We start from the raw sequence: 40,497 nt of genomic DNA, 5'->3' as shown, positions 1-40,497 counted from the left end.
GCTGGTTCCTCTCCCTCGGCGATCCATCTCGGCCTCCTCGACCACGTTGAATCTCCCTTAATATGCGATTCTCAACCCTCCAGATCGCGGCTTTCTGACTCAGTAAGACTAGACCTCCACGCCCTCGTGGCGTAGCAGCCAGCGCTTGCGCTCCAGCCCGCCGCCATATTTGACCAGTGAGCCGTTGGCGCCGATCAGGCGATGACATGGCACGACGACGCTGATCGGGTTGGAGCCGTTGGCATGGCCGACCGCGCGCATCGCATTCGGCGCGTTCAGTTTCGCCGCCAGCGCGCCGTAGCTCATGGTGGTGCCGTGCGGAATGTTCGGCAGCGCGTGCCAGACCTTCTGCTGGAACGGCGTGCCGGCGACGCGCCATTCGACATCGGTGAGACGATCGAGATCGCCCTTGAAGTAATCGCCGAGCGCCTTGCGCATCGCAGCCGGCGCGTGGCCGTCCCGCAGCGTCACGGCGCCATAATGCAGCCGCAGCAGGTCGAGCATGCGCCCTTCATAATCGTCCCAGTCGAGCGCGCGCAGCACGCCGTCGTCATCGGTCACCAGCAGCGCGGTGCCGATCGGGGTCTTGAGGCGGTCGAGGTTGAAGGTCTGTGGAGTCCTGCGGTCGGCCATTGTCATATCTCGGGCAAGCAGATCGGCCAGCATACAATTCACCGCCCGCATGCTAGCGTCCACCCGAATTCTGGGTAGAGCGTTTTTCGAGCGAAGCGGAGACCGGTTCGCGTGAAGAAAACGCGCCAAAACAAGAATCTTGAGCTTCGATTCTGATTCAATCAGAACCGAAGCTTTGGGGGGCCGCAATATGTTGTTGCTTGGCAATGTTCTGGTCGCGGTGGTGGCCATGCTGCACGTCTATTTCCTTGTGCTCGAGATGTTTCTCTGGACCAAGCCGCTCGGGCTGAAGACGTTTCGCAACTCGATCGAGAAGGCAAACGATTCCGCGGTGCTCGCCGCCAATCAGGGGCTCTATAACGGCTTCCTCGCCGCCGGACTGATCTGGGGCCTCGTACATGGCAATCCGGCCTTCGCGTTCCAGATCAAGACATTCTTCCTGCTCTGCGTGATCGTCGCCGGTGCCTATGGCGCCGCCACCGTCAGCCGCCGCATTCTTTATGTGCAGGCGGCTCCCGCTGCGTTGGCGCTGATCCAGCTCTGGCTGGCCTAAAGCGCGGGCGCGCTTTTGTTTTCTTGAGCATGATCCGCTCGGAAACCGCTTCACAGTTTTCCGGACCATGCTCAAACGCGACATCGCGCGCAGGGTGCATCGTCTTGCAATGGCCCAGCCGTTCCTCCATCATCCCGTGCAACGGTGACATCCGCCGGCCTGAGCTTGCGGACAAGATCACCGGCAACAGGGAGGTCACGGACATGAGAAGCGTGCAATTGCTCGCTGCGACGGCGCTTGCGATCGCGTTGTCGGTTACATCGGCCACCGCGCAGAAGAAATACGACATCGGCGCGACCGACACCGAGATCAAGATCGGCCAGACTGTGCCGTTCTCCGGCCCCGCATCCGCCTATGCCGGCATCGGCAAGACCCAGGCGGCCTACATGAAGATGATCAACGATCAGGGCGGCATCAACGGCCGCAAGCTGAACCTGATCCAGTATGACGACGCTTATTCGCCGCCGAAAGCGGTCGAGCAGGTGCGCAAGCTTGTCGAGGGCGACGAGGTGCTGTTCACGTTCCAGATCATCGGCACGCCGTCAAATGCCGCCGTGCAGAAATATCTGAATGCCAGGAAGGTGCCGCAGCTGCTCGCCTCCACCGGCGCCTCGCGCTTCTCCGACCCGCAGAACGCGCCGTGGACGATCGCGTTCAACCCGAACTACCAGTCCGAGGGACGCATCTACGCCAAATACATCCTGGCCAATCACCCCAACGCCAAGATCGGCATCTTCTACCAGAACGACGATCTCGGCCGCGACTACATCACCGGCCTGAAGAGCGGGCTCGGCGACAAGGCCGCCAGCATGATCGTCACCGAGGTGTCCTACGAGCTGACCGACCCGACGGTCGATTCCCAGATCGTGAAGCTGAAGGCCGCCGGGGTCGATTTGGTCTATGACGCCTCGACACCAAAATTCGCCGCGCAGGCGATCCGCAAGATCGCCGATCTCAACTGGAGCCCGGTGCACATCCTCGACATCAATGCGAGCCCGGTGTCGGCGACGCTGAAGCCGGCCGGTCTCGACATCTCCAAGGGCATCATCTCGACCAATTACGGCAAGGACCCCGCCGACCCGCAATGGAAGGACGATCCCGGCGTGAAGGCCTATTTCGCCTTCATGGACAAGTATTATCCGGAAGGCGACAAGCTCAACACCGTCAACACCTACGGCTACTCGACGGCCGAGCTCCTGATCCAGGTGCTCAAGCAGTGCGGCGACGACCTCACCCGCGAGAACCTGATGAAGCAGGTGACCAGCCTGAAGAAGTTCGTGCCGAGCCTCGCGCTGCCGGGCATGTCGATCACGACGGGGCCGAACGACTACCGCATCAACAAGCAGATGCAGATGATGAAGTTCAACGGCGAGCGCTGGGAGCTGTTCGGCCCGATCATCGAGGACACCGGACCGGCGGGCTAGCCGCGGTCGGGACGAGACTTCACTCACTCTCCCCGTTCTTACGGGGAGAGGGTCGGGGTGAGGGGCTGCTTCCGCGCACCGCTGCATTAGCTGCCCCCGCGGAGACTCCCCCTCACCCGCATCGCATCTTCGATGCGATGCGACCTCTCCCCGCAGGCGGGGGCGAGGTAAAGCGGGCCCCCACCTTCGCGCCGCTCCACCCACCTTTTCGCAACGCCCCCTACTTTGGTTGACTGAAATCGCTCACCTTTTCGGCAGCGCTCGTCTTGCGTTGCAATAACGGTTCCTCCACTATCCCGGCCCAGCGATGGCGACCGCGGGACCTTGAACCCGCGGACAAGATCATCGGCCAACCATCAGTCACGTGAGGGAAACAGCACTATGAGGAACGGGATTTTCCACCTGGTCACGGGAACGGCGCTCGCGATCGCGCTGTCAGCAACGTCGGCCTTTGCGCAGAAGAAGTACGATCCGGGCGCGAGCGACACCGAGATCAAGATCGGCCAGACCGTCCCCTTCTCCGGACCGGCCTCCGCCTATGCCTCGATCGGCAAGACCCAGGCGGCCTACTTCAAGATGATCAACGATCAGGGCGGCATCAACGGCCGCAAGATCAACCTGATCCAGTATGACGACGCGTATTCGCCGCCCAAGGCCGTCGAGCAGGTTCGCAAGCTCGTCGAGAGCGACGAGGTGCTCTTGACCTTCCAGATCGTCGGCACGCCGTCGAACGCCGCCGTGCAGAAATATCTCAACGCCAAGAAGGTGCCGCAGCTGTTTGCCGCCACCGGCGCCTCGAAGTTCACCGACCCGAAGAACTTCCCCTGGACGCTCGGCTTCAACCCGAACTACTTCGTCGAAGGCCGCATCTACGGCCAGTACATCCTGAAGGAGCACCCCAACGCCAAGATCGGCGTGCTCTATCAGAACGACGACCTCGGCAAGGATTATCTGAACGGCATCAAGGCCGGGCTCGGCGACAAGGCCGCCAAGATGATCGTGGGCGAAGCCTCCTACGAGGTCTCCGACCCGACCATCGATTCCCAGGTGATCAAGATCAAGGACGCCGGCGCCGACCTGTTCTTCTCGGCCTCGACGCCGAAGCAGGCGGCGCAGGCGATCAAGAAGATCGCCGAGCTCGGCTGGCACCCGATCCACATCGTCGACATCAACGCGACCTCGGTCGGCGCCGTGCTGCAGCCGGCGGGCCTGGAAGCCTCCAAGGGCCTGATCAGCACCAATTACGGCAAGGATCCGGCCGATCCGCAGTGGAAGGACGATCCGGGCATGAAGCGCTATTTCGACTTCATGGCCAAATACTATCCCGACGGCGACAAGAACTCGAACTTCAACACCTATGGCTACTCGACCGCCCAGTTGATGGTGCATGTGCTGAAGCAGTGCGGCGACGACCTGACCCGCGACAACGTGCTGAAGCAGGCGACCAACCTGAAGAATGTCGAGCTCGACATGGCGCTGCCCGGCATCAAGGGCAACACCGCGCCGAACGACTATCGCGTCAACAAGCAGCTGCAGATGATGCGCTTCAACGGCGAGCGCTGGGAGCTGTTCGGCCCGATCCTCGAGGACGCCGGCCCGGCCGGCTAGTCGGTTCGCGCAGGTTTGAAATGCAATCGGCGGCCTCCAGGCCGCCGATTTGTTTGCGGGGATGTCCTATCACCGTCACCCTGGGGAGCGCGAGGCGCGTCTCGAAGGGTCGACGGCCACCAGCGGGGCCGTGCATGCTTCGAGGCTCGTTCCGCTCGCACCTCAGCATGACGGGGATGGAGATCGCCGCGACCCATCGATTTTTACGCGCCTACTTCGGAATCTCGCCGAAATTCTTCCCCACCGGCAGCACGGCATGGCGGATCAGGCGGGAATCGTCCACCGCGGCCTGGCGGTGCTTCACCGCCTCGCGATAGACCGGATCGCGGATCATCTCGACGAAGGCGGCGACGCTTGGATATTCCGCGATGAAGCAGTGATCCCAGCGCTCCTCCTGCGGTCCGATCAGCATCAGCTCGAAGCGGCCTTGCCAGACGATGCGGCCGCCGAGCCGTTCGAACACCGGCCCGCTCTCGCGGCCATACGCCGCATAAGCCTCCGCGCCGGTGGCCTTGCGGCCGTCGGGATAGGCGGCCCATTCGCGCAGGCGCACCAGGTTGAGCATGTGGATCGGGCCCGGCCGGTTGTTGTCCCGGAACTGCGCGAAAACGTCCTTGGTCGGATCGATATGGCCCATGCGGTGCTCCTTCGTTTCTTGTTCCCTAGCGCGATCGCTCTATCGCGCTCTTCCATCCTGTTTGAGCATGATCTCCGCGCAAACGCTCCGCGTTTGTCGCGAGGGAAAACCGGTGCCCACTTTTCCTGATCATGCTCCTTATGTAGCACGCGCTGCCTCACCTCCTAATGCCCCGTTAAGCTTTGCGTAACCGCCCCTTAAACCGGGAACGCTAGCGTGCGTCCCTGTCAGGGTGTGAGCGTTGCGGATGGCGTGGGGACGGAAAAAAGGCGGTGCGCGCAAGGAGCCGCTGTTCGGGCTTCCGGCCGCGCTTGCCGACCTTCGGCTGTCGCCGTCCGATCGCATTCCCGGAGGCGGCGACGACAAGCCCGCCAAATCCAAACCCAAGAGCAGCGACAAGAGCAGCGATTCCGGTAGCGAGAAACCGCGCCCGTCGCGCAGCGGCAGCAAGCGGCGCAGCAAGTCGCGGGGCTTTGGCATCGGCCGCCTGTTCTATTGGACCGCGGTGCTCGGCCTGTGGGCCGGCATTGCGGTGATCGGTGTCGTGGTGTGGGTCGGCGCGCATCTGCCGCCGATCCAGTCGCTGGAGATTCCCAAGCGTCCGCCGACGATCCAGATCGTCGGCATCGACGGCAGCGTGCTGGCGCAGCGCGGCGAAATGGCCGGCGCCAATATCGCGTTGAAGGATCTGCCGCCCTATCTGCCGAAGGCCTTCATCGCGATCGAGGACCGCCGCTTCTATTCGCATTACGGCGTCGACCCGGTTGGCATCCTGCGCGCGGCGGTGACCAACCTCCTGCACCGCGGCGTCTCGCAGGGCGGCTCGACGCTGACCCAGCAGCTCGCCAAGAACCTCTTCCTGACCCAGGAGCGCACCATGCAGCGCAAGCTGCAGGAAGCCGAGCTCGCGCTCTGGCTGGAGCGCAAGCATTCCAAGAACGAGATCCTCGAGCTCTACCTCAACCGGGTCTATTTCGGGTCCGGCGCCTATGGCGTCGAGGCCGCCGCGCAGCGCTATTTCGGCAAGTCGGCGAAGAACGTGACGCTGCCGGAAGCCGCGATGCTGGCCGGCCTTGTCAAGTCGCCGTCGCGGCTGGCACCAAATCGCAACCCTGAAGGCGCCGAGCAGCGCGCGCAGGTCGTGCTGGCGGCGATGGCCGATGCCAAGTTCATCACCGAGGCGCAGGCCAAGGCCTCGATCGGTCAGCCCTCGATTGCGGTGAAGCCGGCCGGCGCCGGCACCGTGAACTATGTCGCCGACTGGATCGGCGAAGTGCTCGACGATCTGGTCGGCCAGATCGACCAGGACATCGTGGTGCAGACCACGATCGATCCGAAGCTGCAGAATGTCGCCGAAGCCGCCATCATCGATGAGCTCGCCGCCAAAAGCGTGAAGTTCAATGTCAGCCAGGGCGCGCTGGTGGCGATGACACCGGACGGCGCGGTGCGCGCCATGGTCGGCGGCCGGAACTACTCGGAGAGCCAGTACAATCGCGCGGTCACCGCGAAGCGGCAGCCGGGCTCGGCGTTCAAGCCGTTCGTCTATCTCACCGCGGTCGAAGCAGGACTGACACCGGACACCATCCGCACCGACGCGCCGCTCGACATCAAGGGCTGGAAGCCGGAGAACTACACCCACGAATATTTCGGCTCGGTGACATTGACCCAGGCGCTGGCAATGTCGCTGAACACGGTCGCGGTGCGGCTCGGCGTCGAGGTCGGCGCCAAGAATGTGGTGCGCACCGCGCACCGGCTCGGCATCTCCTCCAAGCTCGAGCCCAACGTCTCGATCGCGCTCGGCACCTCGGAAGTCTCGGTGATCGAGCTGGTCGGCGCCTATGCGCCGTTCGCCAATGGCGGCTACGCCATCTCGCCGCATGTGGTGACCAAGATCAAGACCAGTTCGGGCAAGCTGCTCTATGACCGTCCGACCGATCCGCCCAACCAGGTGATCGAGCCGCGCTACGATTCGATGATGAACAGCATGATGCGCGAGACGCTGATCTCGGGCACCGCGCGCAAGGCGGAAATCCCGGGCTGGACAGCCGCCGGCAAGACCGGCACCAGCCAGGATTATCGCGACGCCTGGTTCATCGGCTACACCGCCAAGCTCGTCACCGGCGTCTGGCTCGGCAATGACGACAATTCACCGACCAAGAAGGCGACCGGCGGCGGCTTGCCGGTCGAAGTGTGGACCCGCTTCATGAAGGCGGCGCATCAGGGCGTGCCGGTCGCGGCGATCCCGAACTCGCAAGGCAGCTGGGGGCCGGCGAACCTGATGCAGATCTCGTCACAGGTCACCGCGCCGTCAGCGCCGGCGGGACCGATGCAGATTCAGCCACCGATGCAGGCATCGCAACCGCCCGCGCCGGTACCATCCGGCGGTTACTATCGCCCGCCACCGCCGACGCCGGCCCGCGCCTCGGCGCCACCCAACCCGAACGCGCGGCCCGAGGCTGCGGCCGGACTGGACGGCTGGCTGGCGGATCGGTTGTTTCGGTAGAAGTCGGTAGGCGGACGGATCGCGTTGCTCCGTAGCCCTGATGAAGCGAAGCGTAATCCGGGACCAGTCACGCCATCGATGAAAGCTGCCCCGGATTACGCTTACGCTCCATCCGGGCTACGCACTCAAGCCCTCATCCCCCGCGAAGGCGGGGGATTCAGTACGCCTCAGCCCCTGGATTGAAGACAAACGCCTCTGGAATACTGCATCGCCCGCTTTCGCGGACGATGACAGCAACGTTCGGGGCGAACAGCGCGCCCTACTCCTGGATCCCGTAGCGGTGCAGGTCGTTGCCGTAGGTGTCGAGCCAGTTCTTGGCGCGCGTTACCGACGCGCAGACCTTGTCGACCACCCGCCAGAACCGCGCCGAGTGGTTCATCTCGACGAGATGGGCGACCTCATGCGCGGCGAGGTAATCGAGCACGAAGGGCGGCGCCAGGATCAGCCGCCATGAGAACGACAGCGAACCCGCCGAAGTACACGAGCCCCAGCGGCTGGACTGATCGCGGATCGAGATCCGGCGTACCCGCACGCCGAGTTCCGCGGCGTGAAGCTGCGCCGCCTTCTGCAGGTCCTTGCGCGCCTCGCGCTTGAGGAAGTCGTGCACGCGGCGATCCATGTACTCGACGCCGCCGGCGACGCAAATGATCCTCTCGCCGCTGTCGCGCGTCTCGGTCCACACCGTGCCGCGCTCGCCCGAGCGGTGCACCAGGCGATGCGGCACGCCGCGCAACGGCACCACGGTGCCGGGCTGGAACGGCGCGGCCTTCGGCAAGCGGCCAAGACGGGCGGCGATCCAGCCGCCATGGAGATTGGCGAACTCCTTGGCTTCCGGAATCGTGCCGCGCGGCGGCATCGTCAGGATCGCTTCACGATCGGTTGGATGTATCCTGAGTGTGTAGCGGCGCGCGCGCCTATGCCGGCGCAACCTGACGGTGAAGAACTGGGAGCCGTGTCTGACCAATACGGTCGCGGGTTCGGCAGGCCGCCGATAGAGGAGCGCGCGAGTAGCCATTTCTGAGAGTCCGGGGAGCAGGAGTTCGCCCGAACTTTGCCATATCCGCCGCCAGGGAAAGCGCTCGGCGCAAAAACAAATCATTTGCCCAATATACAGGGGTCGGACGTTAATTGACCTCTACAGGCAGGGGCTGGAACCGGAATTTTTCCGATGAATCAAGGTTACGAAAAAGGCCCAAAGAATGAAATTACATTCACCCTTTTGGCCTTGCCCGATTTGGGATTCTTTTAGTTAAATCAGCGACTTGCGCGACCGCGAAAATCGCGGCCGGGGCGATACCTATTCGGCGGCGGCGACCAGCGAAAGTCGCGTATTGGCCGCCGAAACCATGAAATCGGAGATCCGCGGCACGATTTCGGAGCGGAAACGCGAGCCGTTGAACACGCCATAGTGCCCAACGCCCTTTTGCACGTAATGCACGCGGCGATGGTTCGGGATCGCGGTGCAGAGCGCGTGCGTCGCCTCGGTTTGGCCAAGACCTGAGATGTCGTCCTTCTCGCCTTCGACCGTCATCAGCGCGACGCGGCGGATCTTCGACGGATCAACCGGCTTGCCGCGATGGGTCATCTCGCCCTTCGGCAGCGCGTGCTTGACGAAGACGAGGTCGACGGTCTGCAGGTAATATTCGGCGGTGAGATCCATCACCGCGAGATACTCGTCATAGAATTCGCGGTGCTTGTCGACGAGATCGCCGTCACCCTTGACCAGATTGGCGAACAGCGCCTTGTGCGCATCCATGTGCCGGTCGAGGTTCATGCTGATGAAGCCATTGAGCTGCAGGAAGCCCGGATAGACGTCACGCATCACGCCCGGATGCGGGAACGGCACCTTGGTGATGACATTGTTGCGGAACCACTCGATGCCGCGCTCTTCGGCGAGGTTGTTGACCGCGGTCGGATTGCGCCTGGTGTCGATCGGCCCGCCCATCAGCGTCATCGACAGCGGCACGAACGGATCGTTGTTGGCTTCCATCACCGAAACCGCTGCCACGACAGGCACCGAAGGCTGGCACACCGCGATGACATGCATATTGCCGCCGAGCGCGTGCAGCATCTCGATCAGGTAGTCGACATAGTCCTCGAGATCGAACCGGCCAGCCGCGAGCGGCACCATGCGCGCGTCGGCCCAGTCGGTGATGTAGACCTCATGGGTCGGCAGGAACGCCTCGACTGTGCCGCGGAGCAGCGTCGCATAGTGACCCGACATCGGCGCCACGATCAGCACGCGCGGCTGCGGCGAGCGCAGCGGGCGCGTCAGCTTGCGATCGAAATGCAGCAGGCGGCAGAACGGCTTTTCCCAGATCGAACGGACCTCGACCGGAGTGCGGATGCCGTTGACCTCGGTCGTCGGCAGGTTCCATTCCGGCTTGCCGTAGCGGCGCGTGGTGCGCTCGAACAGCTCACAACCGGCGGCGATCGACTTGCCGAACTCGGTGTGAGTCCACGGATTGAGCGGGTTCTGAAACAGGATCTTGGTGGCGTCGGTTACCGCGCGCACCGGATTGAGCGACGCATGCGCCATCTCGTACATCCAGTACAACGGCGTCGTGAGTGCCGGGCTGCCTTCCGCCGCTAGTGGCGGGGCACCGCCAAATTCACCGATGGGCATAGTATTTTCAGACCCCTGTTTTGCGCCGCAGCATACTGACCAATGCGTAACAATGCGTCAATGCGCCGCGAGCCGAATCTGGGGGCGATATCGGGCTAAAAGGCCGAGAATCCACGAGAAAGTGACATTTATTCACCACCGCCGAGCAGCGACCCGTTGCGCTTGGCGCTCTGCAAAAGGGAAAGGAAGATCGCAAAAGAGGCAGCGAACAGGAACGCGTTGATGACCAGCGCCCACGCCATCAGGTCGGCGCGGAAGACGTGATCGATCAGAAGCGAGCGCATGCCTTCGAACACATAGGTCGGCGGCAGCGTCCAGGCGACAGCTTGCAGCCAGGCCGGCAGCACCTCGACCGGATAGTAGATGCAGGCGAGCGGCATCACCGCGAACATCAGCGTCCAGACGATGCTTTCCGCCCCTAACCCGTTGCGCAGCACGAGGCCCGAGGCGAACACGCCGACCGACCAGCTCGTGAAGATCAGATTGCAGAAGAACGCGATCAGCGGCAGCCCGATGGCGTAGAAGTTGAAGCCGAAAAAGAACAGCGCCAGCAGCGTCATCGGGATCACGCCGATGGCGAGCCGGATCAGGCTCATGATCATCAGCGAGAGCAGGAATTCGATCGGCTTCAGCGGGCTCATCATCAGGTTGCCGAGGTTGCGTGCCCACATCTCCTCCAGGAACGAGATCGAGAAGCCGAGCTGCCCCCGGAACAGGATGTCCCACAGGATCACGGCACCGATCAGCGTGCCGCCCGCCTTGGCGAAGAAGCCGGATGCCTGCGAGATGTAATTCTGCAGGAAGCCCCAGGTGATGATCTGCAATGCCGGCCAGTAGACCAGCTCCAGCAGCCGCGGCCATGACGACATCAGGAGATACCAATAGCGCAGCACCATCGCGTTGATGCGTTGCAGTGAAATGGTGTGCTGGTGCTGGCTGACGAGTTCGCTCATGGTGTGTCCTCTGGCGCGCCCTCCCGCACCCGGCCGCGCGCCACGTCGAGAAACACCTCTTCCAGCGTGTCGCGGTTGTAGCGCGCCATGATCCGGTCGGGGCTGTCGTCGTCCTCGATCTTGCCGCGCTTCATGATGATGACGCGGTCGCAGAGGCGCTCGACCTCCAGCATGTTGTGTGACGCCAGCAGGATGGTCGCGTTATGGGTCTTGCGATAGGTCTCGAGATGCTGCCGCACCCAGTCGGCGGTATCCGGGTCGAGCGAGGCGGTCGGCTCGTCGAGCAGCAAGAGGTCCGGTTCGTTGATCAGCGCCTTCGCCAGCGCGACGCGGGTCTTCTGCCCGGCAGAGAGCTTGCCGTTGGAGCGGTCGAGGAATTCCTTGAGATCGAGATCGTCGGCGAGCTGGTCGATCCGCTCACGCAAACGCTGCACGGCATAAAGGCGCCCGAAAACGGTCAGGTTCTGCCGCACCGTGAGCCGCATCGGCATGTCGACGTAGGGGCTTTCGAAGTTCATCCGGCCGAGCACGTCGTAGCGCTGCTCGGGGATTCGTGCACCGAGCACCTCGACGCTGCCCGAGGTCGGCAGCACCAGGCCCATGATCATCGCGATCGTCGTGGTCTTGCCGGCGCCGTTGCCGCCGAGCAGGCCGGTGATGCTGCCGCGCGCGATGCGGAACGAGATATCGTCGACCGCGCGAGTGGTCTTGTAGACCTTGACCAGATGCGCGACGTCGATCGCGGCCGACTCGCCTTGTTCAGCCGCCGGAGCTTGCCTCTGACCTGTCCCGACCTGTTGCATATGGCCGTCATTGAGCCATTGCGACAATAAGCGCAAGGCTCGGCGGTAATTAAAGGCTTGGCGGTAATTAAAGGCTCGCCCTGCATCGTTGCGCTAAGTCGCGAATTTGTGCGCCGCCCACGGCACAGCTAAGGTCCCGGGATGACCGACGTCGCTTCCGATTTCCGCCAACCCCGCCGCTACGTCCGCCTGGATACGATCCTGCGGCTGCGCTGGCTCGCCGCGCTCGGCCAGCTCGTCGCCATCTTCATCGTGGCGCAGGGACTGGAATTCGACGTTCCGATCGTCCCCTGCGTCACCATCGTGACGTTCTCGGCGCTGCTCAATCTTGCACTGCAGATCGCCTTCAACCCGATGCAGCGGCTGGAGCCGGCCTATGCCGCCGCCCTGCTCGCCTTCAACATCGTCGAGCTCGGCGGGCTCCTGTACTTCACCGGCGGATTGCAGAACCCGTTCTCGTTCCTGTTCCTGGCGCCGGTCCTGATCTCGGCCACCGTGCTGCCGATCCGGCTGACGATCGCGCTCGGCTGCCTTGCGGTCGCCTGCGCCTCGGCGCTGTTCTTCTATCATCTGCCGCTGCCTTGGGATGCCGACGATCCCTTGGTACTGCCGCCGATCTATCTGATCGGCGTCTGGCTTTCGATCCTACTCGCGATCGGTGTCACCAGTCTGTACGCATTCCAGGTGACCGAGGAAGCGCGCCAGCTCTCCGATGCGCTGGCCGCGACTGAACTGGTACTGACACGCGAACAGCACCTGACTCAGCTCGACGGCCTCGCCGCCGCCGCCGCGCATGAGCTCGGAACGCCGCTGTCGACGATCTTCCTGATCTCGCGCGAGCTCGAGAAGACGGTGCATGACGCGGCGATCGCCGGCGACCTCAAGACCCTGCGTGAGCAGGCGCAGCGCTGCCGCGACATCCTGAGCAAGATCGCGCAATTGTCATCGAGCGGTGCGCCGTTCGACACCATGAAGCTGTCGACCTTGATCGAGGAGGCGGTGGCGCCGCATCGCGATTTCGGCATCAACATCAAGGTGCGGCTTGCTGTCGCAGCAACGCCTGAACCGGTCGCCGCGCGCAATCCGGCGATCCTCTATGGCGTCGGAAACATTCTCGAAAATGCGGTCGATTTCGCGCACCAGACCGTCGAGGTGAACGCGTGGTGGAACGCCGAGACCGTTGAAGTCGTCGTCTCCGACGACGGTCCGGGCATCGCGCCCGACATGCTGAAGCGGATCGGCGAGCCGTATCTGTCGCGTCGCCGAGGTGCGGATGAGGCCCAAAACCCACGTGGGGGCCTCGGTCTGGGCGTTTTCATCGCAAGGACGCTGCTGGAACGCACCGGCGCCAAGGTGTCGTTTACCAATCGCACCTTTCCCGATCACGGCGCCGTGGTGCAGATCGTCTGGCCGCGCGAGCGCTTTGAGGAATCCGCGCCGGGCGACGAAACCGAATCCTAAGAACGATTCTTAATCGCAACCCTGGCATTACGGATGCATTGCTCTTTCCGGACGAGCACGCGACTTTCGGCTGCCTTGGCAGCGCCGCAGTAGGACCCCATATATTAGGGGTCTGCCACAGGGAAAAATGGATCGTGAACGCCATTACTGAACTGAATGACCATGCCGACCGCTCGCTCCTCATCGTCGAGGACGACAAGCCGTTCCTGGAACGGCTGTCGCGCGCGATGGAGACGCGGGGTTTCGCGGTGAAGTCATGCGACACGGTATCTGATGGTCTCGCCGAGATCGGCCGCGCCGCGCCCGCTTTCGCAGTCGTCGATCTTCGCCTCGGCGACGGCAACGGCCTCGACGTCGTTTCGGCGTTGAAGCGCAAGCGCCCCGAGGCGCGCGCGATCGTGCTGACCGGCTACGGCAACATCGCCACCGCCGTCACCGCGGTGAAGATGGGCGCCGTCGATTATCTCTCGAAGCCCGCCGACGCCGATGACGTCGTCGCCGCGCTGCTCGCGACCGGCACCGAGAAGTCCGAGCTGCCGGCCAATCCGATGTCGGCGGACCGTGTGCGCTGGGAGCACATCCAGCGCATCTACGAGATGTGCAACCGCAACGTCTCGGAGACCGCGCGCCGCCTCAACATGCACCGCCGCACCTTGCAGCGCATCCTCGCCAAGCGCGCACCGCGCTAAGCGATCGCTTCATTTGTTTTCGCGATGGCCGGGCTCGTCCCGGCCATTTGCTTTTGTAGGGTGGGCAGCTTCGTAGGATGGGTGGAGCGAAGCGATACCCATCCTCTCTCCCGGTGTCCCGAAGCTGATGGGTTTCGCTTCGCTCTACCCATCCTACGGAATCCAACAAAGCTGTCCGTCACCCTGAGGAGCGCGCCCTTGCGCGCGTCTCGAAGGGTCGACGGTCACCAGCCGGGCCGATTCATCCTTCGAGGCTCGCTGCGCTCGCGCCTCCGGCGACAAAGGCGAGGCCTTTGCGCGGGGATGACGGGGCAGCAATGTTCTTCGCTAAAACTCGTGCCCCTGCGGATCGACCAGGCGGTTGATGCGCTGCGCCGCGGCCATGGCAAAGCGCACCGTCATCGCCTTGCGGGTTGCCGCCGGCAGGCGATGCTCCGGCGCCTCGCAATGCAGATGCCCGCCATAGGCGTCGGCGATGATCAAACCGGTGTCGACGGGAAAGATCTCGCACGGCAGATCCTGCGTGAAGGCGAAGAACAGCCGGTCGCAATGCATCCGGTAGTCCTGCCATTTCTGGTCGGCGCGCAGATCCTCGACCGATGACTTGATCTCAACGATCCAGATCTCGCCGCGCTCGTTCAGCGCGACCAGATCGGCTCTTCGGCCGGACGGCAGCGGCAATTCGCTGATGCAGGAAAATCCCAGCGATCTCAGAAGCCTCGTCGTTCCGCGCGCGATCGCAAGCGCGGTCTCCGACTGGCGTCGGTCGGACGCGGGCACAAGCGCGATCTGGCGGGCGGATGAGTCCATTGCGCGAAGATTAGCCGATTCCACGAGAGCATGATCCGGAAAAGTGAAAGCCGGCTTTCCACGAAGATCATGCCCAACCGATAGAGCGCGGCAGCGTCAGGCCGGCGCGGAGCGTCGTCCGGCTCTGTTGCGGGACGGCGCTCCGCAGGAACCCGTCGCCGCTTCACCGCTTATCCTCCCGGCCGCCGCCACGGGTGGGACTGGAGAGGATTGCCTGGTGATCGACGACCTCTGGTACAAGAACGGAGTGATCTACTGCCTGTCGGTTGGCACCTACATGGATGCCAACGGCGATGGCATCGGTGATTTCAGCGGTCTGCTCCGGCGCCTGGACTATTTGCACGGGCTCGGCATCACCGCGATCTGGCTGATGCCGTTTCAGCCTTCGCCCAACAGGGACGACGGCTACGACATCTCGGATTATTACGACGTCGATCCGCGCTACGGCACGCTGGGCGATTTCGTTGAATTTACCCATGGCTGCCAGCAGCGCGGCATCCGCGTCATCATCGACCTCGTCGTCAATCACACCTCGGATCAGCACGACTGGTTTCGATCGGCGCGCAGCTCGAAGGACTCGCCGTACCGCGATTGGTATGTCTGGTCGGACAGGAAGCCCGCCAATGCCAACACCGGCATGGTGTTTCCCGGCGTTCAGAAATCGACCTGGACGCGCGACAAGCAAGCCGGCGCCTGGTACTTTCATCGCTTCTACGATTTCCAGCCGGACCTCAACACATCGAACCCGCATGTGCAAGCCGAGATCCTCAAGATCATGGGGTTCTGGATTCAGCTCGGCGTCTCGGGCTTCCGCATGGACGCCGTGCCCTTCGTGATCGCGACCAAGGGCGCCTCCAGGCGCAAGCCGGTCGAGCAGTACGACATGCTGCGATCGTTTCGGGAATTCCTGCAATGGCGCCAGGGCAACGCGATCATCCTCGCTGAAGCCAACGTATTGCCCGAGACGGACATGGAATATTTCGGGCGTGACGGCGACCGGATGCACATGATGTTCAACTTCCATGTCAATCAGCATCTGTTCTACGCGCTGGCGTCGGCGGATACGAAGCCGTTGGCGAAGGCACTGACGGCGACCAAGCCACGGCCCGCGACCGCCCAATGGGGCTTGTTCCTGCGCAATCATGATGAACTCGACCTCGGCCGCCTGTCGAAGCCGCAGCGCGAGACGGTGTTCGAGGCATTCGGTGCCGACAAGAGCATGCAGCTCTACGACCGGGGCATCCGGCGACGGCTTGCGCCCATGCTGGGCGGCGACCGCCGACGCATCGAGCTCGCTTACAGCGTGATGTGCACGCTTCCCGGCACGCCCGTGATCCGCTACGGCGATGAGCTCGGCATGGGCGACAATCTCGACCTGCCCGAACGCGGTTGCGCGCGCACACCGATGCAATGGTCGACCGAGCCACACGCCGGCTTCACCGAGAGCGATCGGCCATGTGTGCCCGTCATCGACAATGGACCGTATGGCTATGAGCACGTCAACGCGGCCAAGCAACGGCGCGACCCCAATTCGATGCTGAACTGGACCGAGCGCATCGTCCGCATGCGCAAGGAAGTCCCCGAGGTCGGCTGGGGAGATTTCAAGGTTATCGCAAGCCACAATCCCGCCATCCTGATCATCCGGTACGACTGGCGTAACAACTCGGTGCTGTTCGTGCACAACTTCGCGGAAAAGCCGCTCGAGATATCGTTCAACGTCGGTCTGCCCGACGACGCCGGCAAACTCCTCGTCAATCTCCTGACCGAGGACCACAGCCGCGCCGACGAGGCCGGTCGCCACAAGCTTCTGATCGAGGCCTACGGCTATCGCTGGTATCGGGTCGGTGGGCTCGACTATCTGCTCAAGCGCAGCGACATCGATACCATGGAGCCCCGCACCCGGCGTCAATCGTCCTGATGTGGTCCGAGGATCACGCCCTCATTGGGGCGCAGATCGAGCACGCCTTCGACCTTCTCGCCCTGCCGGTCCATCAAGGTCGACAGCAGGACTTCATTGCTGAAGCCGATCGCGCTCGAGGAGACCGACGCGGCGGCCGCGCCGAAGTTCAGCGCGATCACGGCGACGCCCTCAGTGCTGCGCCGCCGGTAGAGCAGCACATCACCGTGCGCCGCCACCGGCTCATAGCTGCCATGGACGAGCTGCGGCAGCCTTCGCCGAAGCGCGATCAGCGCCTTGTAGAGATTGAGGATCGACGTCCTCTCGGCTTCGAGACTTGCGACATTGTCGCTGGCAAAATCCTGCGCCAGCGGCAGCCACGGCGGAGCCGTCGAGAAGCCGGCATGGCGCTCGGCGCTCCATTGCATCGGCGTGCGGCAGCCGTCACGGCCGACGCCGATATCCGGCACGTTCTTCTCAAAGGGATCGCGCACCTGATCCGGCGCAATCGCAACCTGGCGCATGCCGATCTCGTCGCCGTAATAGAGCGTCGGCGTGCCGCGCAGCGTCAGCAGCAGCATCGCGGCGACCGGCGCCTGCGCCGGCCCCACCCGGCTCGCCACCCGCGGCCGATCGTGGTTGCCGAGCACCCAGTTCGGCCATGCCCCCGGCGGCAGCGCCTTTTCGTAGTCGGCGATGATCATCTCGACCGATCGCGCGCTCCACAAGGTCGACAGCAGCGCAAAGTTGAACGGCATCTGCGCGCCGCGCAGATCGTTGCCGTAATAGGCGACCAGCCGATGCAGCGGCAGATAGATCTCGCCGATCAGCACGCGGTTGTCGAATTCCTCGGTGACGCCGCGCATCTCGGTGATGACGGTGTGCACCTCGAGCTGATCGGTCGAATATTGCGTCAGCAGCTTCTCGTGCGGCGGTCGGCCAGCGCGATAATGCGGGTTTGTCGGGTTATCGCGGAAGTCGGCATCCTTGATCAGGTGCCAGATCACGTCGACGCGAAAACCGTCGACACCCTTGCGCAGCCAGAAGCGCATCACGTCGTAGATCGCGTCCCTGACCTCGCGATTGCGCCAGTTGAGATCGGGCTGCTGCGCGAGGAAGGCGTGATAATAGTATTGGCCTGAGGCCTCGTCATACGCCCAGGCGCTGCCGCCGAACTCCGACAGCCAGTTGTTGGGCGGGCCGCCATCCGGCGCCGGATCGCGCCAGATGTACCAGTCGCGCTTGGGATTATCGCGCGAGCTCTTCGCCTCGATGAACCATTGGTGCTGGTCGGAAGTGTGGTTCGGCACCAGATCGAGGATCAGCTTGAGGCCGGAATCGTGCGCGGCCGCGACCAGCGCGTCGAAATCCTCCATCGTCCCGAACAACGGATCGATGCCGGTGTAATCGGAGATATCGTAGCCGAAATCAGCCATCGGCGACGGGAAGATCGGCGACAGCCAGACCGCGTCGACGCCAAGCCGCGTCAGATAGGGAAGCCGCGTGATGATCCCCCTGAGATCGCCGACGCCGTCACCGTCGCTATCCGCGAACGAGCGCGGATAGACCTGATAGAAAACGCCGCGTCGCCACCAGTCCCTGTTGTCCTGATCCATCCCGTCCCCCCAAGCTCGCAGCCCGGCCCAGGCCGCTCCGCGCCCGGAGTGGCCGATCGGTTCAGGGATGACGCACAATTCGGGACGGAAAGATGGCCGGATTCGGCCGCTGTAGCCCGTTCAATGCCGGGCCATCGCCAGCTGATAGATGGTGATCAGCACCTCGAACAGGATCAGGAAGACGATGATCAGCTCCAGCCGCAGCGAGCGGCTGGTGTCGATGATGTCGGTCAGCACCTGCGCGGTTTCGGCGACGACTGCGAGCTTGCGGTTCAGCGACTCCGCACGCTCCTTCAATTCATACTCGTCCTCGAGCCTGGCGTAGAGGCGCTCGAGCTGCGGCTTGTCCCAGAGGATATCGGGCTTCTCCGACACTTCCACCGGTCCGGCCACGCGATGCCGCACCAGCAGCGCGTTGCCGATGTGCTTGAGGATCGCAACGCGGCCGCGATGGACGCGGCCGCCCTTGGCGAGCTCACGCGCAAGCGGCTCGGTCGTGTCGAAGACTGCCCGGACCTCGCGCTCGTGCCGCGCCAGCACCACGCTTTTCGCCAACGCCTCGCCGACCAGGATCAGCCGCTCCGGCGAGAGGCCCTGCAGATAGATCGGGCCGCCCGGCGGAATCTGATCCTCCTTCTCGGCGGCGAGCTCGATGATTGCGATCTCCTCCTCGCGCCGCGTGAACAGGCCGGTCATGCGCGACTGCAGGCTGCGCAGGAATTCATCCTCCTCCAGCGCATTGAGGCCGATCAGCACGACGACGCCGTAGCGGAACAGGATCGCCACGCCGTTTTCATTGACGCGAAACGCCAGCGGCGTCGTGGCCAGCACGTCGCCGCGCTCGAGGCCCGACGTGTTGATGCGATCCGCGACGAAGAAGGCGCGCGCGGTGGTCCGGGGTCCGCCGAGCGGTGATTTGGAAGCCTGGGTCATGAAGTTCCGGACTGCGAGGACTTGAATCATGATCGAGAGCAGCCGCGTACCGGCCTGCTCACGAACTTATTCTGCTGGAGGTGACCTTATCACGGTCCTTTTTGGGATCACACGCCGGGGCAGCCGCATTTCCAGCGCGTGTTGACGGCGTTTCCCGGAAGCCTATGGTGCCCCCATGAACGAGACAACAGACACCAAACCGAAGGCCGGCGCGATCATCGTGCCGGTGACGTTGTTCGAGCAGAACTGCACCATCATCTGGCACGAGCCCACCAAGAAGGCCGTGGTGATCGACCCGGGCGGCGACGTGCCGAAGATCCAAGCCGCGATCAAGCAGACCGGCGTGACGGTCGAGAAGATCTGGCTGACCCACGGTCATATCGACCATGTCGGCGGCGCCGCCGAACTGCGCGACGCGCTGCAGGTCAAGATCGAGGGCCCGCATATCACCGACAAATATCTGCTCGACAATGTCGTCTCGAGCGGCGCGCGCTTCGGCATGACCGGGGTGCGCAATTTCGGGCCTGACCGCTGGCTCGATGAGGGCGATCAGGTCTCGATTGGCGATCTCACCTTCGACATCCTGCACTGCCCCGGCCACTCACCGGGCAGCGTGGTGTTCTTCAACAAGGAGCTGCGCTTCGCCCATGTCGGCGACGTGCTGTTCGCCGGCTCGGTCGGACGCACCGATTTGCCCGGGGGCAGCCATCCGACGCTGATCCAGTCGATCAAGGACAAGCTGCTGCCGCTCGGCGACGATGTCGGCTTCATCTGCGGCCATGGCGCCGGATCGAGCATCGGCCAGGAGCGGATGACGAATCCGTTCCTGACCGGCGAGATGTAGCTACTTCATCAGCCCCGCGGCGGTGAGCGCCCGCGTGATGACGCCGCCGACATCGACACCCTTGCTCCGTCGCTTGCGCGGCCGATCGCTCTTGCGGCCGGATGCCACCTCCGGCTCGGCCGCGGGCACCGGTACCGTCATCGAGACCGTGTCAGCGCGCTCGCGCGGAATTCCGGTCGGCGCGATATGCGGCTGACGGATCTTGTCGGTCAGGCCGAAGAAGCTCGCGATGTGATAGGAGGAGGAGATCCCGGCCTCGATCAGGAACGCGCCCTCCACGCCATAGCGCTCGTCATTGTCGGCAAGCCCGAGCGGCGTGCCATGCGCCATGTCGGCGATGGTGTAGGACTCGACCAGCGTTTCGCCGTCCGCGTTCCACCACACCTCGCGCGGATGGCCGTCGACATCCGCCTTCGACATCGCGGCAAGCGGCAGGCCGTGCACGTCGAGCCACTGCCGCACGATTGCATCGGCATTGCCGGGATGCACGGTGCGGTCGGCACTGCCGTGCCACACCGAAATCTTCGGCCAGGCGCCGCCATGCGTCGACGCGTTGCGCACCAGACCGCCGAGCTCGGGCGCGGAGAGCGCGCTGCCATGCATCATCGCGTGCAGCGCTTCGCGCAGATCGGTGGCGACGCCGAACGGCAGGCCGGCGATGATGGCGCCGGCCGCGAACACATCCGGATAGGTCGCGAGCATGACCGAGGCCATCGCGCCGCCGGCGGACAGACCCGTCACATAGATGCGGCGCGGGTCGATCTCATGCGTGCCGACCAGATGCGCGATCATCTGCCTGATCGACGCGGCCTCGCCGTGCCCGCGCGCGATGTCTTGCGGGTTGAACCAGTTGAAGCAGGTGTTGCCGTTGTTCAACGCCTGCTGCTCCGGCATCAGCAGTGCGAAGCCGTAATGCGCCGCAAGCGCCGACCAGCCGGCGCCGAGATCGTAGGACGCTGCAGTCTGGCCGCAGCCATGCAGCACCACGACGAGCGCGGGTGACCGCGCCAGCTGCGCGGGCACGAACGAGAACATCTTCAGATCGCCAGGGTTGACGCCGAATTCGGTCGTCTCGACGAGCGGCGTCGGCACGGCCGGCGCGAGTGCGCCAAGGCCGCTGAACGCGTTCATCTTCGGCAGATGACGCAGAAATTCGACGTTGTTGATCAGGGACAACAGCAACTCCTGAGGTGATTTAGTCTTCTGTGTCACCCGATCAGATAATTGCTGCACTGCAAAATGAAAAGGCCGTGTGCTGTCTTTCCCTGCGGAATTGTGAGAATCGGCGTTAATGCGTGATCGCGCCGCGGGCCGGCCGAAATAGTTGCCGTAGCACCTTGTTTGAGCACCAACTTTTCAGGAATGCGCGCCGCGTGGCGCCGGATTCACGCCGTGGCGCGGCGCATCCATGACAGAAATGCGGCTGAAATTGCGATCGACAGCACAAACAATGCGCATGCCGCAAACAGCGCCAGACGTGCTGACATCGTACTCTCGATTGCGAAGAAGACTGCGCCGATCGCGGCGACGCCGGCCGCGTTGCCGATCTGCGTCGTCGTGCCGTACATACCGGAGCCGGCGCCGGCGCTGGCGGGCTGCACGCTCGCGAGCACCGCGCTCGACAATGGCGCCATGACAAGCCCCTGGCCATAGCCGAAGATCATCAGCATCAGCGCGAGCAACAGTGTCGACGGTGCCGCGACCGCCTCAATCGTTGCGACGAGCACGGCGAGACCGACGATCTGCAGCGCACAGCCCTCGATCAGCACCAGCGTGCCGCGATGCCGGGCGCGCACGCCGCTGTGACGCGAGGCAACCACGAAGGTCAGCGCCAGCGGCACGAACACCAGCCCGGCCTGTAGCGGCGGAATCTGCAAGCCCTTCTGCATGAACATGGTCATGATCAGGTAGAACGACAGGTTGGCGAAGAAGAAGAAAAACACCGCGACCAGGCCGCGCATGAAGGCGCGATCCGACAGCAGCGACAGATCGATCAGCGGCATGCCGCCGCGGCGCGCGACGGACCGCTCGAGCCGCACGAAGGTCGCGATCACGGCGATGCCCACGGCCATCACCAGCCAGACCCATGCCGGCCAGTTGAGATCATGGCCAAACAGCAGCGGACCGATCAGGCACAGCAGGCCCGCGAACAGCACGATTGCGCCCGGGATATCGAGCCGCGTGCCGGCGCGGCGCGGTACCGTCGGCATGATCTTCAGCGCCGCCGCAATGATGACGACGCCGCACGGCACGTTGACGAAAAACACCGCGCGCCAGCCGAGGCCGGCGAGATCGAGCGTCACCAGCACGCCGCCGAGCATGAAGCCGGCGGCTCCCGCGAGCCCCAGCACGATGCCGTAGATGCCGAACGCCCGCGCGCGGCTGGCGTCTGAGAACAGCAGATGCAGCGTCGCCAGCACCTGCGGCACCATCAGCGCCGCGGTTGCACCCTGCGCGAGCCGCGCGACGATGAGCTCGGGCCCGGACTGCGCGAGACCGCACCACAGCGAGGTCACCGAGAATCCGGCGACGCCGGCGATGAACACGTTCCTGGTGCCATGGATGTCGCCAAGCCGGCCGCCGGTGACCACCAGCGTGGCATAGGCGATCAGGTAGATCGCGATCACGGCCTCGATCTCTGCCGGCGTCGCGTGCAGCTCCGCCGCGATCGTCGGGATCGCGACGTTGACGATGAAGGCATCGACCCCGAACATGAATTGCGCCGACACTACGATCGCCAGCACCCACCAGCGGCGGGACGTGTCCGCTCGCGTCGAAACGATCTGGTGCATGTCCTGTCCTGCCCGAAATGACGTTACAGCGGACATCAGCAGATTCCGGTCATCGCTTCGATTACCTGCGAGGTAAGCCCGGGATCACAGACGCTCGAGCCCCGGCTGCCAATTTGCGTTGACGCGCTAGGAAACATTCCGGACGGCGGCAATCGCCGCCGATTTGCGCAACAACCATGCGACCGCCGCAACCCCCGAGCATTGCCTTGCCCCGGGCCACCCCGTAGGTTGGCGGAAAGCCCCCGATAACAATAGTCCGGAGAGAACGACCCATGGCGCGCCTCAAGTTCGGAGCCTTCCTCGCCCCGCATCACCCGATCGGCGAGCATCCGATGCTGCAATTCCGCCGCGACCTCGATTTCGTCGAGCAGCTCGACGCGCTCGGTTACGACGAATTCTGGTGCGGCGAGCACCACTCCTCGGGCTGGGAGACCATCGCCTCGCCGGAAATGTTCCTGGCCGCCGCCGGCGAGCGCACCAAGCGCATCAAGCTCGGCACCGGCGTGGTCTCGCTGCCCTATCACCACCCCTTCAACGTCGCGCAGCGCATGGTGCAGCTCGACCACATGACCGGCGGCCGCGCCATCTTCGGCTCCGGCCCCGGCGCGCTCGCTTCCGACGCCCACACGCTCGGCATCGACCCGATGACCCAGCGCGATCGCCAGGACGAGGCGATCGCGGTGATCCGCCGCCTGTTCAACGGCGAGCGCGTCACCGCCAAGACCGACTGGTTCGAGATGCACGACGCCGCGTTGCAGATCCTGCCGCTGCAGGAGGACATGCCGTTCGTCGTGGCCTCGCAGATCTCGCCGTCGGGCATGACGCTCGCCGGCAAATACGGCATCGGCATCATCTCGCTGGGCTCGATGTCGACCCAGGGCTTGATGGCGCTGCCGCAGCAATGGCAGTTCGCCGAGGATGCCGCCAAGAAGGCCGGCACCACGGTGAGCCGCGCCAACTGGCGCGTGCTGCTGTCCTGGCACATCGCCGAGACCCGCGAACAGGCGCGGCGCGAGGCCGGTGCCGGGCTGATGCGCTGGCACAACGAATATAACGTCGGCACCCTGATGCGGCCGGGCCTGACCGCGTTCTCCTCGCCCGATGAGGCCGTCGACAAGACCGCGTTCGTCGAAGGCGCCGCGTCCACCATCGGCACGCCGGATGATCTGATCAAGATGATCAAGAACCTGGTCGATGTGTCGGGCGGCGTCGGCTCGATCATCGGCTTCGCGCACGACTGGGCCAATCCGGAAAATACCCGCCGCAGCTGGGACATGGTCGCGCGCTATGTCGTGCCCGAGATCAACGGCTATATCGACGGCCTGCGCAAGTCGCGCCAGTTCCTGATCGACAACCGCGCCGTGTTCGAGCGCGCCGGCCAGGCTGTCATGGCCAAGATCATGCAGAACGACAAGGCCGCCGCCGCCCTCCAGCAAACCGGCCCCGGCCGCGTCGCGATCCCCGCCGTGAACGCACCGGATCTTACTAAGGCCGCGGCGAAACAGAAGGCGTGATTTGTGATCCTTCCTGGAGGAAGAAAAAGCGCTGGAGGAAGAAAGAACGCCAGCTCGCGCCACACCCACCGCCGTCGTCCCGGCGCAGGCCGGGACCCATACGCCGCGGCGGGTGTTGTGAAAGGGGCTCGTCCTTCCAGCATTGGGCAACAATCACCATTCGTGGTTATGGGTCCCGGCCTGCGCCGGGACGACGGTGGGGGTGGTTTGCGCTTCAAACGCCAAACAATGCGGCGTCATCACCCGCACATGCCGCGTGCGAGTGAGACCATTCGAATGTGTCAAGGTCGTAAGCCTGATGACCTCGCGCAACCAACTCTTCGATCGCGGACGATTTCTCCGTTCCAGACATGCCCGTGATCAAGACGCACTTCATACTTTTTCCTCGCCCTGAAGGAATCGGCAGTGCACGCTATGGATTGCTTCCGCCTTCGCCACGGTTTCGGCGGACAAGTCGCGTCGCTCGCAATGACGGATGCTGCTACCCCGCGCCCTGATCGAACGCCTTGCGCAGCGCGACGTAGCCGGCCTGCTGTTGGCTCCAGTTGCGGCCGCCGGTGATGGCGCCGTCGATGACGAGGTCATGGCCGTTGATGAAACTCGATTCGTCGCTCGCCAGGAACACCGCGGCATGCGCGATGTCGTCGGGCAGTCCGGCGCGCGGGATCGGCTGCGCCGCCTTGTAGACCTCGCGCATCACGGCCGCGGTCTTCTCCGCCGCTTCCGTCGACAGCCCGAGCGCCTTGCCGAAAATGCCGGTGGCGATCGCGCCGGGCGAGATCGAGTTGACGCGGATGCCGGACTCGCCGAGCTCCATTGCCACGCATTTGGTGAAATGGATCACCGCGGCCTTCGCGGCGCCATAGACCATCGACGACGAGAAGCCGGCGAGCCGTCCGGCGATGCTGCCATTGTTGATGATGCTGCCGGAGCCCTGTTTGCGCATGTAGGGCGCGGCATGCTTCATGCCGAGCATGACGCTGCGCACCAGCGTCGCCATCGCGGCATCGAACCGCTCGACGTCGAGGCCTTCGATGCCCCCGGTCTGCGCCGGGCCGCCGGCATTGTTGAACAGGCAGTCGATCCGGCCGAACTTCTCAACCGCAAGCGCGATCAGCGCCTGCATCTGTTCCTCGACCGTGACGTCGGTCTGACGGAACACGCAGGTCTCGCCGAGCTGTTGCGCCAGTGCCTCGCCCTCCGGCGCGCGGCGTCCGGCAATCACCACCTTCGCGCCCTCCGCGACAAAGATCTCCGCCGTGCGCAGCCCGATGCCGCTGGTCGCCCCTGTGATCACCGCGACCTTGCCGTCCAGCCGTCCCATGTCGGTCCCCTCAACTTACGTATGATGTTGCGGATATTCCCCAGCTCCTGCTGCCAATACAAGCACTTGCAAGCCGCCACGCTCGCAAGGTCCGCCTGTGGCCAGAAGGCCACAACTGCGGTTTTTCGGTCGCAGCGGCCTTATTTTGGGTCGCCTGTTCACGTGAACTGGAACGACCGATGGCGAAGTGGATCGACGATTTCAGGGCGTGTTGGCGGGGCGATGCCCAGCCGTCGGTGCGGCTTGCGGTCGCCTTCGCGGTGCTTTGTCTCGTTTTGGCCACGGCCGCGCGCTTCGGGCTCGCCCAGATCCGGCCGGATGTGTTCTTCACGCCCTATTTCCCGGCGGTGTTCTTTGCCACCGCCCTTGGCGGTTTCCGGATCGGGATCGCGACCGCGCTGGCGAGCGGCCTGCTCGGCGTCGTGCTCAATTTCAGCGGCGCGCACGCCGATCCTGCGCGCTTTGCGCTGCTGATGATCTTCTGGGTTGTGTGCGGCATCGCGATCTGGGGCGTCGAGCATTACCGTTCCCTGGTCGCACAGCAGCGCGAAGTTTCCAAACGGCTGATCGAGGAAGAGCAGTACCGCAAGGTGGTGGTCGACGAATTGCAGCACCGGCTGAAGAACAAGTCCTCGACCATTCATGCCGTACTGCATCAGGCGCTGCAGGACCGGCCCGATGTCTGGCAGCGCATCGACCATCGCATCCGCGCGCTCTCGGCGACCGACGATCTGATCGCGCGGGTCGACGGCTATGGCTGCGATATCAAGGATTTGCTGCGCTCGGAACTCGGGCCCTACGGCCACGTGCGGTTCAACCTCAATGGCGAGCAGCTGTTCCTGCCCGCCAAGCTCGCCGTCTCGCTGGCGCTGATCTTCCATGAGCTCGCAACCAACGCCGGAAAATACGGCGCCTTCTCCTCGCCGCGCGGATTTTTACAAGTGTCATGGACGGTCGACGACGGACGTCTCAACGTGATCTGGGACGAGACCGAGGGACCAGTGGTCGAGACGATCGGCGAAGCCGGCTTCGGCACCAAGCTGCTCAAGTCGGCGCTGCGGCCGTTCGACGGCAAGACCGAGATCAGTTACCTGAAGACCGGTGTTCACTGCACCATGCAGTGCAAGCTTCCGAGCTGTTGATAAGTCGGCTTTCCGGCGCACGCGCATGTGTTGATGCAACCGCGCGCTGCGCAATCGCTTTCAGCAGCGGTCGCAGCCGACATTGATACTCTGTTAATGACGATTGCCGCGACGGCTTGCGAAAGCCGTCGCGGTCTCATTCTGTCACGGCATTTCGCAGGTCCGCTTAACCAAAACTACAACGGACTTTGCCAAGGTCGGCGCATGCACAGTCTCACCAGACACGATTTTCAGGCGGGCGCGGCAGTGCCCGGCCAAGACGATATTTCCGGCAATGAATTGCGTATCCTGCGCGACCTTCTCCAACTCCTTCCGGCGGGAGTGACCGTCCAGGACGAGCAGGGCCAGATCATCCTGGTGAATGAAGCAGCCGCGAGCCAGCTGCAGCTGGCCGCCAGCGCGAGCCAGCCGTCCCCGGTCGACGAGCGCCACGCCGCCAACCTGGACCTGCTGCGCAGCGGCCGTCCGGTGGTGCTCGAGGAAACGCTCTCCTGCGGCGCATCCAAATACGTGTTCCTGACCTCGCACCGGCCCGTCCGGATCGCCGGTCGCAATCTCCTGATCTCGACCTCGACCGACATCAGCGAGCAGAAGGCGTTCGAGGACCAGCTGTTCCGCTCGGCCTATTACGACGAGCTGACCGGCCTGCCGACCCGCCGGGTGATCGAGCACCGCGTCAACGGCTTGATCCGCGACGATTCGCAAGGCCATTTCGCGCTCGCCTTCCTCGACGTCGACAACTTCAAGCACATCAACGACTATTACGGCCACGCGATCGGCGATGCGCTGCTCGTTGAGCTGTCGAAGCGACTCGGCCACGCGCTGCGCGACACCGATATCCTGTCGCGCATCTCCGGCGATGAATTCCTGCTGCTGCTCAACCCGATCAGCGGCAATGACGAAGTCGCCGAATTCATCCATGTCATGCAGGAGCGGCTGAAGGCGCCGTTCTTCATCGAGGACTCCGAGATCTTCGCCTCGACCTCGATCGGCGTCAGCCTCTATCCGATGCATGGCCGGAGCTACGAGGCGCTGCGCCAGAATGCCGATATCGCGATGTACCGCGTCAAGAACAACGGCAAGGGCTCGACCGCGTTCTTCGACAACAGCATGGAGCGCGAGGCGCTGGCGCGGATGAAGATCGAGCAGTCGCTGCGGCTGGCGATCCTGGAAAAGCGCTTCTGCTGCGCGTTCCAGGCCAAGGTCGATATCCGCACCCAGGAGGTGAAGGGCATCGAGGCGCTGGTGCGGCTGCGCGACGACGAGGGCGTGATCCAGGCGCCGGGCACCTTCATTGATCTCGCGGTCGAGCTCGGCCTGATCGACGAGCTGACGTTCCTGGTGCTGGCGGAGATCGTCAAGTCGATCGACCTGATCAACGACACGTTCGGTCCGACGGCGACGATCAGCATCAATGTCGCCGCCAAGCAGGCCTCCAACCTCGAATTCATGCGCCGGTTCGCGCGCGCGCTCGAGGAGACCGGCTTCCCCAAACGCTTCATGATCGAGGTAACCGAGGACGCGTTCGTGACGCGGTCGCATTTCCAGGACCAGATCCTGCCGATCCTGCGCGGCATCGGCGTCGGCATCTCGATCGACGATTTCGGCATCGGCTATTCGTCGCTGTCGGCGCTCGCCGATATCACCGCCGACGAGATCAAGATCGACCGCTCCTTCATCACCGACATCCATCAGCGGCCGCGCAGCCAGGGCATCTTGCGCGCAATCGAATCGCTGAGCGAGGCGCTCGGCATGACCGTGATCGCCGAGGGTATCGAGTCCTACGAGGAACTCACCTATCTGCAGGCCGCGACCAAGATCCGCTATGCCCAGGGCTATTACTTCGCCAAACCGATCTTCCTCGAGGATTTGAAGCCGGCGACGCCGGTCGCCAGCGAAACGCGCGCCAGCATGGCCGCGCGCCCCGCCCAGGAAGGCCGCCAGGGTTATTCGCGCGCCAGCGGTTTCCGGCGGTAAGCGCGCGATGTGACTGCGCTCCCTCTCCCGCTTGCGGCGGAGGGTTGGGGTAGGGGTTTCACCACGAGTCAAAACTGGGGAGAGAGCCCCCACCCGCCGCGCGCTGCGCGCACGTCGACCTCCCCCGCAGGCGGGAGAGGTAAGAACGCGAGACCACTGCAGACGCCCTACTTCTCCAGCACCGCCAACGGCTGCACGCCGTTATTCGCGGGACCGGCCTGCATCGTGATCAGCATCATCGAGACCATGTCGTAATAGCCCATGATGGCGATGATATCCGTGATGCCGCGCTCGCCGAATTTATCCAGCGCCGCCTTGTAGACAGCGTCGCTGACCTTCTTGTCGCGATAGAGCGCGATGCCGAGATCGTACAGCGCGGCCTCGTCGTCCTTCATGCTCTCGGGCCGCGTGCCCTTGGCGATCGCGTCCGCGATTTTCGGATCGAGCCCGCCCTTGATCGCCAGCGGATGGTGCGCGGACCATTCATATTGCGCGGTCCAGTGCCGCGCCGTGATCAGGATCGCCATTTCGCTGAGCCGCGCCGGCAGCGAGGTATTCCACCGCAGATACTCCGACAGGTTCGACAGCTTTGGTGCCAGATCGGGATTGCGGATATAGGCGCGGTAGGGCGGCGCGGTGAATTTGGCATTGCGCGGCGGCGCGCTGATCATGTCGGCCCAGGCCTTTTGCGCCGGCGACAGCTCCTCCGCCTTCAGCGGCGCGAAGCGCACGGCGTCCTCAGCCCGCACGGCCGACACCGACAATGCCAGCGCCGCCAAGATCCCTGCTCCGAATATTGTTCTCATTGTTGTTCTCCCTTTTCGGTGCAGGCGTCTTTGCGCCCTGCCCGGCCGCGCGAGATTAATTGCCGTCGCGATGGATGCAATGAGGTGCCAGCTGTCGTTCGGTGCCGGCCGCCGGTGAAGCGCCTCGTCACGGCAGGCGCGCGGTTAGGCCACACCTACCGCAGCGCCGGGCGGCGGCGTATATAAAGAGCAGTCCCAAGCGGCGCGAAGGTGTCAGCCATGCAGCCTGTATCTATCCTCCTGAACATCCTCTGGATCCTGATCGGCGGCGCGTGGATGGCGTTCGGCTGGCTGGTCGCCGCCGTGATCATGGCTGTGACCATTATCGGGCTGCCCTGGGCGCGCGCCGCCTTCAACATCGCCGTCTACACGCTGCTCCCGTTCGGCTCGCGTGCGGTGCGCCGCGATGAGGTGACCGGCACGTCCGACATCGGTACCGGACCGCTCGGCGTGATCGGCAATCTGATCTGGTTCATCCTGGCCGGCTGGTGGCTCGCGATCGGCCATGTGATCACTGCGATCCTGCTGGCGGTGACCATCATCGGCATCCCGTTCGCCTGGGCGCATCTCAAGCTTGCCGGCATCGCGCTGTGGCCGATCGGCAAGGTGATCGTGCCGGCGTGACGCTGGCCAGGCCGTCGACGGCTAGTGTCCCGAATCCGAAGTTCGCATCATTTGCCGCACCTTCGGAGCGAACTTCGGATTCGATAAGGACACTAGCAAACTTATGATTCTAGTGGTTTATGAATGCGAAGTTCGTGAAAGTGGCTGCCGCGAAATCGCACGAACTTCGCATTCAGCACACTAGAGCCAATCCTTCGTGGTCTGGCTGCAAGCCTGGTAGTCGCGCCGCCAGACGAAGCCAGCGCCACCACACGGCGGGCGCGGGCGCGAGGTGGCGGGACACTCATTCCTGACCCGCGCGGCGGTGCCCCAGCCGTCGATCACGCAGGCACCTCGTGAGGTCCTGTGGCAACCGTCACCGCATCCCTCTGCGGCGTTGGCCGGGGTCAAGCCGAGGAAGGCACCGGCTGTCAGAAGCGTGATCAAACCTGCTCTCATGATGTTCTCCATCGAGCTGTCGGTCGTGCTGCTCCATTCGCGGCACAAGCGTAGGCGATCTCTGTGCCGCTTGCCACCGTCTCCGCGCACAAATTCTGGTGTCGGGGGGCTCAGCGCGCTGCTTCGCAGCCGGGGATGTCGAATACGGCGGTCAGGCCGCAGGGCGAATTGAGCATCTTGCCGCCGGCATGGCCGACGCCGGGCACATCCCACACGCTGTGGTTTGGCGCGCCGCCGTCGCGGGCCTGCATCACGGCGGCATAGGAATGCCCGCGCGCGTAACGGTACGGCCCCTGGGCCTCCGCCATGCAGGATTTGTCGAGCGCGGGATGATTGGGGTTGGTGTCGAGCGTTCCGAGCAGATAGATCACGCGGCGCGCGACATAGGCCTGCTCCAGCGCAGCCGGCGAAGGCTCGGCAAGATAGGGCGGGCGGTCGTCCATACCGAATTTCCAGCTGTTGTAGCCATGGCAGTTCGCCGCGATCGCGGGCTCCGGCCGCTCCTTGGTGAAATAGGCGTAGGAGGACGGATTGGCGACCACATAGCGCACGCCGATGCCCTCGCGCAGCAGCAGCTGATCGCCCTTCACCGCGATCGCATAGCGCTGCACCACCTGGCCGCCGCCGGAATGACCGAACACGACGACCTGCTGCAGGTTCGGAAACAGCTTGCGGTCGCCGAGCTTCGCCAGGATGGCATCGAGCGCCTCGAACGAGCTCGCCGCGCTCGGCGCGAGCGCAGGCTCGCCGCCCTGCCAGCCATAGAGGCTCCAGCGCAGCGTCTCCGCCGGCAGCTTGAAGGCCTCGACGTCGGACTCGATCAGGAATTGCGGCGCGATCATCAGCGCATGCTCGCCGGCATCGCCGGCCGCGGCCTGCGCGCTCAGCGCCGCGCGAAAATAGTCGTCGGCATTGCGCAGCACGCCATGCAGCACGAGCACCGCGCGCGTAACATCCGGCAGCGGGTTGGACCAGTCGGCCGAGAGGTAGAGCGGAAAGCTCGCTTTGCCGACGGCAATCCGCGCATTGGCGATCTCCTTGACCGGTTTCCGGTCGCGCTCGGTCTGTGCCTGCGTCGCGGACGCCGCGGGTACGTGCGCCGCCGCCACGACGAGCAATGCCGCGGCCGCAAGCCAGGCCCGGTGATGCATGGTTCGACTCCGTTGCTGCCGCGAGCTCGGCTGGATCATGGCGCGTCAGGCGCAGATTCACCCGTGAATTTTCGGAAAGCTTCCGCACCCGCACCTCAGGCCACGAGCCGTCCATGATTGTTGGCGGCGAGGATCGGGCGGATCAGGCGGCCGAACCGCTCGGCCTCCTCGTCGTGCAGATAACCGGACAGGCAGAAGGAGTGGCAACCGGCATCGATGAACTGCTGCAAGGTCGCGGCGCATTGCGCGGGATCGCCGACCACCGCGATGCCGGCGCCGGGCCGCACCTTGGTGATGCCGGTCCACAGATGCGGCATCAGGAGATCGCCGTAGTCGCGCGCGAGCTGCTGCACGCGCTGGTTGGCCTCCGAGCGATTGTAGAGCGTCTTCATCTCCTGCTTCTGCCGCTCGGTGGCGTGGCGCACCAGCTGGTCGGCCGCCTCCCAGGCATCTGTCTCGTTCTCGCGGCAGATCACCTGCAGCCGCATGCCGAAGCCGATCGCATCCTCGCGGTCATGCGCCCGCGCCATCCGCCGAATCTCGGCGATATTCTCCGCGATGCGCTCCGGCAGGTCGCCCCAGAACAGATGGACGTCGGAATGCTTCGCCGACACCTCCCAGGCCTGCCGCGAGCCGCCGCCGAGATAGAATTTCGGAAACGGCTGCTGCAACGGACGCGGCCTGATATGCGCGCCGGAGATCGTGTGAAACCTGCCCTGGAAATGCACCGGGCCGCGCGTCGTCCACAGCGCCTTGAGGATCGAGACCTCCTCCTCCATCAGCGCGTAGCGTTCCTCTTTGGCATAGCGCACGCCCTCGGCCTCGACCTCGCTCTCGTTCTGGCCGGCGATCAGATTGATGCAGATCCGCCCGCCCGACATCTGGTCGAAGGTCGAGATCATCTTTGCCATCAGCACCGGGTTGATATAGCCGGGCCGCGCCGCAATCAGCGGCTTGATCCGGCTGGAGCGCGCCGCCATGAAGGCGCCCGTGATCCAGGCCTCCCAGCACACCGAGCCTACCGGGATCAGCAGATACTCGAAGCCGGCGTCCTCGGCGGCCGCGACCACGCGCTCGCAGAGTTCCGGCGAACCGGCGATCTGGGCCTCCATCAGCCCATAGGCCGTGGTGTCGCCATGCGTGGGCAGATACCAGCCGAATTCCAGCGGACGCATGGGCAAACTCCCTCGAAAGACAGCCTTTTTCCGCGGCCTGTCATACTGTCGGGAGCCAGTTTACAGCCCTTAACCAGTTGGACAACGCCGTTGCCGACGCGGAGCCAATCAGCTAAATGAACCCCTGCACGCACCCGTAGCTCAGCTGGATAGAGCGTTGCCCTCCGAAGGCAAAGGTCACACGTTCGAATCGTGTCGGGTGCGCCATTTCCGCTTCGTTCGCCGCCGTTCAATTGTAGCCTTTGCTGCGATTCCCCCAGCTTAGGGGATTCTTTCCATAACGTTGGGCCGGTTTTTCTCGAGCCAGGCGACGGCCTCGGGTCCATCGACGACACACTCGAAGGTTTCCCAGGTTGGGTCTTCCAAAGACTCCAATTGCAGTCGCTTCGCCGCATACTCAATGAGGTCGTGGAGGCGTTCGTATCCTCGTCTGTGCTCAAGGGAATCTGCAATCGCAGTGCTGGTCCATCCTCGTTGAGCCAAATCGATAATGCTCGGAGCGTCAGCCTCGCTGAACCACGGTGTGGCATCGAACTCGATGCAGCGAACATTGTCGGCGGTATGACAAGTGGCGTGGATCATTGGATTCCTCCGTTTACCGGCTAGCTACCTGCGCCAGCATCGCGCTTCTCACATCGCTGCCTCGCACGCCCTCAGGCCTTGACCAAGTCCCCCAGCAGGTTCGCCGCCACCGTCAGCTTGGCGAGGGTCAGGCCGCTGGCAGCGATCTCCTCCACCGAGCGGCGGATACGCGTCGCCTCGGGGTGAGCCGCGAGCCAGGTCTCGACGGCCTGCTGGCCAGACTGGCCGGTTGCCAGCATATCGGCGGCCAGTCTCCTTTCGGCGCCGGCGATCTGCTCGACGGCGCGATCGATGGCCATGCGTTCGAAATAATCGTTGGCCGGCACACTGCGTGCGGCGGCGATGATGCGGTCGAGACGGAAATTCGCCTCGGCGGCGTAGAAGGTCGCAGCGGCATCGCCGATGGGGCGCGTGGTGCGCTCGGCAACCGTCACGATGTCGGGAGCCGAGACCAAAGCGTCAAGATCGGCGAGCTCTCCGGCGAGGCCGGCCGGGACACCGGCGTCGGCGAGTTCCTGCCGCCGCTTGACGCGCGCGGCTTGCAAGTCCGGCGGCAAGGCAGTGTCGAGCCCGGCGACGATCTGGCGGATCGCCGGGCCGAAGCGCGCGACGACGGCCTCCAACCCGTCCTTGAAATCGGCATTGCGCACGTACCAGACCATGCGGGAGAGCAGGAGATCCTGCACTGAAGCGTAGAGGGATAGCTGCAGCTGCCCGTCGATGCAGGCGTCGAGCGCGTCGATCGCATCATTGAGCCACTTCAGGCCGTAGCATTCATCGACCGCCACATAGGCCATGACGATGGTCGGGATATCGGCGTCGGTCTCGTCGATCAAGCGCACGACGCAGGCCGGGCCGCCGCGATTGATCACCGCATTGGCGAGACTGGTCGCGATGATCTCCCGCCGCAGCCGATGCAATCCGGCGGCGGTCGGGAATTTGTCCTGAACCTCGCGCGGAAAATACTGGGAGAGTTCGCGGGCGAGATAGGGGTCATCGGGCACGCTGGTGACGAGCAGGTCATCGTAGAGGGTCAGCTTGGCGTAGGCGAGCAGCACGGCAAGCTCCGGCCGCGCGAGGGACTGGCCGCGCCGTGTGCGCTCGGTGAGCGCGGCGTCGTCGGGCAAGAACTCCACAGCGCGACTGAGCAAGCCGCGCTGTTCGAGCGACTGCATCAGGCGAGTGAGGAAACCGGTCTCGGCCACACCCTTGCGCTCGGCCAGCGACAGCGCCAGCGTCTGCAGATAGTTGTTGCGCAGCACCAGCACGCCGACCTCGTCGGTCATCGCGGCAAGCAGGCTGTTGCGGTCAGTGGGACTGAGGCGTCCCTCGCGTTCGGGGCGCGCCAGCGCGATCTTGATGTTGACCTCGACGTCGGACGTGTTCACGCCGGCCGAATTGTCGATGGCGTCGGTGTTGAGCTTGACGCCCTTCTGCGCCGCTTCGATGCGGCCGCGCTGGGTAACGCCGAGGTTGGCCCCTTCGCCGATCACCCGGGCACGCACGTCGCCGCCCGCGATGCGGATCGGATCGTTGGCGCGATCCCCGACCTGGTCGTCGCTTTCCCCGGAGGAGCGGACATAGGTGCCGATGCCGCCAAACCACACCAGGTCCGCGCGAGCCTTCAGGATCGCCGTCATCACCTCGAAAGGCGTGGCTTGCGGCTTGTCGAGATCGAGCAACGTGCGCACTTCCGGCGCAAGCGGGATCGCCTTGAGCGAGCGCGAGAACACGCCGCCGCCCTGCGAGATCAGCGACTTGTTGTAGTCCTGCCAACTCGATCGCGGCAGATCGAACAGGCGCTTGCGCTCGGCGAAGCTGGTCGATGGATCGGGTGAAGGATCGATGAAGATGTCGCGATGATCGAAAGCCGCCACTAGCCTTGTCGCCGGCGAGAGCAGCATGCCATTGCCGAAAACGTCGCCCGACATGTCGCCGACGCCGACCGCGGTGAACGGCATGGTCTGAATGTCGGTGCCGAGCTCGCGGAAGTGGCGCTTGACCGCCGTCCAGGCGCCGCGCGCCGTGATCCCCATCTTCTTGTGGTCGTAACCCTGGCTGCCGCCGGATGCGAAGGCATCGCCGAGCCAATGGTTCTTCTCGGCCGAGATCGCGTTGGCAACATCGGAGAAGGTGGCGGTGCCCTTGTCGGCGGCGACGACGAGGTAGGGGTCGTCGCCGTCGTGGCGCACGGTGGATTCGGGCGGCACGACGATGTCGCCGTCGAGATTATCGGTGAGTTCGAGCAGCGAGCGAACGAAGATGCGATAGCTTTCGGTGCCCTCCGCGAGCCAGGCGTCGCGCTTGGAAGGCGGCGGCAGGCGCTTGGGCACGAAGCCGCCCTTGGCTCCGACCGGCACGATCACGGCGTTCTTGACCTGCTGCGCTTTCACCAGGCCGAGGATCTCGGTGCGGAAATCCTGCGGCCGGTCGGACCAGCGCAAGCCACCGCGCGCAACCTTGCCGAAGCGCAGGTGGATACCTTCGACACGTGGGGAATAGACGAAGATCTCGTAGAGCGGTCGTGGAGCGGGCAAGTCGTCGATCCGGCGCGCCTCGAACTTGAAGGAGATCACCGGACGCGGGTGTCCATCCTCGCCGATCTGCCACAGATTGGTGCGAACGGTAGCCTGCACCAGATTGGTGAAGCGGCGCAGGATGCGGTCTTCATCGAGCGAGGCGACGGATTTGAGCTGTTCCTCGACCTCGGCAAGCAAAGCCGCCTCGCGCGCCGCGCGCTCGGCGTCCGTCAAGGCGAGGCGCGGATCGAGGCGGGTCTGGAACATCGCGACCAGGCTGGCCGTGATCGCGGCGTTCTTGCGCAAGGTCTCCCACATGTAATCCTGGGTGAACGGAGCGCGGATCTGGTGCAAATAACGCGACAGCGCCCGAATGGTCGAGACTTCCCGCCAACTTAGGGCGGTGCGCAGGATCAGGCCGTTATATCCGTCAGATTCGGCGCGATCGGTCACCACCGCCATGATCGAGGCTTCCAGGCGATGGCTGAATTCCGGGTTGATCTCGATGGGCTGGCCGTCACTGGTCTCGATCGTCATGTCGTGCAGCCAGACCGGCGCAGGCCTGGTACCGGGCACGACCTGATAGGTGCGTTCGTTGACCACACGCAGGCCGTGATTTTCGATCACCGGCACGCGGTAGGACAACGACAGCGGTACGGCGTCCGAAAACACCTTAAGGCCGAAGCGCCTCGGATCGTCGCCTTCGATGCGGTAAACCGAAATCGTTACCGGACGGGCCGGCGTCAGCTTTTCGACGGTCGTGATATCGGCGATCGCCTGTTCCGCGCCGAACACCTCGGTATAGCCGCCGCTGAAGGCCTGGGCATATCGGTTGGTGAGCATGCGCGCCCGCATGCCATCGGTCGACGCGGTGAGCGCGGCCTTCAGCTTGTCGGCCCAGGTCGCGGCAATGGCGCTGATCCCGGCTTCGAGCAAGGCGCGGTCGACGACGGGCGTTTTGCCTTCATAGCGCCCGATGATGAAGTGGACGCGCGCAAGCGCCCCTTCCGGGAATGACACGTAGGAGGCGGACAGCTTCCCTTTGTAGGCCTGCGCCAAAAAGGCTCCGACGCGCGTGCGGACGTCGGTGTCGTATTTGTCTCGCGGAATGAAGGTGAGGATGGAGACAAAGCGATCGAACTTGTCGACCCGCGGCAGCGCCCGGACGCGCGGGCGCTCGTAGAGGATCAGGATCTCGATGACGAAGTTGTAGAGCGTGTCGACATCGATCTGGAACAGCTCGTCGCGCGGATAATCTTCGAGAATATGCATCAGCGCCTTGCCGGAATGACCGTTCGGGTCGAAGCCCGCGCGCTGCAGCACCCGCGAAACCTTGTGGCGAACATAAGGGATCTGCCGTACCGAGCGAGTATAGGCGCCCGAGGTGAAAAGGCCGACGACGCGCAACTCGCCTTCGAGCCGGCCGTCGGGCGAGTAGAGTTTGATGCCCACATAATCCATCCGGGTGCGGCGATGGACGCGGCTGGAGACATTGGCCTTGATGACGATCAGCAGGGTCGGCTCGTGCATGAACTCGCGGATTTCCGGTGTCATCACCACCATTTCGCTGCCGCGACGCAGGACCTTCACGTCCGGATCGCGCAGAATGCCGAGGCCTTCGCCGGTTGTAATGTCGTCCGACGCGTCGCTGTCGGGCGAGAAGCGATATTTGCGCACGCCGAGGAAAGTGAAATTGTCCGCGCAGAGCCATTGCAGGAACTGATTGGCTTCGGCGAGTTCGTCGATCGGCAGCGGCGGCGGATTGGAAGAGAACGTCTTGATCGCTTCCTCGACACTGTCACGCATGACGCGCCAGTCGGCAACGCAGGCGCGGACATTGTTCAACGTCCTGGTCAGGCCGTCGATCAGCTTCTGGCGATCGGAATCCGCATCCAGGCGGGTGATGTGGAGATGAATCAGGCTTTCGCGCGCGCCCTTTGCTCCGTCCGGCAGTGCTTCCCCGTAGAATCGCAGCAGCTTGCCTCCATCGTCGCGCTCCACCGCGATGATCGGGTGAGCGACCAGGGTGACCTCGAGGCCCTGATCGGCGAGCTCCGCCATGGTGGAATCGAACAGGAAAGGCATGTTGTCGTTGAGAATTTCGAGCACGGAAATCTCGCGTCCGTTCGGCAACGTCGGATTGACGACGCGGATATCGGCGCTGCCGGCCGTGCGCCGCTGCACGTGCTCCCAGGCCTGCTCCGCCAGCAGGGCAAGCGAGGCGGCATCGTAATTGGCGAGATCCTCGATATTGGTGTAGCCGAACAAGGGCTCGGCAAAGGCCCGGGGGCTCTTGCCCGCTGGCACGCTGCCCGCTGCATCGCGGATCAGGGCTGCCCGGGCCTTGTCGTCACGCCACGCCATAATGTCCTCCATTTGCCGTGCCGTCCGATCGCAGCCGCGACCATCCGCTTGATTCTGGAGTGCATCTCTTCGTGCGTCGCGATCGAATGCTACGCGAAATCCTAGCTTCGACGGCTGCCGACGACAATACTACGATCCCGCAGCGAACGGCGCACGCTGTCGTGAGGCGTGCTGAATTTCGCTTGCGACAGCGGGTGGGCCGAAGACGGTGGCCGAACGACTGGGGCAGGAAAAATCACATGCAATTTCAATTATGTAATGGGTTCGCGCCACCGTTCGGCAGGGATGTCGTATCAGACGGTGGCAGTCAGCGACGGCGGGCAGCGACTGCGCTCAGGTCAGGTCTTTCGGCATCGTGATGCCGAAGCGGAGAATCTGGCGATGGATGGTCGAACGATCGACGCCGCGTTCGCGTGCCACCTGCGAGACATTCCAGCGATTGTTGCGCAACGCCGCAAGTAGCGCATCGGCTTGCCGCGACGTCGCCGCTCTGCCACGTACCGGCTTTCCGGAGATATCCTCACCCAGGGGATGAGCGATCCGGTCCGGCAGATCGGCAAGATCGATCGTGCCGTCGTTCGACAGCGCGCAACCATGATCGAGCGCATTGATCAGCTCGCGGATGTTGCCGGGCCATTGGTACTTGAGCAGCGCGCTGCGCGCGCTTGCCGTCAGCGCATAGTTGGCCTTGTGCTCCGTCGAAAGCCGATGCAGGGATTGATCGATCAGCCACTCGATATCGGTGCGCCGACGCAGCGGAGGCAGCGCAAGCACCGCGCCGTTGAGGCGGAAATAGAGATCCTCGCGGAACTGCCCCGCCTTCACAAGCGCGACGAGGTCGCGATGGGTGGCAGCGATGACGCGGACATTGAGCGGGACCGGCCGGGTGCGGCCGACCGGGGTCACCTCGCGCTCGGCGAGCACGCGCAACAGGCGCGTCTGCGACGAGATCGGCATGTCGCCGATCTCGTCAAGGAACAGGGTGCCGCCGTCGGCTTCGAGCACGAGGCCCTTCTTGCCCTTGGCCGCCGCTCCGGTGAAGGCGCCTGCCTCGTGGCCGAACAGCTCGCTCTCGATCAGGCTTTCCGGCAGCGCGGCGCAGTTGACCGCGACGAAGGGCCTGCCTGCCCGCGCACTGACCGAATGCAGCGCCTTCGTCAGGTGCTCCTTGCCGGTGCCGGTTTCGCCGGTGATGAGCAAGCCCATCTGGGTGTTGATGAGCTTGGCGGCGCGCGTCACCACGTGATGCATGGCGGGATCGCCGCGGAACAGGTTTCGTAGCGGCGCCGGAAGCGCCGACTCGCTGCGGGAGGAGGCCGGCGCCGCCAGCTTGTTCGGGGGCGGCAAGGTTTGCGCGAACAACGTCGCGCCGCTATTGGCTAGCCGCAGCGTACGTTGGCCGGTGGGGCGCGAATGGGCGAAGCGCGGCAGATCGTCGATGGTGCATTCGAAGATGTCGGACACGCCGAAGCCGTCGGCCCGCAGGCGAAGGTCCGGACGTTTGGCCAGTTCGCGGGCGAGCAGCTGCCTCGCGCGATTGTTGAAGCCGATGATGTGGCCGCTGCTATCGACGGCCATCACACAGTCCGGATCGACATCGGCGAATTCCGCGGAGCCGGACAGCTTGATGATCCATTCCTGCCGGAAACGGTTTAGCAGATTCGCATTCTCGATCTTGTGAGCAAACGACTTGACCAGTTGCAGCGCCAGGAGCTGGCTGGCCTTCGGTTCCGGCGAGCGCAGCGCGGAGATATCCAAGACCGCAGCGAGCTTGCCGCTGGGATCGAAGACCGGCGCGGCCGTGCAGGTCAGCGGAATATGGGTGGCGTCAAAATGGTCGGATTGATGCACCGTCAGGGCTTCTTCGGTCGCGATGCAGGTGCCGACTGCGCAAGTGCCGGCATGCGGCTCGTTCCAGTCGGCGCCGAGATAGAGGCCGGCCCTGCGAAGCGTGTTGTTGAATGTCGGATCGCCGATGAAATCCACCGTGATGCCCCTGGCATCGGTGAGCAGCAGCACGTAGCCGAGTCCGGCGATCTGACGATACAGCATCTCGACGCCGAAGCGCGCCGTGTGCAGGAACTCGTCCATGGCGTCGC

The 40,497-nt window shown here is 64.1% G+C and carries 31 protein-coding genes and 1 tRNA gene (1 of these 32 running past the window's edge); 13 read left to right on the top strand and 19 right to left on the bottom strand.

The window, feature by feature from the left end:
• Window positions 1–108 precede the first annotated feature (108 nt).
• Window positions 109–633, bottom strand: a complete 525-nt coding sequence (locus tag ACZBJS_RS26850; RefSeq protein ID WP_210262929.1) for a methylated-DNA--[protein]-cysteine S-methyltransferase — start codon at window positions 631–633, stop codon at window positions 109–111.
• Between the two features lie 190 nt (window positions 634–823).
• Here ACZBJS_RS26850 and ACZBJS_RS26845 point away from each other — a divergent pair, with 190 nt between their 5' ends.
• The 3 genes from ACZBJS_RS26845 to ACZBJS_RS26835 all read left to right on the top strand — a co-directional run bounded on the left by ACZBJS_RS26845 (window position 824) and on the right by ACZBJS_RS26835 (window position 4,218).
• Window positions 824–1,186: a DUF1304 domain-containing protein gene (locus ACZBJS_RS26845; RefSeq protein WP_083714868.1), complete on the top strand. Its 363-nt coding sequence runs from the start codon at window positions 824–826 to the stop codon at window positions 1,184–1,186.
• 203 nt (window positions 1,187–1,389) lie between these two features.
• A complete protein-coding gene (locus ACZBJS_RS26840) occupies window positions 1,390–2,610 on the top strand; it encodes an ABC transporter substrate-binding protein (protein ID WP_316395261.1) in 1,221 nt (406 codons plus the stop codon).
• Window positions 2,611–2,991: 381 nt separating this feature from the next.
• On the top strand, window positions 2,992–4,218 hold the full coding sequence (locus tag ACZBJS_RS26835) for an ABC transporter substrate-binding protein (RefSeq protein ID WP_316395260.1): 1,227 nt from the start codon (window positions 2,992–2,994) through the stop codon (window positions 4,216–4,218).
• Between the two features lie 211 nt (window positions 4,219–4,429).
• Here ACZBJS_RS26835 and ACZBJS_RS26830 read toward each other — a convergent pair whose 3' ends face one another.
• Entirely contained in the window at window positions 4,430–4,855 is a 426-nt protein-coding gene (locus ACZBJS_RS26830) for a DUF1330 domain-containing protein (protein WP_016845520.1), read from the bottom strand.
• A 247-nt stretch (window positions 4,856–5,102) separates the two neighbouring features.
• Between ACZBJS_RS26830 and ACZBJS_RS26825 the strand changes: the two genes are divergently transcribed.
• The gene (locus ACZBJS_RS26825; protein WP_316395259.1) at window positions 5,103–7,358 is read left to right on the top strand and encodes a transglycosylase domain-containing protein; all 2,256 of its coding nucleotides are present in this window, start codon (window positions 5,103–5,105) and stop codon (window positions 7,356–7,358) included.
• A 259-nt stretch (window positions 7,359–7,617) separates the two neighbouring features.
• On the opposite strand, the gene ACZBJS_RS26820 is transcribed toward ACZBJS_RS26825, so the two are convergent.
• The 4 genes from ACZBJS_RS26820 to ACZBJS_RS26805 form a co-directional block, all read right to left on the bottom strand.
• Window positions 7,618–8,457 (bottom strand): M48 family metallopeptidase, encoded by an 840-nt coding sequence (locus ACZBJS_RS26820; protein ID WP_076824634.1) that lies wholly within the window; start codon window positions 8,455–8,457, stop codon window positions 7,618–7,620.
• 198 nt (window positions 8,458–8,655) lie between these two features.
• Window positions 8,656–9,984 (bottom strand): polyhydroxyalkanoate depolymerase, encoded by a 1,329-nt coding sequence (locus tag ACZBJS_RS26815; RefSeq protein WP_028341465.1) that lies wholly within the window; start codon window positions 9,982–9,984, stop codon window positions 8,656–8,658.
• 128 nt (window positions 9,985–10,112) lie between these two features.
• Window positions 10,113–10,937, bottom strand: a complete 825-nt coding sequence (locus ACZBJS_RS26810) for an ABC transporter permease (protein ID WP_463439483.1) — start codon at window positions 10,935–10,937, stop codon at window positions 10,113–10,115.
• Window positions 10,934–11,740: an ABC transporter ATP-binding protein gene (locus ACZBJS_RS26805; RefSeq protein WP_316395257.1), complete on the bottom strand. Its 807-nt coding sequence runs from the start codon at window positions 11,738–11,740 to the stop codon at window positions 10,934–10,936. Before ACZBJS_RS26805 ends, ACZBJS_RS26810 begins: the two co-directional genes overlap by 4 nt.
• A 141-nt stretch (window positions 11,741–11,881) precedes the next feature.
• On the opposite strand from ACZBJS_RS26805, the gene ACZBJS_RS26800 reads away from it, so the two are divergent.
• Window positions 11,882–13,201 carry an ActS/PrrB/RegB family redox-sensitive histidine kinase gene (locus ACZBJS_RS26800; RefSeq protein WP_168858264.1) on the top strand — a complete coding sequence of 440 codons (1,320 nt, stop codon included), beginning with the start codon at window positions 11,882–11,884 and terminating at the stop codon, window positions 13,199–13,201.
• 134 nt (window positions 13,202–13,335) lie between these two features.
• Entirely contained in the window at window positions 13,336–13,890 is a 555-nt protein-coding gene (locus tag ACZBJS_RS26795) for an ActR/PrrA/RegA family redox response regulator transcription factor (RefSeq protein ID WP_016845514.1), read from the top strand.
• A 327-nt stretch (window positions 13,891–14,217) separates the two neighbouring features.
• On the opposite strand, the gene ACZBJS_RS26790 is transcribed toward ACZBJS_RS26795, so the two are convergent.
• Window positions 14,218–14,700 (bottom strand): MmcB family DNA repair protein, encoded by a 483-nt coding sequence (locus ACZBJS_RS26790; RefSeq protein ID WP_057015390.1) that lies wholly within the window; start codon window positions 14,698–14,700, stop codon window positions 14,218–14,220.
• A 217-nt stretch (window positions 14,701–14,917) separates the two neighbouring features.
• Between ACZBJS_RS26790 and ACZBJS_RS26785 the strand changes: the two genes are divergently transcribed.
• Window positions 14,918–16,618 (top strand): alpha-amylase family protein, encoded by a 1,701-nt coding sequence (locus tag ACZBJS_RS26785; protein WP_463439482.1) that lies wholly within the window; start codon window positions 14,918–14,920, stop codon window positions 16,616–16,618.
• Here the strand turns inward: ACZBJS_RS26785 and ACZBJS_RS26780 are convergent.
• Both ACZBJS_RS26780 and ACZBJS_RS26775 read right to left on the bottom strand, forming a co-directional pair.
• Window positions 16,606–18,213 carry an alpha-amylase family glycosyl hydrolase gene (locus ACZBJS_RS26780; RefSeq protein ID WP_463439481.1) on the bottom strand — a complete coding sequence of 536 codons (1,608 nt, stop codon included), beginning with the start codon at window positions 18,211–18,213 and terminating at the stop codon, window positions 16,606–16,608. The two genes, ACZBJS_RS26785 and ACZBJS_RS26780, sit on opposite strands and share 13 nt — an antisense overlap.
• A 120-nt stretch (window positions 18,214–18,333) precedes the next feature.
• A complete protein-coding gene (locus tag ACZBJS_RS26775; RefSeq protein WP_057015413.1) occupies window positions 18,334–19,146 on the bottom strand; it encodes an RMD1 family protein in 813 nt (270 codons plus the stop codon).
• Between the two features lie 175 nt (window positions 19,147–19,321).
• Here ACZBJS_RS26775 and ACZBJS_RS26770 point away from each other — a divergent pair, with 175 nt between their 5' ends.
• A complete protein-coding gene (locus ACZBJS_RS26770) occupies window positions 19,322–19,990 on the top strand; it encodes an MBL fold metallo-hydrolase (RefSeq protein ID WP_463439480.1) in 669 nt (222 codons plus the stop codon).
• Here the strand turns inward: ACZBJS_RS26770 and ACZBJS_RS26765 are convergent, their stop codons facing one another.
• The gene (locus ACZBJS_RS26765) at window positions 19,991–21,166 is read right to left on the bottom strand and encodes an extracellular catalytic domain type 1 short-chain-length polyhydroxyalkanoate depolymerase (RefSeq protein WP_463439479.1); all 1,176 of its coding nucleotides are present in this window, start codon (window positions 21,164–21,166) and stop codon (window positions 19,991–19,993) included.
• Between the two features lie 209 nt (window positions 21,167–21,375).
• Window positions 21,376–22,782: an MFS transporter gene (locus tag ACZBJS_RS26760; protein ID WP_463439478.1), complete on the bottom strand. Its 1,407-nt coding sequence runs from the start codon at window positions 22,780–22,782 to the stop codon at window positions 21,376–21,378.
• A gap of 272 nt (window positions 22,783–23,054) precedes the next feature.
• On the opposite strand from ACZBJS_RS26760, the gene ACZBJS_RS26755 reads away from it, so the two are divergent.
• The gene (locus ACZBJS_RS26755; RefSeq protein WP_076824620.1) at window positions 23,055–24,296 is read left to right on the top strand and encodes an LLM class flavin-dependent oxidoreductase; all 1,242 of its coding nucleotides are present in this window, start codon (window positions 23,055–23,057) and stop codon (window positions 24,294–24,296) included.
• A gap of 481 nt (window positions 24,297–24,777) precedes the next feature.
• Here the strand turns inward: ACZBJS_RS26755 and ACZBJS_RS26750 are convergent, their stop codons facing one another.
• Window positions 24,778–25,620, bottom strand: coding sequence for an SDR family NAD(P)-dependent oxidoreductase (locus ACZBJS_RS26750; protein WP_225648490.1), 843 nt, complete (start codon window positions 25,618–25,620; stop codon window positions 24,778–24,780).
• Between the two features lie 179 nt (window positions 25,621–25,799).
• Between ACZBJS_RS26750 and ACZBJS_RS26745 the strand changes: the two genes are divergently transcribed.
• Window positions 25,800–26,762: a sensor histidine kinase gene (locus ACZBJS_RS26745; protein WP_057015384.1), complete on the top strand. Its 963-nt coding sequence runs from the start codon at window positions 25,800–25,802 to the stop codon at window positions 26,760–26,762.
• A gap of 204 nt (window positions 26,763–26,966) precedes the next feature.
• On the top strand, window positions 26,967–28,739 hold the full coding sequence (locus ACZBJS_RS26740) for a putative bifunctional diguanylate cyclase/phosphodiesterase (RefSeq protein ID WP_057015383.1): 1,773 nt from the start codon (window positions 26,967–26,969) through the stop codon (window positions 28,737–28,739).
• A 167-nt stretch (window positions 28,740–28,906) separates the two neighbouring features.
• Here ACZBJS_RS26740 and ACZBJS_RS26735 read toward each other — a convergent pair whose 3' ends face one another.
• The gene (locus ACZBJS_RS26735; protein ID WP_057015382.1) at window positions 28,907–29,545 is read right to left on the bottom strand and encodes a carboxymuconolactone decarboxylase family protein; all 639 of its coding nucleotides are present in this window, start codon (window positions 29,543–29,545) and stop codon (window positions 28,907–28,909) included.
• Window positions 29,546–29,764: 219 nt separating this feature from the next.
• Between ACZBJS_RS26735 and ACZBJS_RS26730 the strand changes: the two genes are divergently transcribed.
• Complete coding sequence (locus ACZBJS_RS26730) at window positions 29,765–30,169, top strand: YccF domain-containing protein (protein WP_016843571.1); 405 nt, start codon at window positions 29,765–29,767, stop codon at window positions 30,167–30,169.
• Window positions 30,170–30,349: 180 nt separating this feature from the next.
• Here the strand turns inward: ACZBJS_RS26730 and ACZBJS_RS26725 are convergent, their stop codons facing one another.
• The 3 genes from ACZBJS_RS26725 to ACZBJS_RS26715 all read right to left on the bottom strand — a co-directional run bounded on the left by ACZBJS_RS26725 (window position 30,350) and on the right by ACZBJS_RS26715 (window position 32,933).
• On the bottom strand, window positions 30,350–30,607 hold the full coding sequence (locus tag ACZBJS_RS26725) for a GCG_CRPN prefix-to-repeats domain-containing protein (RefSeq protein ID WP_156436045.1): 258 nt from the start codon (window positions 30,605–30,607) through the stop codon (window positions 30,350–30,352).
• A 110-nt stretch (window positions 30,608–30,717) separates the two neighbouring features.
• Complete coding sequence (locus ACZBJS_RS26720; RefSeq protein ID WP_456783194.1) at window positions 30,718–31,758, bottom strand: alpha/beta hydrolase; 1,041 nt, start codon at window positions 31,756–31,758, stop codon at window positions 30,718–30,720.
• A 95-nt stretch (window positions 31,759–31,853) separates the two neighbouring features.
• On the bottom strand, window positions 31,854–32,933 hold the full coding sequence (locus tag ACZBJS_RS26715) for an LLM class flavin-dependent oxidoreductase (RefSeq protein ID WP_168856590.1): 1,080 nt from the start codon (window positions 32,931–32,933) through the stop codon (window positions 31,854–31,856).
• A gap of 130 nt (window positions 32,934–33,063) precedes the next feature.
• Here ACZBJS_RS26715 and ACZBJS_RS26710 point away from each other — a divergent pair.
• Window positions 33,064–33,140, top strand: a tRNA-Arg gene (locus tag ACZBJS_RS26710).
• A 54-nt stretch (window positions 33,141–33,194) separates the two neighbouring features.
• Here ACZBJS_RS26710 and ACZBJS_RS26705 read toward each other — a convergent pair.
• The 3 genes from ACZBJS_RS26705 to ACZBJS_RS26695 all read right to left on the bottom strand — a co-directional run.
• Window positions 33,195–33,515 carry a hypothetical protein gene (locus ACZBJS_RS26705; protein WP_076824610.1) on the bottom strand — a complete coding sequence of 107 codons (321 nt, stop codon included), beginning with the start codon at window positions 33,513–33,515 and terminating at the stop codon, window positions 33,195–33,197.
• Between the two features lie 71 nt (window positions 33,516–33,586).
• Window positions 33,587–38,410 (bottom strand): NAD-glutamate dehydrogenase, encoded by a 4,824-nt coding sequence (locus ACZBJS_RS26700; RefSeq protein WP_463439477.1) that lies wholly within the window; start codon window positions 38,408–38,410, stop codon window positions 33,587–33,589.
• Window positions 38,411–38,731: 321 nt separating this feature from the next.
• A protein-coding gene (locus ACZBJS_RS26695) for a sigma-54-dependent Fis family transcriptional regulator (RefSeq protein ID WP_463439476.1) crosses the window boundary here: on the bottom strand, window positions 38,732–40,497 show its 3' portion. The gene runs 178 nt beyond the window's last position; the window shows 1,766 of its 1,944 coding nt (coding positions 179–1,944); its start codon lies off the right edge, out of view — the gene reads right to left on this strand; its stop codon occupies window positions 38,732–38,734.

This window comes from Bradyrhizobium sp. KZN70725, from assembly GCF_055264925.1.
This window is presented reverse-complemented; position numbering and strand designations above follow the sequence as displayed.

What these genes read in the sequence shown, in the direction of transcription:
- ACZBJS_RS26850 (WP_210262929.1), bottom strand. Translation starts at nt 633, where the DNA reads ATGGCCGACCGCAGGACTCCACAGACCTTCAACCTCGACCGCCTCAAG.
- ACZBJS_RS26845 (WP_083714868.1), top strand. Translation starts at nt 824, where the DNA reads ATGTTGTTGCTTGGCAATGTTCTGGTCGCGGTGGTGGCCATGCTGCAC.
- ACZBJS_RS26840 (WP_316395261.1), top strand. Translation starts at nt 1,390, where the DNA reads ATGAGAAGCGTGCAATTGCTCGCTGCGACGGCGCTTGCGATCGCGTTG.
- ACZBJS_RS26835 (WP_316395260.1), top strand. Translation starts at nt 2,992, where the DNA reads ATGAGGAACGGGATTTTCCACCTGGTCACGGGAACGGCGCTCGCGATC.
- ACZBJS_RS26830 (WP_016845520.1), bottom strand. Translation starts at nt 4,855, where the DNA reads ATGGGCCATATCGATCCGACCAAGGACGTTTTCGCGCAGTTCCGGGAC.
- ACZBJS_RS26825 (WP_316395259.1), top strand. Translation starts at nt 5,103, where the DNA reads ATGGCGTGGGGACGGAAAAAAGGCGGTGCGCGCAAGGAGCCGCTGTTC.
- ACZBJS_RS26820 (WP_076824634.1), bottom strand. Translation starts at nt 8,457, where the DNA reads ATGATTTGTTTTTGCGCCGAGCGCTTTCCCTGGCGGCGGATATGGCAA.
- ACZBJS_RS26815 (WP_028341465.1), bottom strand. Translation starts at nt 9,984, where the DNA reads ATGCCCATCGGTGAATTTGGCGGTGCCCCGCCACTAGCGGCGGAAGGC.
- ACZBJS_RS26810 (WP_463439483.1), bottom strand. Translation starts at nt 10,937, where the DNA reads ATGAGCGAACTCGTCAGCCAGCACCAGCACACCATTTCACTGCAACGC.
- ACZBJS_RS26805 (WP_316395257.1), bottom strand. Translation starts at nt 11,740, where the DNA reads ATGCAACAGGTCGGGACAGGTCAGAGGCAAGCTCCGGCGGCTGAACAA.
- ACZBJS_RS26800 (WP_168858264.1), top strand. Translation starts at nt 11,882, where the DNA reads ATGACCGACGTCGCTTCCGATTTCCGCCAACCCCGCCGCTACGTCCGC.
- ACZBJS_RS26790 (WP_057015390.1), bottom strand. Translation starts at nt 14,700, where the DNA reads ATGGACTCATCCGCCCGCCAGATCGCGCTTGTGCCCGCGTCCGACCGA.
- ACZBJS_RS26780 (WP_463439481.1), bottom strand. Translation starts at nt 18,213, where the DNA reads ATGGATCAGGACAACAGGGACTGGTGGCGACGCGGCGTTTTCTATCAG.
- ACZBJS_RS26775 (WP_057015413.1), bottom strand. Translation starts at nt 19,146, where the DNA reads ATGACCCAGGCTTCCAAATCACCGCTCGGCGGACCCCGGACCACCGCG.
- ACZBJS_RS26770 (WP_463439480.1), top strand. Translation starts at nt 19,322, where the DNA reads ATGAACGAGACAACAGACACCAAACCGAAGGCCGGCGCGATCATCGTG.
- ACZBJS_RS26760 (WP_463439478.1), bottom strand. Translation starts at nt 22,782, where the DNA reads ATGCACCAGATCGTTTCGACGCGAGCGGACACGTCCCGCCGCTGGTGG.
- ACZBJS_RS26755 (WP_076824620.1), top strand. Translation starts at nt 23,055, where the DNA reads ATGGCGCGCCTCAAGTTCGGAGCCTTCCTCGCCCCGCATCACCCGATC.
- ACZBJS_RS26750 (WP_225648490.1), bottom strand. Translation starts at nt 25,620, where the DNA reads ATGGGACGGCTGGACGGCAAGGTCGCGGTGATCACAGGGGCGACCAGC.
- ACZBJS_RS26745 (WP_057015384.1), top strand. Translation starts at nt 25,800, where the DNA reads ATGGCGAAGTGGATCGACGATTTCAGGGCGTGTTGGCGGGGCGATGCC.
- ACZBJS_RS26740 (WP_057015383.1), top strand. Translation starts at nt 26,967, where the DNA reads ATGCACAGTCTCACCAGACACGATTTTCAGGCGGGCGCGGCAGTGCCC.
- ACZBJS_RS26735 (WP_057015382.1), bottom strand. Translation starts at nt 29,545, where the DNA reads ATGAGAACAATATTCGGAGCAGGGATCTTGGCGGCGCTGGCATTGTCG.
- ACZBJS_RS26730 (WP_016843571.1), top strand. Translation starts at nt 29,765, where the DNA reads ATGCAGCCTGTATCTATCCTCCTGAACATCCTCTGGATCCTGATCGGC.
- ACZBJS_RS26725 (WP_156436045.1), bottom strand. Translation starts at nt 30,607, where the DNA reads ATGAGAGCAGGTTTGATCACGCTTCTGACAGCCGGTGCCTTCCTCGGC.
- ACZBJS_RS26720 (WP_456783194.1), bottom strand. Translation starts at nt 31,758, where the DNA reads ATGCATCACCGGGCCTGGCTTGCGGCCGCGGCATTGCTCGTCGTGGCG.
- ACZBJS_RS26715 (WP_168856590.1), bottom strand. Translation starts at nt 32,933, where the DNA reads ATGCGTCCGCTGGAATTCGGCTGGTATCTGCCCACGCATGGCGACACC.
- ACZBJS_RS26705 (WP_076824610.1), bottom strand. Translation starts at nt 33,515, where the DNA reads ATGATCCACGCCACTTGTCATACCGCCGACAATGTTCGCTGCATCGAG.
- ACZBJS_RS26700 (WP_463439477.1), bottom strand. Translation starts at nt 38,410, where the DNA reads ATGGAGGACATTATGGCGTGGCGTGACGACAAGGCCCGGGCAGCCCTG.